The sequence below is a fragment of the Prauserella flavalba genome, assembly GCF_003202235.1.
GTDB lineage: Bacteria > Actinomycetota > Actinomycetes > Mycobacteriales > Pseudonocardiaceae > Prauserella_A > Prauserella_A flavalba.
Genome location: NZ_MASU01000001.1, coordinates 1 through 55,072, shown reverse-complemented (window position 1 = coordinate 55,072; position 55,072 = coordinate 1). Strand labels below are relative to the sequence as shown.

Annotated in this window: 59 protein-coding genes; 33 read left to right on the top strand and 26 right to left on the bottom strand. The window is 71.0% G+C overall.

Annotation, left to right across the window (positions count from 1 at the left end; translation table 11 throughout):
- Positions 1-452: 452 nt before the first annotated feature.
- The 6 genes from BA062_RS00290 to BA062_RS00265 form a co-directional block, all read right to left on the bottom strand.
- Positions 453-1,472, bottom strand: coding sequence for a replication-relaxation family protein (locus BA062_RS00290; RefSeq protein ID WP_168213847.1), 1,020 nt, complete (start codon positions 1,470-1,472; stop codon positions 453-455).
- Positions 1,473-2,138: 666 nt separating this feature from the next.
- Positions 2,139-2,507 carry a hypothetical protein gene (locus BA062_RS00285; RefSeq protein WP_168213846.1) on the bottom strand — a complete coding sequence of 123 codons (369 nt, stop codon included), beginning with the start codon at positions 2,505-2,507 and terminating at the stop codon, positions 2,139-2,141.
- A 105-nt stretch (positions 2,508-2,612) separates the two neighbouring features.
- Positions 2,613-3,143: a class IV adenylate cyclase gene (locus BA062_RS00280; RefSeq protein ID WP_110333974.1), complete on the bottom strand. Its 531-nt coding sequence runs from the start codon at positions 3,141-3,143 to the stop codon at positions 2,613-2,615.
- Between the two features lie 35 nt (positions 3,144-3,178).
- Positions 3,179-4,261, bottom strand: coding sequence for a radical SAM protein (locus tag BA062_RS00275; protein ID WP_110333973.1), 1,083 nt, complete (start codon positions 4,259-4,261; stop codon positions 3,179-3,181).
- Positions 4,262-4,449: 188 nt separating this feature from the next.
- The gene (locus BA062_RS00270; protein WP_146239979.1) at positions 4,450-4,662 is read right to left on the bottom strand and encodes a hypothetical protein; all 213 of its coding nucleotides are present in this window, start codon (positions 4,660-4,662) and stop codon (positions 4,450-4,452) included.
- A 69-nt stretch (positions 4,663-4,731) separates the two neighbouring features.
- Complete coding sequence (locus BA062_RS00265) at positions 4,732-5,232, bottom strand: hypothetical protein (protein WP_110333971.1); 501 nt, start codon at positions 5,230-5,232, stop codon at positions 4,732-4,734.
- 220 nt (positions 5,233-5,452) lie between these two features.
- Here BA062_RS00265 and BA062_RS00260 point away from each other — a divergent pair, with 220 nt between their 5' ends.
- The 4 genes from BA062_RS00260 to BA062_RS00245 all read left to right on the top strand — a co-directional run bounded on the left by BA062_RS00260 (position 5,453) and on the right by BA062_RS00245 (position 9,113).
- Positions 5,453-6,901 carry an NsdA family TPR-like regulatory protein gene (locus BA062_RS00260; protein WP_110333970.1) on the top strand — a complete coding sequence of 483 codons (1,449 nt, stop codon included), beginning with the start codon at positions 5,453-5,455 and terminating at the stop codon, positions 6,899-6,901.
- Entirely contained in the window at positions 6,901-7,899 is a 999-nt protein-coding gene (locus tag BA062_RS00255; protein WP_110333969.1) for an o-succinylbenzoate synthase, read from the top strand. Before BA062_RS00260 ends, BA062_RS00255 begins: the two co-directional genes overlap by 1 nt.
- Positions 7,900-8,078: 179 nt before the next feature.
- Positions 8,079-8,636: a DUF5994 family protein gene (locus BA062_RS00250; RefSeq protein WP_210406717.1), complete on the top strand. Its 558-nt coding sequence runs from the start codon at positions 8,079-8,081 to the stop codon at positions 8,634-8,636.
- A gap of 99 nt (positions 8,637-8,735) precedes the next feature.
- Positions 8,736-9,113 (top strand): lipopolysaccharide assembly protein LapA domain-containing protein, encoded by a 378-nt coding sequence (locus BA062_RS00245; protein WP_110333968.1) that lies wholly within the window; start codon positions 8,736-8,738, stop codon positions 9,111-9,113.
- On the opposite strand, the gene BA062_RS00240 is transcribed toward BA062_RS00245, so the two are convergent.
- Entirely contained in the window at positions 9,078-9,839 is a 762-nt protein-coding gene (locus BA062_RS00240) for a DUF2637 domain-containing protein (RefSeq protein ID WP_091514135.1), read from the bottom strand. The two genes, BA062_RS00245 and BA062_RS00240, sit on opposite strands and share 36 nt — an antisense overlap.
- Positions 9,840-10,330: 491 nt before the next feature.
- Between BA062_RS00240 and BA062_RS00235 the strand changes: the two genes are divergently transcribed.
- A complete protein-coding gene (locus BA062_RS00235; protein WP_110333967.1) occupies positions 10,331-10,975 on the top strand; it encodes a hypothetical protein in 645 nt (214 codons plus the stop codon).
- A 56-nt stretch (positions 10,976-11,031) separates the two neighbouring features.
- Here the strand turns inward: BA062_RS00235 and BA062_RS00230 are convergent, their stop codons facing one another.
- Positions 11,032-12,126 carry a GlxA family transcriptional regulator gene (locus BA062_RS00230; protein WP_245959609.1) on the bottom strand — a complete coding sequence of 365 codons (1,095 nt, stop codon included), beginning with the start codon at positions 12,124-12,126 and terminating at the stop codon, positions 11,032-11,034.
- Complete coding sequence (locus BA062_RS00225; protein ID WP_146239978.1) at positions 12,123-13,109, bottom strand: alpha/beta hydrolase; 987 nt, start codon at positions 13,107-13,109, stop codon at positions 12,123-12,125. Before BA062_RS00225 ends, BA062_RS00230 begins: the two co-directional genes overlap by 4 nt.
- Before the next feature lie 98 nt (positions 13,110-13,207).
- Between BA062_RS00225 and BA062_RS00220 the strand changes: the two genes are divergently transcribed.
- Positions 13,208-13,450: an AbrB/MazE/SpoVT family DNA-binding domain-containing protein gene (locus tag BA062_RS00220; protein ID WP_245959608.1), complete on the top strand. Its 243-nt coding sequence runs from the start codon at positions 13,208-13,210 to the stop codon at positions 13,448-13,450.
- A 361-nt stretch (positions 13,451-13,811) separates the two neighbouring features.
- Here BA062_RS00220 and BA062_RS00215 read toward each other — a convergent pair whose 3' ends face one another.
- Positions 13,812-14,516 carry a hypothetical protein gene (locus BA062_RS00215; protein ID WP_146239977.1) on the bottom strand — a complete coding sequence of 235 codons (705 nt, stop codon included), beginning with the start codon at positions 14,514-14,516 and terminating at the stop codon, positions 13,812-13,814.
- A gap of 71 nt (positions 14,517-14,587) precedes the next feature.
- Complete coding sequence (locus BA062_RS00210; RefSeq protein WP_110333964.1) at positions 14,588-15,166, bottom strand: D-alanyl-D-alanine carboxypeptidase family protein; 579 nt, start codon at positions 15,164-15,166, stop codon at positions 14,588-14,590.
- A 106-nt stretch (positions 15,167-15,272) separates the two neighbouring features.
- On the opposite strand from BA062_RS00210, the gene BA062_RS00205 reads away from it, so the two are divergent.
- Positions 15,273-16,214, top strand: coding sequence for a LysR family transcriptional regulator (locus BA062_RS00205; protein ID WP_110334312.1), 942 nt, complete (start codon positions 15,273-15,275; stop codon positions 16,212-16,214).
- On the top strand, positions 16,211-17,137 hold the full coding sequence (locus BA062_RS00200) for a serine hydrolase (protein ID WP_110333963.1): 927 nt from the start codon (positions 16,211-16,213) through the stop codon (positions 17,135-17,137). Before BA062_RS00205 ends, BA062_RS00200 begins: the two co-directional genes overlap by 4 nt.
- A gap of 5 nt (positions 17,138-17,142) precedes the next feature.
- Here BA062_RS00200 and BA062_RS00195 read toward each other — a convergent pair whose 3' ends face one another.
- Positions 17,143-17,589 (bottom strand): Uma2 family endonuclease, encoded by a 447-nt coding sequence (locus BA062_RS00195; protein ID WP_391362087.1) that lies wholly within the window; start codon positions 17,587-17,589, stop codon positions 17,143-17,145.
- A 475-nt stretch (positions 17,590-18,064) separates the two neighbouring features.
- Between BA062_RS00195 and BA062_RS00190 the strand changes: the two genes are divergently transcribed.
- Together BA062_RS00190 and BA062_RS39685 are read left to right on the top strand one after the other, a co-directional pair.
- Positions 18,065-18,712, top strand: a complete 648-nt coding sequence (locus BA062_RS00190) for a YdcF family protein (RefSeq protein ID WP_110333961.1) — start codon at positions 18,065-18,067, stop codon at positions 18,710-18,712.
- Between the two features lie 67 nt (positions 18,713-18,779).
- Positions 18,780-18,947 (top strand): hypothetical protein, encoded by a 168-nt coding sequence (locus BA062_RS39685; RefSeq protein ID WP_168213845.1) that lies wholly within the window; start codon positions 18,780-18,782, stop codon positions 18,945-18,947.
- A 9-nt stretch (positions 18,948-18,956) separates the two neighbouring features.
- On the opposite strand, the gene BA062_RS00185 is transcribed toward BA062_RS39685, so the two are convergent.
- From BA062_RS00185 to BA062_RS00170, 4 genes are all read right to left on the bottom strand, one after another.
- The gene (locus tag BA062_RS00185) at positions 18,957-19,811 is read right to left on the bottom strand and encodes an SDR family NAD(P)-dependent oxidoreductase (RefSeq protein ID WP_110333960.1); all 855 of its coding nucleotides are present in this window, start codon (positions 19,809-19,811) and stop codon (positions 18,957-18,959) included.
- 27 nt (positions 19,812-19,838) lie between these two features.
- On the bottom strand, positions 19,839-21,041 hold the full coding sequence (locus tag BA062_RS00180) for a serine hydrolase (RefSeq protein WP_168213844.1): 1,203 nt from the start codon (positions 21,039-21,041) through the stop codon (positions 19,839-19,841).
- 61 nt (positions 21,042-21,102) lie between these two features.
- On the bottom strand, positions 21,103-22,593 hold the full coding sequence (locus tag BA062_RS00175; protein ID WP_210406716.1) for a dihydrolipoyl dehydrogenase family protein: 1,491 nt from the start codon (positions 22,591-22,593) through the stop codon (positions 21,103-21,105).
- Between the two features lie 199 nt (positions 22,594-22,792).
- Positions 22,793-23,650: an alpha/beta fold hydrolase gene (locus BA062_RS00170; protein ID WP_110333958.1), complete on the bottom strand. Its 858-nt coding sequence runs from the start codon at positions 23,648-23,650 to the stop codon at positions 22,793-22,795.
- A gap of 137 nt (positions 23,651-23,787) precedes the next feature.
- Between BA062_RS00170 and BA062_RS00165 the strand changes: the two genes are divergently transcribed.
- The 8 genes from BA062_RS00165 to BA062_RS00130 all read left to right on the top strand — a co-directional run bounded on the left by BA062_RS00165 (position 23,788) and on the right by BA062_RS00130 (position 32,236).
- Positions 23,788-24,972, top strand: coding sequence for an aromatic ring-hydroxylating oxygenase subunit alpha (locus tag BA062_RS00165; protein ID WP_110333957.1), 1,185 nt, complete (start codon positions 23,788-23,790; stop codon positions 24,970-24,972).
- A 103-nt stretch (positions 24,973-25,075) separates the two neighbouring features.
- Positions 25,076-26,371: a M20 family metallopeptidase gene (locus BA062_RS00160; protein WP_110333956.1), complete on the top strand. Its 1,296-nt coding sequence runs from the start codon at positions 25,076-25,078 to the stop codon at positions 26,369-26,371.
- Positions 26,368-27,318 carry a DODA-type extradiol aromatic ring-opening family dioxygenase gene (locus tag BA062_RS00155; RefSeq protein WP_110333955.1) on the top strand — a complete coding sequence of 317 codons (951 nt, stop codon included), beginning with the start codon at positions 26,368-26,370 and terminating at the stop codon, positions 27,316-27,318. Before BA062_RS00160 ends, BA062_RS00155 begins: the two co-directional genes overlap by 4 nt.
- A complete protein-coding gene (locus tag BA062_RS00150) occupies positions 27,315-28,172 on the top strand; it encodes an alpha/beta fold hydrolase (RefSeq protein ID WP_110333954.1) in 858 nt (285 codons plus the stop codon). The genes BA062_RS00155 and BA062_RS00150 overlap by 4 nt, the downstream gene beginning before the upstream one ends.
- Entirely contained in the window at positions 28,169-28,954 is a 786-nt protein-coding gene (locus BA062_RS00145; protein ID WP_210406715.1) for an alpha/beta fold hydrolase, read from the top strand. Before BA062_RS00150 ends, BA062_RS00145 begins: the two co-directional genes overlap by 4 nt.
- A complete protein-coding gene (locus BA062_RS00140) occupies positions 28,951-29,721 on the top strand; it encodes an IclR family transcriptional regulator (RefSeq protein WP_210406714.1) in 771 nt (256 codons plus the stop codon). The genes BA062_RS00145 and BA062_RS00140 overlap by 4 nt, the downstream gene beginning before the upstream one ends.
- A 63-nt stretch (positions 29,722-29,784) precedes the next feature.
- Positions 29,785-31,002 (top strand): cytochrome P450, encoded by a 1,218-nt coding sequence (locus tag BA062_RS00135; protein ID WP_110333953.1) that lies wholly within the window; start codon positions 29,785-29,787, stop codon positions 31,000-31,002.
- 4 nt (positions 31,003-31,006) lie between these two features.
- Entirely contained in the window at positions 31,007-32,236 is a 1,230-nt protein-coding gene (locus BA062_RS00130; RefSeq protein ID WP_110333952.1) for a phenylacetate--CoA ligase family protein, read from the top strand.
- A 59-nt stretch (positions 32,237-32,295) separates the two neighbouring features.
- Here the strand turns inward: BA062_RS00130 and BA062_RS00125 are convergent, their stop codons facing one another.
- The 4 genes from BA062_RS00125 to BA062_RS00110 form a co-directional block, all read right to left on the bottom strand.
- Positions 32,296-33,285: an LLM class flavin-dependent oxidoreductase gene (locus BA062_RS00125; protein WP_110333951.1), complete on the bottom strand. Its 990-nt coding sequence runs from the start codon at positions 33,283-33,285 to the stop codon at positions 32,296-32,298.
- Positions 33,282-34,346, bottom strand: a complete 1,065-nt coding sequence (locus tag BA062_RS00120) for an NAD/NADP-dependent octopine/nopaline dehydrogenase family protein (protein ID WP_110333950.1) — start codon at positions 34,344-34,346, stop codon at positions 33,282-33,284. The genes BA062_RS00125 and BA062_RS00120 overlap by 4 nt, the downstream gene beginning before the upstream one ends.
- 434 nt (positions 34,347-34,780) lie before the next feature.
- Positions 34,781-35,641 (bottom strand): ABC transporter permease, encoded by an 861-nt coding sequence (locus BA062_RS00115; protein ID WP_110333949.1) that lies wholly within the window; start codon positions 35,639-35,641, stop codon positions 34,781-34,783.
- Complete coding sequence (locus BA062_RS00110; protein ID WP_110333948.1) at positions 35,638-36,618, bottom strand: ATP-binding cassette domain-containing protein; 981 nt, start codon at positions 36,616-36,618, stop codon at positions 35,638-35,640. The genes BA062_RS00115 and BA062_RS00110 overlap by 4 nt, the downstream gene beginning before the upstream one ends.
- A 63-nt stretch (positions 36,619-36,681) precedes the next feature.
- Here BA062_RS00110 and BA062_RS00105 point away from each other — a divergent pair, with 63 nt between their 5' ends.
- The 3 genes from BA062_RS00105 to BA062_RS00095 all read left to right on the top strand — a co-directional run bounded on the left by BA062_RS00105 (position 36,682) and on the right by BA062_RS00095 (position 38,218).
- The gene (locus BA062_RS00105) at positions 36,682-37,344 is read left to right on the top strand and encodes a TetR/AcrR family transcriptional regulator C-terminal domain-containing protein (protein ID WP_110333947.1); all 663 of its coding nucleotides are present in this window, start codon (positions 36,682-36,684) and stop codon (positions 37,342-37,344) included.
- Entirely contained in the window at positions 37,341-37,742 is a 402-nt protein-coding gene (locus tag BA062_RS00100) for a helix-turn-helix domain-containing protein (RefSeq protein WP_245959607.1), read from the top strand. The genes BA062_RS00105 and BA062_RS00100 overlap by 4 nt, the downstream gene beginning before the upstream one ends.
- Positions 37,743-37,804: 62 nt before the next feature.
- Positions 37,805-38,218, top strand: coding sequence for a VOC family protein (locus tag BA062_RS00095; protein WP_110333946.1), 414 nt, complete (start codon positions 37,805-37,807; stop codon positions 38,216-38,218).
- A 57-nt stretch (positions 38,219-38,275) separates the two neighbouring features.
- On the opposite strand, the gene BA062_RS00090 is transcribed toward BA062_RS00095, so the two are convergent.
- On the bottom strand, positions 38,276-38,776 hold the full coding sequence (locus BA062_RS00090; RefSeq protein WP_245959606.1) for a MarR family winged helix-turn-helix transcriptional regulator: 501 nt from the start codon (positions 38,774-38,776) through the stop codon (positions 38,276-38,278).
- Between the two features lie 94 nt (positions 38,777-38,870).
- On the opposite strand from BA062_RS00090, the gene BA062_RS00085 reads away from it, so the two are divergent.
- Together BA062_RS00085 and BA062_RS00080 are read left to right on the top strand one after the other, a co-directional pair.
- Entirely contained in the window at positions 38,871-40,886 is a 2,016-nt protein-coding gene (locus BA062_RS00085) for an MMPL family transporter (RefSeq protein WP_168213843.1), read from the top strand.
- Positions 40,887-40,920: 34 nt separating this feature from the next.
- The gene (locus BA062_RS00080) at positions 40,921-41,169 is read left to right on the top strand and encodes a Prokaryotic metallothionein (RefSeq protein ID WP_110333945.1); all 249 of its coding nucleotides are present in this window, start codon (positions 40,921-40,923) and stop codon (positions 41,167-41,169) included.
- On the opposite strand, the gene BA062_RS00075 is transcribed toward BA062_RS00080, so the two are convergent.
- Both BA062_RS00075 and pruA read right to left on the bottom strand, forming a co-directional pair.
- Positions 41,166-42,089, bottom strand: coding sequence for a proline dehydrogenase family protein (locus tag BA062_RS00075; protein WP_110333944.1), 924 nt, complete (start codon positions 42,087-42,089; stop codon positions 41,166-41,168). The two genes, BA062_RS00080 and BA062_RS00075, sit on opposite strands and share 4 nt — an antisense overlap.
- A gap of 10 nt (positions 42,090-42,099) precedes the next feature.
- Positions 42,100-43,725 (bottom strand): L-glutamate gamma-semialdehyde dehydrogenase, encoded by a 1,626-nt coding sequence (pruA, locus tag BA062_RS00070; RefSeq protein ID WP_110333943.1) that lies wholly within the window; start codon positions 43,723-43,725, stop codon positions 42,100-42,102.
- A 60-nt stretch (positions 43,726-43,785) separates the two neighbouring features.
- Between pruA and BA062_RS00065 the strand changes: the two genes are divergently transcribed.
- The 4 genes from BA062_RS00065 to BA062_RS00050 all read left to right on the top strand — a co-directional run bounded on the left by BA062_RS00065 (position 43,786) and on the right by BA062_RS00050 (position 47,072).
- Positions 43,786-45,384 carry a PucR family transcriptional regulator gene (locus BA062_RS00065; RefSeq protein WP_110333942.1) on the top strand — a complete coding sequence of 533 codons (1,599 nt, stop codon included), beginning with the start codon at positions 43,786-43,788 and terminating at the stop codon, positions 45,382-45,384.
- 26 nt (positions 45,385-45,410) lie between these two features.
- Positions 45,411-45,773, top strand: coding sequence for a BlaI/MecI/CopY family transcriptional regulator (locus BA062_RS00060; protein ID WP_110333941.1), 363 nt, complete (start codon positions 45,411-45,413; stop codon positions 45,771-45,773).
- The gene (locus BA062_RS00055; protein ID WP_110333940.1) at positions 45,770-46,657 is read left to right on the top strand and encodes a M56 family metallopeptidase; all 888 of its coding nucleotides are present in this window, start codon (positions 45,770-45,772) and stop codon (positions 46,655-46,657) included. The genes BA062_RS00060 and BA062_RS00055 overlap by 4 nt, the downstream gene beginning before the upstream one ends.
- Before the next feature lie 67 nt (positions 46,658-46,724).
- Positions 46,725-47,072 (top strand): hypothetical protein, encoded by a 348-nt coding sequence (locus BA062_RS00050; protein WP_110333939.1) that lies wholly within the window; start codon positions 46,725-46,727, stop codon positions 47,070-47,072.
- On the opposite strand, the gene BA062_RS00045 is transcribed toward BA062_RS00050, so the two are convergent.
- The 3 genes from BA062_RS00045 to BA062_RS00035 all read right to left on the bottom strand — a co-directional run bounded on the left by BA062_RS00045 (position 47,053) and on the right by BA062_RS00035 (position 48,328).
- The gene (locus BA062_RS00045; protein WP_245959605.1) at positions 47,053-47,475 is read right to left on the bottom strand and encodes a hypothetical protein; all 423 of its coding nucleotides are present in this window, start codon (positions 47,473-47,475) and stop codon (positions 47,053-47,055) included. The two genes, BA062_RS00050 and BA062_RS00045, sit on opposite strands and share 20 nt — an antisense overlap.
- A complete protein-coding gene (locus BA062_RS00040; protein WP_110333937.1) occupies positions 47,468-47,833 on the bottom strand; it encodes a hypothetical protein in 366 nt (121 codons plus the stop codon). The genes BA062_RS00045 and BA062_RS00040 overlap by 8 nt, the downstream gene beginning before the upstream one ends.
- A 72-nt stretch (positions 47,834-47,905) precedes the next feature.
- Complete coding sequence (locus BA062_RS00035) at positions 47,906-48,328, bottom strand: acyl-CoA thioesterase (RefSeq protein WP_110333936.1); 423 nt, start codon at positions 48,326-48,328, stop codon at positions 47,906-47,908.
- Between the two features lie 181 nt (positions 48,329-48,509).
- Between BA062_RS00035 and BA062_RS00030 the strand changes: the two genes are divergently transcribed.
- The 6 genes from BA062_RS00030 to BA062_RS00005 form a co-directional block, all read left to right on the top strand.
- A complete protein-coding gene (locus tag BA062_RS00030; RefSeq protein WP_110333935.1) occupies positions 48,510-49,451 on the top strand; it encodes an acyl-CoA desaturase in 942 nt (313 codons plus the stop codon).
- Between the two features lie 119 nt (positions 49,452-49,570).
- A complete protein-coding gene (locus BA062_RS00025; protein WP_110333934.1) occupies positions 49,571-50,632 on the top strand; it encodes an ATP-NAD kinase family protein in 1,062 nt (353 codons plus the stop codon).
- Entirely contained in the window at positions 50,629-51,624 is a 996-nt protein-coding gene (locus BA062_RS00020; RefSeq protein ID WP_110333933.1) for a thiamine pyrophosphate-dependent dehydrogenase E1 component subunit alpha, read from the top strand. The genes BA062_RS00025 and BA062_RS00020 overlap by 4 nt, the downstream gene beginning before the upstream one ends.
- 14 nt (positions 51,625-51,638) lie before the next feature.
- Positions 51,639-52,652, top strand: a complete 1,014-nt coding sequence (locus BA062_RS00015) for an alpha-ketoacid dehydrogenase subunit beta (RefSeq protein WP_110333932.1) — start codon at positions 51,639-51,641, stop codon at positions 52,650-52,652.
- Between the two features lie 2 nt (positions 52,653-52,654).
- The gene (locus BA062_RS00010; protein WP_210406713.1) at positions 52,655-53,764 is read left to right on the top strand and encodes an acetoin dehydrogenase dihydrolipoyllysine-residue acetyltransferase subunit; all 1,110 of its coding nucleotides are present in this window, start codon (positions 52,655-52,657) and stop codon (positions 53,762-53,764) included.
- A 40-nt stretch (positions 53,765-53,804) separates the two neighbouring features.
- The coding region (locus BA062_RS00005) for a GAF domain-containing protein (protein ID WP_110334305.1) at positions 53,805-55,072 on the top strand (1,268 nt) is incomplete at its 3' end.

Genomic DNA, 55,072 nt, shown 5'->3' with positions numbered 1-55,072 from the left:
TGTGCATGGCGCACCTCCAGCCCGCGACCCCGCGCAGGGCGGGAGGTCGCGGGCGCTGGTCAGCGGTCACAGGGCAACCGTCGATCAGCGGACCCGTCAGCCGTGGTCACCGCGCCTTGCCGTATCGCTTGTGGCGTAAGGGAAAGGCTGGCCGCGCCGCGCGAGGTGGCGCGCAGAAAGACTGACGAGTTCGGACTGTGCAACCGCGCGACGCTTCGACTCCCCGACTGCCGTAGCACCCATCGGGGCCAGCGATCACCGGTTGACTGAACCCTCCACTGTCCACGCGAGACTGCGAGACTTTCGCCGAGACCAGCTTGTCTCGGTTGTCTCGCCGCGGTCTCGATGTCTCGTTCTCGGCGTCTCGGTGTGGTCTCGCCGAAGCGGGACCACCGTTGGACAGCTCGACGCCAGGGTTCAGATTCTTGTTGCCTGCCAAGGCCCGCCTGGTGTCAGGCGACCTGGCGGCCGTCGTCGGTGTCGTCGTAGAGGATCACGTCGTCATCGTCTGCCACCTCCGTCCAGTAGTCGGCCGGTTCAGGCTCGCCCGCCGTGGGCGCGGTGACGGGCACAGCATCGGTGATCTCGGAGAGCGTCAGCCGACCGGATGCACGGCGCAGGCTGCCGAGCGGAAGCCACACGCGGTCGTGCAGTCCTGCCGGGGCGGGTTCGGTGTACTCGGCGCAGGCGAGCGCGATCGGCATCCCGGTCGAGCCGCCGAGGTGTGTGGTGATCGCGTGGCGGATGATCTGCTCGCGGCGCAGCGTGGCGCACCACACCAGGGTCACCGTGTCCTCGCCGTAGCCGTCGCGGCGGGTGAACGGGATGGCGGGGTCGGGAAGGCTGGTCAGCCGGTCGCGCAGCTCGGTCACGCCGACGCGGGGCGGGTCATCGAGCAGCAGCACGAACGCCAGTTCGCGGCCGTCGGGGTAGCGCCAGACGCCGTAGCCGTCGGTGGTGGCCTTCCACGTGCGGCTGACACGCCACGGCGACCGCCAGGCCACCAACTCCCCGCCCGTGCCGGGTTCGCCGCGCACGGCGGCGATCAGGGCGCAGAACCAGGCGTGCTGGGCGTGAAGCTCGTCCCACCGCCAGCCGTGGAACAGCTTGCGCCACCGCGTGGCCACCTTCGCCGGTTTGATCGGCGAGACGCCGCGCTCGGCGGCCACGATCCGCGCGCCGATCGGGCCGAGCATCCAATGCCACTCGAACGAGCCGCCGCCGGGCCGGAACGGGCGGTCGCGGTGCAGCACGCCCCGCGCGTGCAGCGCGGCCAGCCGATGCTGTGCGGTGATCACCGAGCCGAACCCGGCGAGCAGGGCGAGCTGTGAGGTGGTGAAGGTGAAGTGTTCGTCCAGCAGGGCCAGGATGCGGCGATCCCGGTCGGTCAGACGGCCGCCCGCAGCGGCCACGGCCGCCGCCGTCACGCGCCGCCGCAGCCCCGAGGATGTGTCATGAGGACAGTTGTCCATCGAGTCTGGCACCGTAGCCGCGCCTACTACGACGCGCTGACCTGCAACAACACGGCCGGAACCCGGCAGGTCGGGTCGGCAACTCTGAGAGGACTCCCCAACGGAATCCCCAACGGAATCCCCATGTGAACCCCCACGTGCACCCACCAACCAGCCGTCTCGGCCGGGCGCGGAACCCGCGCCACGCTCGCGCACCATGATCACCACCACCGAGGGGAGACACCGACAACACCGACCGTCCCGCACGATCACGGTGGACGCGGTAAACACTTGGCTCGGCGTCACAACGACGCCGACGACACCAAGGCGCGTCACGGTGCGGGACACGTTCTGTCGATCCTCGGCGGGGCCTCGACCATCTGCCTGCGCAGACCCGAGCCGACAGCGGATCAGCCAATTAGGCTAGCATCCGTCCTCGGCAGCCGTCAACAGTCGATGTTGCCGTAGCCGCCCGGCGTGTTCCGGTCGTTGTGTGGATGTGTGTACGCCGCACCACGGGTGGCCATATAAGGCCAATCGGGCACCCGCGTAGCACGACCGCACGACTGAAACCGCAGGTCAACCGCTACTAACGCCAGATGTGTACCCCGGCAGCTCTGGGTTGCCTAGGGAATGGTCGATGAGTTGCCCAGTGAGTTGCCGGGTGAATGGCTGGCGGCTCGTTTCTCAGTTGATCTCGTCGGGGTCGGGCTCGCTCGGCGGCCACGATCTGGCGGGCGGGGCGTAGGGTCGGGGCAGTCGCCCACCTGTGGTGTCGGCGCTGTTCAGTAGCCAGTTCAGGGCGTTGGTGGCGTGGCCGAACCGGTGTTCGACCACCGCGCCGTGTTCGGCGGGGCGGCGATAGTCGAACCGGGCCTCGGCGCGGACGGCGTGCGCGAGTCCGCTGGGGCGCAGCGCGAGGTATTCGACGTATCCGGCTCGGACGCGCCAGAGCCGGGTGCCGATCAACCCGCCGTCGTCATCGACGTCGGGCAGCGGGCGGAAGCCTGCGGTGTGGAGGCGTCGGCCCAGCTCTTGGGCTGCTTGCGCGGGCATGGCGCTCACGGTTGGCGGGCTCCTGGTGGGCGTGCGGGGGCCGCACGCCCGCAGGGCCGATCGGCAGTGCGCGGGCGTGCGGACGCGGTGGACGGGTGGCGATGGTCAGAAGCGCAGTTCGGGGATTGTGTTCAGGTCGATGCCGTAGCGGGCGTAGATCTTGATGGTGTTTTCGCCGGTCAGGTCGGCTTCGGTGTGGCCGAGCAGTCCGGCGACCCTGACCACCTCGTCCTTGGACCCGGCTTCGATCTCCAAGTACGGGGGGATCTGGGGCCAGGTGTCGATCTCGACCTGTGCGCCGTCGAGGATGAAGCTGGTGCGCTTGGTCTCCTGGTAGGACTTCGCGGTGAAGCCGAGCACGTTCAGCAGTGCGTTGGTGGCGGCGAAGTCGTCGACGCCCACTTCGATCTCGTGGGTGCCGTCGATGGCGTCGCTGGTGATCTGCTTGACGGTCAGCGTGGTCTCGTCGCCGGTGTCGCGGAGCCTGATCCACTTGGACTGGTCGCCAGGGGTGATGTCGTAGACGTAGCGGCGCATGAACCGCTCGCCGAGCTTCTGGCCGCCCTTGTCCAGGATCAGCTGTTCCATGGCGTCGGGGTCGATGTCGAGGATCTTGGCTTCGTGCTCGATGGGCACTGCGGGCTCCTTCCGATGGTGATCAGTGGTGGACGTTATCCGGCGAGGCGGGTGGTGAGCCGCTGGTACTCGGCTTCGCGCAGGGCGAGGATCTCGGCGCGCTTCGGGCTGGTCACGAACTCGTCCAGCGGCATGCACAGGTCCATGCGCTGGATGCACACGCCGACCTGGTAGCGGCCGGTGCGGTCGTAGTAGAGCCGCACGCCGTAGAAGCCTTCCTGGCAGTCGGTGTCGTTGTTGAACCGGCACCCGGCGCACGTGTCGGGCAGCCGCACGGGCCGGATCTGCTTGAAGAACACCCGCCGTCCGTCCGGCAGCCGGTAGGCGGTGCGTGCGCCGGACACACCAGCGGTGATGTAGTGGGCCTCGGCGACCGCGCCACGCTCGGCGAGGATGCGTTCGATGGCTTCGATCGAGACCGGGCCGTGGTCCAGCGAGTTGAGCAGCCGCACCGACAGGTACGGGGAGTATTCGTCCAGCAGGCGGTGCACGCGCGGGGCGTGGCTGTGGTCGAGCACCACGATGTTGGCGCTGGCCTTGATCCCGTGCGCCTCACATTCGGCGATGGAGCGTTTCAGGGCGTCGATCTTGCGCTGTGCGCGGTCGGGGTCGCGGTAGCGGGCGTGCTGGACCTCGGCGAGTTCGGCGGCCGTGGTGCCGAAGACGGAGAAGTTCACCCGGTCCAGCCCAGCGGCGGCGCAGTCGGCGAGTACCCGGTCACCGCGCTCACCGTTGGAGGTCATCCCGACCCGGAACCCGGCGTCCACCGCGATCTTCGTCAGCCGCGCCACGGCGGGATGCAACGTCGGTTCGCCACCGGTCAGGTGTAGCTCGGTGAGGTCCAGGGCGTTGCCTAACATGGTCAGCGCCTCGCCGAACTGCTCGTTGTCGGGGACTGCGGCGGGCAGGAAGGCCGCGCCGTTGGTGGCGGCGTAGATCGACACGCGTCCGCTGGGGCCGGCGGTGGTGAAGTCGCCGAGCGGCCGGCGGCGGTTGTCCACCACGACCGGGGTGCCCTCGTTGTGGCAGAAGTTGCAGGTCAGCCCGCAGGGATCGTGGACCTTCAGGCGCACCGTCTTGTCCTTCTCGACGTGGACAGGGATTCCGGTGGGGAACATCGGGTCGTGGCCCTTCCGTGGTTGCGGTGGGGATCGGGAGACCGGCACCCGGCGTGCGGGGGCACGCCGGGTGCCGGGTGCGGCATGTCGAGCCCGGTCGGGGTACGGGCTGCGGCGTGCCGCGTGGGGTGCTCCGGCGGCGCAGGGGCCGTGTGCGGGAGGGGGCCGCGCCCGCGTCGCCGGAGCGGTCAGGTGGTCTTGCGGGGCGGTGGGTAGTAGGGCAGCGTCTCGGCGTCGTGGCGGGCACGCAGCGCCTGCACGGGTTCGCCCGTGCGGTGTCGGGCCGTGGGGCCGCACTCGGCGGTCGTGGCGGCGTCCACCGGTTGGTGATCGGCCGCACTACGGCGGCGTCCCTCGATCTCGCCGTACGCGAGGATCAGGAGTTGGAGCAGCACCGTCACCGCGACGAGTTGCCAACCACAGACGCACATCGGCGCGCTCACCCGCTCATGCGCCGTGGTATGCCGTGGTCACGCCAGCCCTACCGTCTCGGTCACCGCGCGAGCCGCCGCGACCACGGCGGTGAACGGCGGCAGCGACGGGCCGTCCAGCGACGGAGGCACCTGCCAGGTCACGACGCCGGATTCCAGGCGGCTCGGCGGCAGCGGTACCAACGTCCCGCAGCGGTGCGTCAGCGCGCCACGGGCACGCAGCCGGACGAGGTTGACCGGGGCGGACTCGTCCGCGGACTCGGTGAGCAACAGCCAACGGCGCGGCGCGCCCGGCAGGGCGATCACCGGTCCGGCGAGCATCCGCACCGTGAGGTAGTGCTGTACCTCCGCACCGATCGCGGCGGGCAGCTCGACCGCGCTGACCCGTTCGTTGGTGGTCAGCAGCAGCCGATCATCGGCTCGCAGGACCAGCCATTCCCACCCTGCGTAGTGGGCAGCGGTCGCGGTCAGCCCGGACGTGGGCGGCTCTTGGTGGGGCTCGTCGCCGCCCTGTGCGGCGGTGATCGTCGGCGTGGCCATGTCTCGTCTCCTTGGCAACGGTCGGTCAGTGATCCGTCACCACCAGACAAACGCCCAGCTCAGCTAGATGGCAGTCAGGGTTGCGTGGCACTGCGTCCGCTTGCTGTCCGGGGGTCCCACTTCGGTCCCACTTCGCGCGCGGGGCTTCACAGGACATGGGCCGGTGCGCCACGATCGACTACGGCCAGCAATGGGACGAGTACGCCAGGATGTGACCGGGATGGGCCGCGACGGCCGAGCGGGCGACAGCAACACCGCGCTGCGCGCGCTGCTGGACGAGGCGGGAATGAGCAACGCCGCGCTCGCGCGCGCCGTGGTGACGGCGGGCGCGGAGGAAGGCGTGCACGTCGGCACCAACACCACCTCGGTGAAGCGGATGCTGGACGGCTCCCAGCCACGCTGGCCGGTGCCCCGGCTCGTCGCCAAGGTGCTGTCCCGACACCTGCACCGCGAGATCAGCGTCACCGAGTGCGGGTTTGCCGATCGCACGCCCGCATCCGATGATCGGTACGACGGGCTCCAGTGTTCAGGCACACTGGACGGCACGGTTCGCACGGTTGTGGAGTTGTCGGGACGGGACATGGATCGGCGCACGTTCCTGCTGGGCTCCGCCTTCACGGCGGCGGCCTTCTCGGAACCTGCGCTGTTCGCGCTCACCGTGCCGCCCACAGAGAACACCGCGCGGGTCGCGGGCAAGCGCATCGGGATGCCCGATGTCGAGATCATCACCGAGAACATCGCCCACCTGCGCCGGCTCGATCACCGGTACGGCTCGGGCCGCGTCCGTGAGCAAATCGTGCAGTTGCTGCACCGCGAGGCCAGCACGGTCATGCACGGCAGCTACTCGGAGAAGACCGGCAAAGCGCTGCTCGGCGCGGTCGCCCAAGCCTCCTGGCTGGCCGGTTCGATGGCTGCCGACGTGGGCCGCCACTCGCTGGCCCAGCGCTACTACATCCAGACACTCAACCTGGCCATGAGCGCGGGTGATCGGCTCTACGCCGCCAACGTGCTGTCCCACATGAGCCGCCTCACCGTGCAGATCGGCCACGGCGCGCTCACCGAACACGACCGGCTGCGCCACGCCCGCCAAGCCATCGCGCTCGCCCGCGCCGGTCACAGCGTCACGGACGGCAAGGCCACCCCCGTGCTGTCCGCCCTGCTGCACGCCGTCGAGGCGCGCGGGCACGCCCTGCTCGGCGAAGCCAACGCCACCCGCACGGCCGTGCTGGAAGCCGAGCGCTGCTACGAGCGTGCCCGTGCCGACGACGAACCCGCCTGGCTGGCCTTCTACACCGAAGCCGAACTCGCCGCCGACCTCGGCCGCTGCCTGCGGGACGTGGGTGAACCGGAGCAGGGCACCCGGTTGATCAGCCAAGCGATGGACACCTACGAGCCGTGGCGGGTCCGTAGCCGCTGCTTCGTGCAAACCGACCTCGCCACCGCCCACCTCGTTGGCCGCGACTACGAACACGCCGCAGCGCTCGGGCGTGACGCCGTGCGCACCGCCGCACAGGTCAGCTCCACCCGCACGCTCGACCGGCTGCGCACGCTGCAACGACAGGTCCGACCGTTGCGCGCCAGCTCACGGCACCTCGGCGAGTTGGACGAGCGCATCACCGACCTGCTGACCCGCAACCGCGCTCGCCGAGACGAGGACTCCACCACCTGATGACCAGCGACATCGACTTCGACGCCGCCCACGTCTACGCCATCCCCATGCGCGCCCGGTTCCGGGGCATCACCGTGCGCGAGGGGATGCTGATCCACGGCCCTGCCGGGTGGGGTGAGTTCTGTCCGTTCGCCGACTACGACGACGCCGTGTCCGCCTCCTGGCTGGCCACCACGATCGAGCAATGCACGGTGGGCTGGCCGGAGCCGGTACGTGACGGCATCCCGATCAACTGCACCGTCCCGGCGGTCGGCCCGGAACGCGCGCACGAGATCACCGCGCGGTCGGGCTGCCGCACCGCCAAGGTCAAGGTTGCCGACCATCCCGAGTCGCTGTCCGAAGATCTCGCCCGCGTGGAAGCCGTTCGCGACGCGCTCGGCCCGGACGGGGCGATCCGGGTGGACGCTAACGGTGTCTGGGACATCGACACCGCCGTCGCCCACATCCGCCTGCTCGACAAGGCGGCGGGCGGGCTGGAGTACGTCGAGCAGCCGTGCCGCACCATCGAGGAACTGGCCGCCGTCCGCCGCCAGGTCGATGTGCGTATTGCCGCCGACGAGTCCATCCGCCGCGCCGAGGACCCCATGCGCGTGGCGGTCGCGGGCGCGGCGGACGTGGCCGTGATCAAGTGCACGCCGCTGGGCGGCGTGCGGCGTTCGCTGCACGTCGCCGAAGCCGCTGGGCTGCCCTGCGTGGTTTCCTCCGCGCTGGAAACCAGCGTCGGACTCGCGGCGCAACTCGCCCTCGCCGGAGCACTGCCCGAACTCGACTTCGCCTGCGGGCTCGGCACGCTCTCGCTGCTGGAAGGCGATGTCGTGGCCGGTGCCGACTCGCTGCGTCCGGCAGGCGGCTACCTCCCGGTGCCCCGCACGCCGCCTACGCCCGATCCCGCTCTGCTCGACACCTACGCGCTGACCGACACCGCACAGGCGGCGTGGTGGCGCGACCGGCTGGCCCGCGTCCGCGCCGAACTTGACCGCGCCACCGGTTCCGCCTGAGCACCACACCCGCTCATCTGCGGTGAGAGATCGCGAGGGGCGAGCCGAGGTGAGCAGGTGTTTTCGGCGTAGGATGGAAGGTACCGGAGGCGACCACGTATCCACGGGCATGTGGGTGCCGCCTTGGGCGCAGTAGCTATCCCCGGTCCGCTTAGCGGGTCGGAGGCAGGAGCGCCGAGATGATCTCGGCTCAGAATCTCTCCCACACAGCCCCTGTCGATCAGGTCGGTGTGGCAGTGCGGTTGCAGATGAAACCGGCCGGTGCGGCCCGCGGGTTTGTCGATGGCGGTTGGTGGCCGCACTCCGAAGATCCGGCCAACGAGTTTCCCGCTCTGGTCGTCGCGCTCGGGGCATGGGTCGGACCGGTCAGCCGGATGTCCTACCACCTCGACACCTGGCACGCGGTGGCACGGAAGATGCCGGTTCAGGGGCGGGTAGTGCGTTGCGGAGGCTTCCGGTCAATGGACGCGCACACCGTCGAGGTGATCGGTTCGGACGGTCGCCGGGTCAGCTTGTTGGTGGTCCCGCCGGGTACACCCGGCGGGACGGCCCGCGCGGTGTTGCGCTCGGCCGCAGGCGACGACTCGACCGCCAGCGTGGCGGACAATCTCGCCAGCAACGGCGTCACCCCGTCGACCGGCGACAGCAGCCCGCTGGGCACGACGTCCAGGACGGCCGAGCCAGCACCGGAACAGCGCTGGGAGACCGAGGGCGGCCACCTCCACGCCCCCGCCTGAGCCGGTGCATTCTCGTTCGAACGATGCGGCGTGTGTGGACGCGCGCAGATCGGCGTAGGGTGGGACAGGTAGCCCCTCACCTAAGAGAGGGGGCATCTCATGACCGATACGTCGGCCACCAGGCCCGTACAGTCCCACCCCACGCCCGCCGACTCGACCCCGCCGCCGCAAGCGCCGGTCGCCGAGACTGCCCCACTAGCAGCAGGCCCGGTCGGTCGCAGCCCGTTGCGGCGCACCCGCACCAGCGCCACCTGGATCGGCGTCATCGTGTTCACCGCCGTGCTCGTGTTGCTGCTGATCTTCATCTTGCAGAACACGCAGTCGGTGCAGATCTCCTACTTCGGCGCGACCGGACACGTCTCCCTGGCAGTGGCGATGCTGCTGGCCGCCGTGGCAGGTGTGCTGCTGACCGCGATCGCCGGATCGCTGCGAATCTGGCAGCTACGCCGACGCCTGCGCGGAGTCACGCGCCGGTAGGCCGTCCACACCGAGGCGACGAGGCGCTGCGGCGGCCACGCGCGTGGCACTGGTCCCTGCTGGGCCGCCCACTGTGCGCCAGCGGCGCAACACTCGGCGGCCGTAGTTGTTCGTGCCCGCGATCCGGTCCAGTTCCGCGCCGGTCGGCGTGCGGCCCTTCGATCGCTCGGTGACGTAGTACGCCCACATCCGCTGTTCGGCGGTCGGCTCCGCCGGGCGAGAGTCGTCCGGGATCGCCGCGAGACGCACCACGGACGTCATCTTGTCGCCGGTCTCGCTCGTCTCGGCGGTCTCGTCGCTGGTCTCGCTAGTGGTTTCGGCGCGGTGCCGCTTCAGCGCACGATTGAGCAACTCCACCGCCAGCAGCAGCGCCAGCGGCGGGCACGCCGCCACCGCCACGGCGAACACGCTCAACTCCGGAGCCGCCGCCACGTTCGCGCACAGCGACAGCACGATGCCGAACACGAACGCCAACCACGCCGCCCACCGACCACCCGCACGGCGGCCCTGTCCGGACTTCCACAGCTCGACCGTGGCCGTGGTCAACAACCCGTCCACGATCAACGGCCAGATAGCCGCCGTGGCCTCGTCCGCGCCGAACCGCAACGCGAACTCGCGCCCGTGCCGATACGAGGCGTACGCCGCGCCCAAGGCGACCAGTGCCGTACAGGCGCACTGGACCCACAGAGCGCGGTCCCGCCGAGCCGGGGCAGCCGCCGCGCTCATCGGGAACCACCCGCCATCTGTCGGCGCGTACCCACCGGGCGGATCATGATCTCAGGGCCTTCGACCAGCACTTCGCGGTTCGTATGCTGAAGCGTTAGGCCCACCATCGTGAATGGCCCCGCACTACGAGGCCGCGCCGCCAGGTCGGCGACCACCGCCGCCGCTTCGGCTCCCTCGGAATGCGCGACGCGCGGGATCCGTCCTCCGGACGCCCATACGCTAGAACTCACCCTTGTGCTCACGCCGCAAACGTGATGGTTGCCAGATCGCCGTGCCTCGCGGGGGCCTGTATCGACGTACATCGATGTCCGGATGTGTAATGAACATGTCCTTGCTGGCGTCGTGGCAATAGGCAAGGCTCCAGAGGAGCCGTCACCATCTCGCGGCTCAGTCCGTCTCGGGCGTGCCGAGCCTTCTTCGAGGCACCTGCGCCCCACCGTGATAGCCGACAGACCAGCATGGACGCTGTCCCGACCAGAAAGCAAGAATCAGTGCACAAACCACGTCTCGCACTCGTGGCCGCGGTGGCCACGCTCGGTCTTACCCTCGCCGCGTGCGGCGGCGAGGAGGACGCGGCAGGCGGCGAAGCCACCACGGCCCCGCCCGCCCCCACGTCGTCCGAGCAGTCGCCCGTCAGCGAGTCCGCGGATTCCTCACCCTCCGCGGGCGGCACCGCTCCGGTGGAGGCCACCGCTCCGGGAACGGAGCTTAAGGTCGGTGAGACCGCGACCATTCCGTTCACCTACGGAACCGACAAGAGCGGAACGATCGCCGTTACCGTGACCGCGATCGACAAGGGCGATCCCGCTGACCTCGCGCAGTTCGGTGAACGCGCGAACGGTCTCGTGCCCTACTTCATCAAGTTCAAGGTCGAGAACGTCGGCGGCACCGACCTCTCGTACGCCTCGGTGGACCTGCGCGCGATCACCGCGGACGGCCGCGGCACCGGCGTGGTCATCACCGGCGATGTCGAGGGCAAGTGCGAGACCGAGAACGCTGACAGCGAGTTCACCACCGCTGGCGCCACGTTCGAGACGTGCACGCTGCAGGCGGCCCAGGACGGGGTGGAGGTGACCGGCGCCGAGTTCGACGAGGGCGACGAGTACACCGACGACCCGATCGTCTGGACGGCCTAGCCCGACCGGCCCGGAGCCCGGTTTCGCCGTGAACCGGGTTCCGGGCGCCGGATCGGTCAGGTGGCCGCCAGTGCGGGCCGCGGGTCGTCGTCGGTGTCGAACCGCCCGGCGGCAGGACCGTGCAGGGAAACCGCGAACCGCCGCCGGTACTCGCCCGGGCTGAGGCCATGACGGCGAACGAACACGCGGTGCAGGGCGGCCGGGGAACCGAAACCGGTCATCGCCGCGACAGTGGACAGGGGCGAGTCCGTATGGACGAGCTGGTCGATCGCCGCCTGAACCCGTACTCGCTCCACATAGGACGCGGGTGTACTGCCCACCTCGTCGCGGAAGAGCCGCGCGAAATGGCGTCGACTGACGTTGACCCGCCGCGCCAGTGCTTCGACCGACAGTTCTTCACGCAGGTTGGACGGAATCCAGGCGAGCAGCTCCTCGAGTCGTTCGGACGTGGAGCGCCCCCGGGGACCGAGGTAGCCGCTGAACTGCGTTTGCCCGCCCTCGCGGCGCAGATGGACGACGAGTCCCTGCCCGACGCGCCGCGCCAGCTCGTGCCCGTAGTCCTGGGCGACCATGGCCAGGGCCAGGTCGATCGCGGCAGCCCCTCCGGCGCAGGTCCACACGGTGCCGTCGCGGACGAAGATCGAGTCGGCCTCGACGGTGACGTGCGGGTGCTCGGCCGCCAGCCGCGCGGCCGTGGCCCAGTGCGTCGTCGCGCGCCGCCCTCGCAGGAGCCCGGCGGCGGCCAGGACGTGCGCACCGCTGCACACGGAGACGAGGCGCGCCGCCGCCCGGCTTCCGTTGCTGCCGAGCCACGTCACCAGCCCAGGGTCGACCAGTGGTAGCGGCTCACCGGAGCGCATCCGCATTCCGCCGGGCACGAGGAACGTGTCGGCCTCCGTTTCCAGCTCGTGCCAGGAACGCTCGGCGACGACCCGCATTCCCGCGGCCGTGCGCACGGGGCCCCGCCGCGCGCCCACCAGCATCGGCCGGTAGGCGGCCTGCCCACCGCTCACGCGCTCGGCGGTCGAGAAGACCTGCGCGGGGCCGGCGACATCGAGCATCTCCACCCCGTCGAACACGGCGATCGCCACGACCCTCCCGGGGCTCGCGCCGAGGCGCTCGTCGTTCTGCGCCGCCCTCGCGAGGGTCACGCCGCCCCGCCCATCCGGTCAACTCTGGCGGTCAGCCCGGCGAGTGCGGCGAGATACTCCTTCGGACGTTCGAAGTGGACGAGGTGGCCGGAGCTGATCGTGACGAGCCCGGGATCGTCGAGCAGGCCGGCCGCGCGGGCGACGTCGTCACCGTCCATTGCGGCCATCAGCACCCCTCGGTCGTCGTAGGAGGTGCCGTGCCGGTTGAGCCACCAGTTGGTGTGGATCAGCGTGGTCGGCATCTCGACGGAGGCCAGCGCCTCGGCGGTGTCGAAGCCGTCGTACCAATGCCCCTCGTGCCAGGCGACACCGAACCCGGGGTCGTAGTGCACGAGCCCCTGGAAGTAGACGTTCACCAGTGCGGGGAGGAAGAAGATCCGGAGTGGCTGTCCGGGGTTCCGGTCGATCCACCTCAGGGAGTACCGGGTGATCACCGGGGCGAGCCTGCCGAAGAAGGCGAAGTAGTCGCTGTGTTCGACGTAGTAGCGCTGGAAGTCCGAACCGGTGTCCGCCCTGAGGTACTCGGCGGCCAGCCGTGGGAGGACCGCACCGGTGGTGTGCTCGGCGCGCGGCGGGATCGACGAGAACAGGGGCGGGTCTTCGAGCAGCAGCCCGCGGACGAGATCAGGCCGCCGGGCAGCGAGCCAGAGGGCGAGCAGGCCACCCGATGAGTGACCGCAGACGATCGCGGGCTCGCCCACGGTCGCGTCGAGAAAGGCCTCGAGCAGCTCGCCGACGCGGACAGCGGTGTACTCCGACGCGTCGAGCCTGCCCGACTGACCGTGTCCCGCGACGTCGATGGCGAACACGTGATGCCGTGGGACGAGCATGGGAAGGACCTTCGCGTGGTCCTCCCATTGCGAGCCCTGGCCGTGCAACAGGACCAGCGGCGGTCCGTTGTCCGGCCCCTCGCCGTAGTTCGTGGCGAACCCGTCGATTTCCACCCGGCGCTCGACCAGCGCTGCGCCGCCCCCACCCGCCATCAAGCCCCCATCTACACGCGCACTCTGGTATAACTTTTCCTACCATACACACTCTTACGACACGGCAGACTTTTCGTACTTTCACTGAAAGGGGTTGGATGGCCGGGATGATCCAGGGGCCCGACGGGCGGTACATCGTCGGTACCGTCAAGATCGGCGAGAAGGGCCAGATCGTCATCCCGAAGGATGCGCGCGAGATCCTGGGCCTGTCGCCGGGAGACACGTTGCTGGTCCTCGTGGACAGCACGCAGGGCATCGCGCTGGTCGACAACGAGCGGTTCCAGCACTTCGCCCGCAGCATCCTCGCCGCGGACGAGGCGCCCGGCGAGGCCGCCGAGTAGGCCGCGAGAACCCCGGTCGTGCTCACCCCGCCCTGAAGCCGCAGGTTCACGGGCGCCTCGACCATGTCGGGGTCGCCCGCCTCGTACGTGGTTCCGGTGATCGTGAACCTGAGCCGGTACACGTCGCGGAGGCCGCCGGGGTGCTTCGCCCAGCCGGGTGCCGGTTCGCGATGGAACTCGCCAAGCTCGTCGAAGCGAACCGACCCTGAGCGTCCACTGTGGATTCACCGTCGCCGTCGCGGAGCAGCCCGGCGGATGGCCGAGCGGATGCGCGCCACCGCGTCGGCCGGGCCCAGTTCGCGGCGCAGGTTCAGCAGGTAGCCGGCGGGGTGGTCGGCCAGAACCTTCCTGCGCTGGTCGTTCAGTACGGCTGGTGGCCCGCGCGGCGCGGGATGCGCGGGCCGATCGCGGCGCCCAGCGTCGACAGGGCGGCACCCGCCACGAGTAGCCACGGGCCGGGGCCGAGCTGGTCGAGGTGCTCGCCGCTGTCGGTCAGCATCAGCAGGCTGATCACGTGGTAGAGCAGGCACAGACCGGCGATGACGGTGATCATGATCCGGGTGGGCGTGGTGTTGCCCTCGCTGAGGCTGCTCTTCATGAGGCCGCCGCGTTTCCGGATGCTCTCCCGAGAGCGGAGCGCGCCGAGCGTCCACATCGCAGGAGGTAGCGCGGCCAGTACCAGGGCGATGATGGCTCCCGTCGGGAAGTAGATGTCCACCAGCCTGTCGTTGCCGTTCAGACTGGTCGCTGCGTCGGCGGCCTGGTCGATCGACTTGGCGACCTCCGCGAAGCTCGCCTCGGCGACCCAGTTCAGCGCGAACATCCCGAGTGCGGCGAGCGCGATGCCCAGCACGGCCGGGATCGCGCCCCAGCCGGGCAGCGTCAGCGGCGGTTCCTGCTGCGGAAACTGCTGCCGCGGGTACATCTGCTGCGGCGGTCCACCCTGCGGTTGCCAGCCCTGCTGCGGTTGCGGACTCTGCTGTTGCCAGCCCGGTTGCTGTGGGCCTTGTGGCTGCCAGCCGGGCTGCTGCTGTGGATAACCCTGTCCGGGACCCCCGTAAGTCATGCCCGACAATTTAGCCCGCGAGAACGGGCATCGCGCGGGCTCCGGCCAGGTCGGTCCGGTTTGTCCGGACCTCACAGTCCCGTCGCGCTGGGCAGCATCGCCGGGCAGCCCGACGTCACGTAGCTGCGGCTGTACTCGAAGTGCCAGTACTCGTTCTCGTAGCGGCGGCACCAACCCAGCGCGTGCCCGTTGCGCTCCACCCAGCCCGCCGAGGCGTGCGGTTGGACGTCCACCGCGGTTCCCCTGACGTGCATGGACTTCTCCGGCGGCAGGACGTACCGCGCCGCGAGCTCCTCGGTGCCGAACCGCTTCACCGCGTCGGTGAACTCCCGCCGCTGCTGGCTCGCGCTGCGCTTGCCGTCGTTCAGGCACAGCCGGACGCCCTGCTGGTCCGCCTCGGTGCGCAGGCGGTGCCACGCGGCGAGGACATCCGGGCGCAGACCGCGCGGCTCCTCGTTCACGTACCGCGCGTCGAGCGCGCACACCGGCCCGGTCCGCGGCCCCACGACCTCGTCGAGAATCGGCGACGCCAGCCCCGGGACGCGCTCCCGCGCGAAGACCGGCCCGCCCGCGAGAACGACGGCCGCCGCGAGCGCCAGCGCCAGGTACGCGCCGAGCACCGTGCGGTGGATTCGGATGGCAGGGGGCATCGGCACTCCATTCGCGAGGGGTTCTGCTTCGAGCCAAGCAGCGGAAGCGCTCGTATGTCCAAGAGCTAGATTTGAACGAGCTATAGCTTTTTGATATTCGTTGCTGGTGGACCTGCTCGCGCACCTCGAGGCGTACGTCGCCGTGACGGAGGAGGGCAGCTTTTCCAGGGCCGCGGACGTGCTCTACGTCGCACAACCCGTCCTGAGCAGGCGGATCAAGACGCTGGAGCAGCACCTCGGCGGCGAGCTGTTCGACCGGTCCCGGCGGCAGATCACCAGCACCGACCTCGGGGTCCAGCTCCTGCCGCACGCGAAAGACGTGCTCAGCCGCGTCGAGCACCTGCGTCAGGTCGCGCGCGCGGCGCTGGCCTCGGCGGCGCAGCCGGTGGGTGTGCCGCCGGACTGCGATCCGGCCACACTCGCCCGTGTCATCAGCTCCGGGGCCCGGCGCGGGGTGACGATCAGTGTGCGGGAGCTGCCGGCCGAGGAACGGGCCGACGCGCTCGCCGCCGGTTCCCTGACCTTCGCGTTGCTGCGGGTGCCGCCCGAGGCAGCATCCCACCGCGTGCCACTCGGTCTCGCCACCTCCGCGCCCCTGCCGACGCGGACGGTGCACCTGGAAAGCCTGCGGCCCCGGCGCGGCGCGCCCGCCCGGCAGGCACCGCCGATCCTGCTCACCGCCGAGGACGGGCCGGGGTTCGCCGCGGAGCGCTTCGACAAGGCCGCCGCCCGCGCCGGGCTCGCGGAAGAACGCGTCCGCCGGGCCGCCTCCACCGCCGCCGCGGTGGCGGAAACCCTTGCGGGGCACGCCATGCTGCTGTGCGCCGAGCCGCTCGCGCGTCGCCACGAGCTGGCGTGGACACCGCTGGCCGACGAGTCCCTCCATCGCGGCTACGAGCTCGCGAGGACGGCAAACCGCGACGTGCCCGCATGGCTCGAACCGTTGCTCGTCGCCGCGGTGGGTGCCAGGGCGGAGCCCGCCGAGCTGCCCGCGGACCGCGACGTCGAGAGGCCGGACGTCCGCGCGCGGCTGGCGGCCCGCGGATGAGCGCCCGTCGTCCCGCCTACGTCGCCAGCACCGCCGAGCTGCTCCCCGTCGCCGAGTCGATCGCGGAGCACTGGCGGGAGGTCGGCGCCACCGGCCACCTGCTTGCCCGCAACCTCGACACCGGCGAGCAGCTCGGCTTCGACGTGGACACGCCGGTGCCGCTCGCGTCCGTGGCCAAGGTTCCGCTGGCGCTGGTGGTGCTGGACCGGATCGCCGAGGGTGAGCTCGATCCGGCGCTGCCCATCACCATCGACCCGGCGACCAAGAGCGTCGGCCCCAGCGGCGTCGCCGCGTTCCGCTACCCCGCGACGCTTGCCGTCGGCGACCTGCTGCACCTGACGCTGACCGTCAGCGACAACGCCAGCGCCGACGCGCTGTTCGACCTCGTGGGGGTGGAGCACGTCGATGGGCGGCTGCGCGACTGGGGCTGTGCGGGCATCCGCATCCGGCACCGCATGCAGCGCATGTACGAGTGCGCGGCGGGCGTCGCGGGCGACGACTTCGGGCTCGCGCTCCAACTGGCGATCCGCGACGACGCCGCGGCGCAGCACTCCATCGAGACGCTCGATCCCGCACACGCCAACGTCGGCAGCGCGACCGCGCTCGTCGAGCTGCTGCAACGGTGCTGGCTCGACCAGGTCTCCCGGCCGGGCGCCACCGCCGAGCTGCGCAGGCTCATGGCACTGCAGGTCTTCAACCAGCGGCTCTCCAGCGACCTGCGCGCCGACACGGTGCGGGTGAGCGGCAAGACCGGCACCTTCCTGCATCTGCGGCACGAAATCGGCGTGGTGACCGCGGAGTCCGGTGACCGGGTGGCGATCGCCGCGCTCACCCGCTCCTCGCGCAGGGCCAGCATCGCCCACGACATCGACCTCGCGATCGGCGCCGCGGCGCGGTCGGCGTTCGAGAGCCTGAGGAGCTAGGCGGTCTAGTACTCGGAGACGAGGTCGGCCGGGTTGAGGGTGACCGGGAAGGGCTCGGCGACGGCGATGTCCTGGTCGCGCTCGGCCTTCTCCAGCGTGACGTAGGCGCCGTCGCGCAGGACGAGGCACAGCACACTCGGCACGTACGGATCGACGAGCCAGTAGTGCGGGCAGCCCGCCGCCGCCAGCCGGGCGCGCTTCAGCTCGGTGTCGATGAGCCTGCTCGACGGCGAGATCACCTCGACCGCCAGCACCGGCACTCCCACCAGCGCGCGTTCGGTGTAGTCGCTGCGGCGGCCCACCACGACGTCCGGGATGAGCACCGTGTCGTCGGCCAGCACCACGTCCACCGGTGCCGGCAGCGCCTCGCAGTCCCGGGGGCAGCTCACGCTCACGGCGGCGAGCACGCGAGCCACGACGCGCTGATGGAGGGGACGAGGGGATGGGCTCATCAAGAGCACCCCGTCCACCAGCTCGTAGCGGTGTCCTTCATCCGCGATCGACTCCAGATCCCTACGCGTCAATGGCTCGCGATGTCCGAAAACCGGGACCGATGCCATGTTCTCCCCAAAATCGCGTAGTTCCGAACGCGGACTGGAACAGCTTAGAGGCTCGATGTTGCGGCCCGCTGTGGTCCGCTGGGCCCATGAACACCAACAGAGCAACGCCGCCCGCCGTCGCTCGCCCGGAGTCAGCACCGGGCGTCACCGGGGGTTTCGATCCGGTTACCCGTGAACGACTTTCTGTCGCGTACTGCGCCGAACGCGTGCTGATCGGGAGTTCGCTGAATCGTCGACGCCGGTATTCCCCGCTGCAACCTCCTGCCGTGCTCCCGGCAAAGTTCGCAGCTCGCCCGCGGTCTACGCCGACGCCGCAGGCCCTGCCACACTGGGCCGGACCCCGGCACACCCGACGAAGAGGACCCCGATGCTCCCGGACTCCCTCCGGGCCGACGTGCGGACGTTGTGGGACTACCACGACCTCGGCCACGAGCTGCGCCCCTCGGACGTGGGCATCGGGCTGGGCAGCCACGACCTCGGCGTCGCCACCCACACCGCACGCCTGTTCCACCAGGGTCTGTTCCCGCTGGTCGTGTTCACCGGGGCCAACGCGCCGACCACGATCGACCGCTTCCCGCGCGGCGAGGCCGTGCACTATCGCGAGCATGCGCTGGAGCTGGGCGTGCCCGACGACGTGATCCTCGTGGAGCCCGCCGCCCGCAACACCGGCGACAACATCGACCTCAGCAGGCGCCTGCTCGCCGACGAGGGCGTCGAGGTCTCCTCCGTGCTGCTCGTCTGCAAGCCCTACCAGCAGCGGCGCGCGTACGCGACGGCGAGGAAGCGCTGGCCCGATGTGGAGGTGCGGTGCGCGTCCCGGCCGCTGTCGCTGGACGAGTACATCGAGAGCATCGGCGACGCAGGCAGGGTGATCGACATGCTGGTCGGCGACACCCAGCGGATCACCGAGTACGCCCGGCGCGGGTTCGCCATCGCCCAGGACGTGCCCCCGACCGTGTCGCACGCGTGCGCCCGGCTGGTGGACGCAGGCTTCACCAGCCGCCTCGTGCGCTGAAGGTTTGCCCCCACCGTGCGCTGGTAAGCCCCGGAGCGGCAGACGCCGGTTCGGAAGGGAGCGCGACGTGCCGGAGGAGAAGAGGGGCCCCGACGAGAGCAAGCTCGCCGAGTCGCAGCGGCTGATCGACGAGGCCAAGGCCGCGGCGAGGGACGACGAGAAGCTGATCGAGCGGCAGGACGCCAGGGAGGTCATGCCCTCCGACGACGAGGAGAGCGGCCACACCCCCGCTTGAGCACCACGCTCAACCCGGGAGCCGCCAGCGCTGCGCAGGCGGTGGTTCCAGCACGTCCGCGAACTCGGTCTCGAACGCCCGCGCGATGTCCTCCACCTCCCACGTCTCGCGGCGCAGCACGGGCTCCTTGACGGCCGGCTGGCGCACGAGGTGCAGCGCGTCGCCAGTGGAGCGCACGACCTGGCCCGTGATGCCCGACGACAGGTCGCTCAGCAGGTACGTCACGAGCGGCGCCACCCGCTCCGGGGTGTGGTCGCGGCTGAGGCGTTCGCGTTCCACGGCGTCGGCCTCCACCATCCGCGTCCAGGCCAGCGGGCTCACGGCGTTGACCCTGATGCCCTCGGCGGAGAGGTCCGTCGCCCACGAGTAGGTCGCCGCGGCCACGGCACCCTTCGACGCCGAGTAGGCGGCCCCGTTGCTCTTGCCCAGCATCGAGCCCGACACGATGTTGACGATCGCGCCGTGGCCCTGCCGCCGCATCACCGGGATCGCCGCCATGCCGCAGTACAGCGAGCCGAGCACGTTCACCTCGACCAGCGCACGCACCCGGTCGGGATCGTCGGCCCACGGCGGCACCTGGTAGTTCAGGCCCGCGTTGTTCACCAGGCCGTCGAGCGCGCCGAACCGTTCCACGCACGCCTCGACGATCGCGCTCGCCCCGGCGTAGCCGGTGACGGAGTCGCCGTTGGACAGTGCCAGCCCGCCCGACGCGACGATGCCGGCCGCGACCTTCTCGGCCAGCTCACCGTCCACATCGTTCACCACGACGGCCGCGCCGTGGCCCGCCGCGTGCATCGCGTAGGCCCGGCCCAGTCCGCGCCCGGCGCCGGTGATCACCACCGCCTTGCCTTCGAGGACGCCCATCGCTCCATGTTGAACACCCGCTGAGTGTCAGTCCACCTGGCCGAGCACGAGCGCCCCGATGTCTCGACCGAGCCGGACGGGGCTGTGCCCGCCGCTCTCCCGATTGGACAGAACTGCCACCGCGATGTCGTCGTCCGGGTAGATCCGCAGGTAGGTGCGGCTTCCGGGCCACGCGCCGTCCTTGTCGGCGAACCGGTGCCCTCGCTCGGTGCCGGTGGTCCAGCCGTAGGCGTAGGTGCTCAGCCGATCCGGTGGCGTGAGCATCCGATCGAGTGCCGCCGTGCCCAGGACGTCTCCGTCCACGATGCGCTGTCCGAAGCGGGCCATGTCGAGCACCGAGCCCTCCAGCCCGCCGCCGAGCACCTTGTACGTCGAGTCGGCAGGCCGTAGCTCGCGGTTGTCGCCCGTGTAGAGGGTCATCCTGCGCACGGAGGTGTCGGTGAGGTCGATGGGGCGGACGCTCGGCAGCCGGTACCCGCGCGTGACCCATTGGTCCACGATGTCCCCGATCGGTTCGCCGAGGTGGGCCTCCAGCACGGCCCCGAGCACGGCGTAGCTGTGTGTGCTGTAGTACCAGCGCTCGCCGGGTTCGCACACGAGTGGCCTGCCTGCGAACTCGGCGACGGCCGCGAGGGCCGTCTCGTACGGTGGTTCGTCGAACGTGGCCGCGGGGATCTGCGCGTAGTGGCCGACGCAGCCGCGCAGGTCCAGCAGCTCGCCGACGGTGTGCGTGTGGTGGGCGGGCAGTTCGGGCAGGTACTCGCGCGTGCGGTCGGTGAGGTCGAGCGTGCCCCGGCCCGCCTCGGCGACGTCGAAGGTCAGCGCGCCCGCGATCGCCTTGCTGACGGAGTTGTACGGGCCGACGATCGTGCCGTCCATCCACACGTCGTCGTCGATGTCCGCGTGCCCGAACCCACGCAGGTAGCGCAGCCGGTCGCCCTCGATCACGGCGACGGCGATGCCGGGCACGCCGGTGGTGGCGAGCTCGTGGGAGATGCGCGCGTCGAGCTGCTCGCGCAGCGGCCAGTCCCTGCGGTCGCCCTGCACACGCCAGGTTGCGGTGTAGCGGGTGCCCCGTGGCGTCTCGCGACTTTCGACGCGCACGAGGCGGTAGCCCTCGTCCTGGTGCCGGTGGGTCCAGTTCGCGAGCGCGCGTGCGGTCAGATCGTGGTGGGTCACCAGCCCGTCGGCCGCGGACACGGCCGTGGCGCTGCCGAGCAGCAGCGCCACGAGCGATCCACAGAGGAGGGAACGGAGGGGTCTTCGTCGCATTCGGACGGTTGTACCAGCATCACGCTCCGGCCGAACGTCGAGCGGCGTTGAGCGTTTCGTGCAGCCGCAGCCACGTCTCGCTCACGGTCGGGTAGCTGGGCACGGCGTGCCAGAGCGCCGACAGGGGCACCTTGCCGACGATCGCGACCGTCGCCGAGTGCACGAGCTCCGCGATGCCGGGCCCCACGAACGTGGCCCCCACGATCGTGTCCTTCGCGCGGTCGAGTACCAGCTTGGCGCGGCCCGCGTAGTCCTCGCGCTGCACGTAGGTGCCCGCGAGCGCGGCCATGTCGTACTCAACGGTCTCCACGTCGATGCCGGCGTCACGGGCCTGCCGCTCGGTGAGCCCGGCCGAGCCGACCTCCGGGTTGGTGAACGTGACCTGTGGTGTCGCGGCGTGGCCGGTCGCGGTGCTCAGGCCGTCGTCGGGCTCCCTGCCCTCCGCGCGGGCGGCGATCACCTCGCCCACGATCCGTGCCTGATATTTGCCCATGTGGGTGAGCAGCGCCTTGCCGCACACGTCGCCGATCGCGTAGAGCCACTGCCCGTCGACGCCGGTCACCTGCTGGCGGTCGTCCACGCCGAGGTAGCCGCCCGCGCTCAGGCCCACGGCGTCGAGCCCGATGTCGCCGGTGTTGGGCGTGCGGCCCGTGGCCACGACGAGCTCGTCGGCGACGAGCACGGTGCCGTCGCCGAGGGTCACCCGCACCTCGCCGCCGTGCGGCAGGCCGACGCCCGTGTCGCGCGCGTCCGGCCGCTCGACGGAGGCGACGTCTCCGTTCGCGTAGAGGCGGACGCCATCGGCACGCAGCTTGTCGGCCACCAGCTCACCGGCGAAGGGCTCCTGGCGCGGCAGCAGCCGCTCGCCCCGGTACACCACGCTCAGCTCGGCGACGCCGAGCCCGCGCAGCCACGTCGCCGCCTCGCACGCCACCACCCCGCCGCCGATGATCACGACCCGGCGGGGCACCTCGTGCAGGTTCGTGACGTCGTGAGAGGTCCACGGCAGCGCGTCCCGCAGCCCCGGGGTGTCCGGGATCGCCGCGGAGGAGCCGGTGTCGATCACCACGGCGTGCCGGGCGGTGAGGTCCCTGGTTGCGCCGTCCCTGCCGGTGACGGTGATCGTCCGCTCGCCGGTGAGCCGCCCGTAGCCGCGTACGACGTCGATCCCGGCGCCGAGGGCCCAGTCGATCTGGGAGGTGTCGTCGAGGTCGTGCACGATCGCGTCGCGCCGGGCCAGCACCTCGCCGACGTCGAGCGGTGCCTCGGCCAGCTTCGCGGTACCGGGGAGGTGCAGGGCCGCGTCGCGCAGCTCCACGGGCCGCAGCAGGCCCTTGCTCGGCATGCACGCCCAGTAGGAGCACTCGCCACCGAGCAGCGCGGCCTCCACGAGCACGGCGCTCAGGCCGGAGAACTGCGTCGCGTACTGGGCGGCGTTCTCCCCCGCGGCCGCGCCGCCGAGAACGATGACGTCCCACTCCGTGCGATCGGGGTCCACCGATGCGGCCATCCGGGTCTCCTCAGGTCCAGTAGGAAGCTCCGGACGTCAGCGAACCACAAGGTGCCCTCCAACCGCAGTGAAGGCCACCATGCCTGCGCCCACCCGTCTCCCGCCACCACCCAAACGGAGACGCTGCGCGCCGCTGCGTTTGATTCCGCGCAGTGAAGGTGGCCTTCACTGCAGAAGGGGTGCTTAGTACTGCGGGTGCCTAGTACTGGGCGTCGAGGAAGCCCGTCACCACCGAGTAGTACTCGTCCGGCCGTTCCTCCTGGAGGTGGTGGCCAGCTCGGTCCATGACGTAGAGCTGCCCGCGCGGCACCATGCGCGCCAGCATGAGCGGGTAGTCGGGCGTGAGGAACGCGTCGTGCATGCCCCACGCGAAGAGCACCGGCGCCTCGATGCGGCCCAGTTCGGCCGAGAGGTCCTGCCATTCGCCGCGCGGGTTGTCCGACGCGGCCGCCAGCGCCATCTCCTCCGGGTCGAGGCTCTGCTCGTAACGCATCGTCACGGTCGAGTCGGGGATCGCCTCGGCGTCGTACCACTCCAGGCGAGCCATCAGCTCCCGCATTTTCTCCCACGTCGGGCCCGTGCCGCCGTAGTAGGCGTCGCGCGCGTTGCGGCCGCGCCGTCCGCCCTCGGGCAGCGGCGCGAGCGGGCCGTGGAACACCGGCATGCTCCCAGTGACCACCAGCGAACGGACCCGCGACGGGTACTTCGCCGCCAGGTTCAGCGCGATCGTGCCGCCCCACGAGTTGCACACGAGGTCGGCGCGTCCGATGCCGAGCGTGTCGAGCAGCGCGACGGTCTTGGCCGCGTGGAAGTCCCACATCGGCCCCGTGATCACGCATTTCTCGGAGCGGCCGTACTGGAGGATGTCGACGAGGTAGCACTTGCGGTCGTCGGCGAAGAGCGGCGCCACCGGGCCGAAGTCGGACCAGCCCGTGCAGCCCGGGCCGCCACCGTGCAGGAACACGGCCGGCCTCGTGCCCTCGCCCGCCTCCAGGTAGTGGTACTTCACCCCGTCGGCCTCGGCGTAACGACTCTGGAACGGCTCCGTGGACGTCATGGTCGCCGATCGTGCCGCCGCACCCGGCCCTGCTCCAACGGCCGCGGTCTGCTCAGCGAACCGAAGGCGTAGTCACGGCGGCGCGAGCGAGCCCATCATGCCCGGCACAGGCTTGGAACGTTCGGGAGGACGACGCGATGACACGACGTCTCGAGGAGGGCGCCACCCGCACGCGGCCGAAGCTGCCGGGCCGCCAGGACTGGTCGTCGTGGCCCAACTACGACGCAGCTGCCGAGGGCTTCCGTGGCTACTGGTATCCCGTGACCTGGTCGAGCCACGTCACCGGCAAGCCGAAGGCGTTCACGATCTGCGGCGAGAAGCTCACCCTGATCCGGGACAACGGCACCGCGTACGCGCTGCACGACCGCTGCCCGCACCGCGGCGTTCCGCTCTCGCTGGGCAGCCAACAGTTTCCCGGCACCGTGAGCTGCCCGTACCACGGCTGGACGTTCGACCTCACCAACGGCAAGCTGTGCGCGGTCATCACCGACGGCCCCGACTCGCCCATCCGCGGCAAGGTCGGGGTGCCGACCTACGCCGTGGCGGAGCGGCTCGGCATGGTGTGGGTGTACGTGCCGCTGGCGGGTGAGGCCGCGCCGCCGATCGACGAGCAGCTGCCCGAGGAGCTGGTCGGCAACGCGTTCGTCATGGGCGGGCGCATCGACCCCCGCGCGGGCAACTGGCGCTTCGCCTGCGAGAACGGCTTCGACGAGGGTCACGCGAAGTACCTGCACCGCACGTCGCTGTGGCGGCTGTTCAAGCCGATGCCGGTCTGGAACATCACGCGCGTGGTGCCGGAGGGCCGCTGGATCTACCGCGTGCAGGACGAGGTGCACTGGGAGGCCGACTTCCCCGGCGTCGGGCACTGGACCGGCAAGCGGTGGTGGAAGCTGCGCCCGCCGAAGGGCACGTTCAACGTCGGCAACACCGGCACGCCGAAGAAGGTCGACCCGGTGATCGAGAAGCAGGGCTTCCCCGGGTTCGCCTCGCTGTCCATGCCGGGCGTGCTGCGGATCGTGTACCCGAAGTTCATCCACTACGAGTTCTACGTGCCCGTGGACGCCGACAACCACCGGTACGTGGGCGTGATGGTCAACTTCCTGAAGGGCGTGGCGACCGCGCGCTTCTACGCGAAGTACCTGGGCGCGATCCGGTGGCTGTTCCACGGGCAGTTCTCCGGCCAGGACGCGTGGATGGTCGACGTCACCGACGCGCCGCCGGAGAAGCTCTACCGCCCCGACGTGTCGCTCACGTCGTGGCGCAACCTCGCCGAGTCCACCACCAAGCAGAAGCTGGCCGCGCTGAAGGGAGAGCCGTCGTGAGGATCGTCTTGGTGCTGGTCTTGGGCGGCACAGCCGTGGCGGCTCCGTTCGCGTGGCGCGCGGTGGCCCGCCGTTCCAACACCCAGGTCAGGCGGATCAACCAGTGAGCGAGCGGGACGGCTGGGTCGCCGAGGCGTCCCGGCACATCACCCCGGAACGCCTGCGCGAGCTGATCGCGGGCCTCGTCGACGTGCCGAGCCCCACCGGGTTCGAGGCGCCGCTGGCCGAGCACCTCGCGCGCACGCTCACCGCCGCCGGAGTGCCCACCTCGGCCCAGCCGATCGACGAGCACCAGGCCAACGCGCTCGGCCGCCTGCGCGGTGACGGCACCGGCCCCGACCTCATGCTCTACGCGCCCATCGACACCCTCACCACCGGCGATCCCGAGCAGGACGTGCCGTGGATCGGCCCCGAGCTGCGCGAGGACATGCGGGCCGAGGCCCGGCACGACGGCGACTTCGTCACCGGCCTCGGCGCCTCGAACCCCAAGGGCCATGCCGCGTGCGTGGCGATGGCCGCCGAGGCGATCGCCGCCGCGGGCGTGCCGCTCACCGGTGATCTCGTGGTCGCCTTCGGCGCGGGCGGCATGCCCACCAACGCGCTGCCCGCGAGTACCCGCCGCAACACCGGGCAGGGCGCGGGCTGCTCGTTCCTGCTGGAACAGGGCGGCTGGACCGACTTCGCCGTGATCGCCAAGCCGGGCTGGACCGTGTCGTGGGAGGAGGTGGGCCTGGCCTGGTTCGACATCGAGGTCGGCGGCACCCACACCTACGTCGGCTCCCGCCACCGGCTGCCCTACGCCAACGCGATCGCCCGCGCCGGTGAGGTCGCGGTGCGGCTGGAGCAGTGGTTCGCCGAGTTCGCCCAGCGGCACACCGGCGGCACGGTGAGCCCGCAGGGCGTGGTCTCGTCGATCGAGGGCGGCTGGCGGCGCATGGCGGCCACGACGCCCGCCGCGTGCCGCCTGCGCGCCGACCTGCGCCTGCCGCCCGGGTTCTCGCCCATGACGGCCAAACGGGAACTCCTCGCCGCGCTGGCGAAGATCGGCGCCGAACTGTCCATCGAGGACATTCGCGCCGAGCTGGTGCTCGCCATCCCCGGCACGCACACGCCGCCGGAATCGTGGGTCGCGCGCAGCGCCATCGCGGCGTGGGAGGCGATCGAGGGCAGGCCGCACGAGGTGATCCGCGGCAACAGCGGAGCCACCGACGCGAACATCCTGCGCAACCGGGGCATCCCGACCGTGCGCGTCGGCATGCCCAAGGTCGCTCATACCGCCGAGGACTTCTCACTCGGCATGAACACCGTGGACGTCCGCGAGATGGTGCGGCTGACCCGCCTGCTGGTGCGGACGGCCGTCGACACGACGACGAGGTCGCGAAGCGAGGTGGGGCTATGACGGAGATCGTGCTCGGCGTGGGCGCGTCACACAGCACGCTCATGAACACCCATTGGGAGCAGACGGTCCACAAGGCCGAGGCGGAGCGGTTCCGCGACGCGCTCCACACCGCACGGGACGAGTTGGCCGCCGCCGCTCCCGACACCGCCGTGATCATCGGCTCCAACCACTTCCGCGGCTTCTGGCTCGACCTCATCCCCAGCTTCACGATCGGCGTCGGCGAATGCGTCGCCAGCGGCGAGTCCGGCACACCGAAGGGCCCGCAGCCCGTGGACGTCCCGCTCGCCCGGCACGTCGCCAACTCGCTGGTGGAGGGCGGCCGGTTCGACGCCGCGTTCTCGGCCCGGCTGCAGATCGACCACGGCCAGTCGCACGCCATCCAGTACCTGCTCGCCGGGCTCGACGTGGAGATCGTGCCCGTGGTGGTCAACGTTTTCGCGCACCCGCTGCCCACGCTCGCCAGGTGCGCCGACCTCGGCGCCGCCGTGCGCGAGGCCGTGCTCGGGTTCGAGGACGACCGCCGCGTCGCCGTGCTCGCCTCCGGCGGGCTCTCGCACCGGCTGCCGTGGCCCGACTGGCGCGACCCGAGGGGCGACGACGAGGAGTTCATGGTCCGCGCCTGGCTCGACGGCCGGGACAACTGGCAGGACTACGACGCCCGCAGGCGCGAGATCATCCGCGCGGCGAGCGCGGCGATCAACCCCGAGTTCGACGACGAGTTCCTGAGCCTGCTGGAGAAGGGCGAGGCGCACCGCCTCACCGACTGGAGCACCGAGCGGCTCGAGGAGGTCGCGGGCAACGGCGCGCAGGAGATCCGCACGTGGCTCGCGATGGCCGCCGCGCTCGACCACGTGCCCGCGAGGCGACTGTCGTACGAGGTGATCCCCGAGTGGCTGACGGGCATGGGGGTCGCCGTTCTCGACCCGGCAACGAGGAGTGACGCGTGACGATCTGGACCGAACTGGCCGATGTGGACTTCCGGCAGGCCTATGTGGACGCGGGCGGCATCCGTACGCGCGCGTTGCAGGCAGGCCCCGAGGACGGTGAGCACGTGGTGTTCCTGCACGGCACCACCGGCCACCTCGAGGCGTTCGTCCGCAACATCGGGCCGCACGCGCGGCGCTACCGCTGCCACGCCATCGACATGCTCGGCCACGGCTACACCGACAAGCCCGACAAGCCCGGTGAGATCCCGGCCTACGTCGAGCACCTGCTCGCCTATCTCGACGCCGTGGGGGCGAAGAAGGCCCACCTCGTCGGCGAGTCCCTCGGCGGCTGGGTCGCTGCGTGGACGGCGAGCGAGCACCCCGAGCGCGTCGCGACGCTGCAGCTGCTGTGCATGGGCGGCACCAAGGTCAACCCCGAGGTGATGCAGCGGCTCAAGACGTCCACCACCGCGGCGTCGCTGGAGGACGACATCGAGCTCACCCGCAAGCGGCTGCGGCTGCTGTGGGCAGAGTGGGACGACGACCTCGGCGACGAGCTCACCGAGGTGCGCTACGACATCTACCACCGGCCGGAGTTCCAGAAGAACCTGCACAACCTCCTGGCGCTGCAGGAGACCGAGACGCGTGAGCGCAACCTCCTGCGCCCCGAGCGCATGGCGAGGATCAGCGCGCCGACGCTCGTGGTGTGGGGCAACAAGAACCCCTTCGGCGACGTGCCCGAGGCGCACGCGATCGCCGACGCGATCCCCGGTGCCCGGCTGGAGATCTTCCCCGAGTGCGGGCACTGGCCCCAGCACGAGCAGGCCGACCGCTACAACCCGCTGAGCCTCGAATTTCTCGCCGAGGCGTCGTGACCGGAATCCGGTTCGGCTACGCCGACTCCTCGCTCGGGCAGCTGCACTACGCCGAGTGCGGCACGGGCGAGCCCGTGGTGCTGCTGCACCAGACGCCCCGCTCGTGGGACGAGTACCGCGAGGTGCTGCCGCTGCTCGGCGCCACACACCGGGCGATCGCGATGGACACCGCGGGGTTCGGCCGCTCGGCGCCGCCCGCCGAGCACGGCATCGAGCACTACGCCGCCGCGGTGCTGGAGTTCCTCGACGCGCTCGGTCTGGACCGCGTGTCGCTCGTCGGCCACCACACGGGCGGGGTCGTGGCGATCGAGGTCGCGGCGTCGGCGCCGGAGCGGGTCGAGCGGCTCGTGCTCTCGTCGACGCCGTGGGTCGACGCGGCCTCCCGCGAGGCCCGTGCCACGCGGCCCCCGATCGACCACGTGCCCGTGAGTGAGGACGGCGAGCACCTGGCGACGTTGTGGCGGCGCAGGCAGGCCTTCTATCCGAAGGGCAGGCCAGACCTGCTCACGCGGTTCGTGCGCGACGCGCTCGTGCTCGGCGACGACGTCGAGGCCGGTCACCACGCGGTGGGCCAATACCGCATGGAGGAGCGCATCGGCAAGGTCTCCGCGCCCGCGCTCTGTATCGGCGCCTCGGCCGATCCGCACGCGTTTCCTCAGCTCGGCGCATTGTCATCGCGCCTGAACAACGCGAAGGTGGTGATTGTCGAGGGCGGCATGGTTCCGTTGATGGAGGAGCATGCCGAAGAGGTCGTGCGAGTGATCGCGAGGTTCCTGACATGACTGTCGTTTCGCCGCCGGGCCCCACCACCACGATGAACTCGGTGCTCGGCAAGGCGCAGCTGATCATCGAGGCCTTCACGGTCGACGATGAGTCGCTGTCGCTGACCGACCTGGTCCGCCGCACCGGGGTCGCCAAGGCCAGCGTGCACCGGCTCGCGCAGGAGCTGCTGGCGTGGGGCCTGCTCGAGCGAGCGGGCACCGGCTACCGGCTCGGGCTCAAGCTGTTCGAGATCGGCCACCGCGTGCCGAGGCAGCGGATCGTGCGCGACGCCGCGCTGCCGTACATGGAGGACCTGCTGCTCGCGACGCAGGAGACCGTGCACTTCGCGATCCGCCACGGCACCGAGGTGCTGTACCTGGAGAAGATCGTGGTGCACCGGGGCCTCAGCGAGCAGTCGCGGGTGGCGGGCAGGCTCCCGATGTACTGCACGGCGACCGGCAAGATGCTGCTCGCCCACGCCCCCGACGAGTTGTTCGCCGAGGTCGTCGCCAAGGGCCTGCGCCCGCTGACCAGGCACACCATCACGTCGTCCGCCGTACTGCGCGGGCAGCTCGACAAGATCCGCGAGCGCGGCATCGCCACCGAGTGGGAGGAGACCCGCCTCGGCTACGCCAGCACGGCCGTGCCCGTCCCGGACGTCGACGGCAGCCCCATCGGCGCGCTGTCGGTCACCGCGCCGACCACGCGCATGAACGCCGCGCAGGTGGCCGGCGCGCTGCGCACCGCGGCGAACGGCATCGCCCGCACGCTGCGCGCGACCCGCTGAGCGGGTCCGGTGCCCGGACCCGCGCTGTTGACGCCGCCGCACCAGTAGTTGAAGGGTTTGCGAATGAGCGACGATTGGTCCGTCACCTCGGTGATCCGCAGGCTGCTCAGCCCGGAGGGGCTCGCCGACCCCTACGCGATCTACTCCGAGATCCGGGCCGCCGCCGACGCGGGGCTGCCGACGGGGCGGTTCCTGTTCCGCTACGCCGACGTGCGCGAGGCACTCTATGACCGCGACCTCAGCTCCGACCGCGTCTCGGCGATCCTGCGGCCCCTGCCGGAGGAGGCCAGGCGCGAGGCCGCGCCGCTGGAGGAGACGATGCGCGACATCGTCGTGTTCTCCGACCCGCCCGACCACCGGCGACTGCGCAGGCTGCTGCTCAAGGCGTTCACCCCGCGCATGGTGGCCCAGGCCAAGCCCGCGATCGAGAAGCTCACGCGGTCGCTGCTCGACGGCCTGCCCGCCGAAGGCGACGCGTTCGACCTGCACCGTGGGCTCATGTACCCGATGCCCGCGCTCGTGGTGTCCGCGCTGCTCGGCATCCCCGAGGAGGAGCACGAGGCGTTCCAGGGCTGGGCACTCGACCTGGTGCTCGTGGTCGGCTCCGGCCGCATCACACCGGAGCTGGCGCGGCGGGCGTCCGACAGCGCGCTGCGGATGCGGGAACTCTTGTCCCGGCTGGTGGAGCAGCGCCGCAACGCTCCTGGTCCGGACCTGCTCAGCGCCATGATCGAGGCCGTTGACGAGGGCGAGCGGCTCACCGAGAACGAGCTGTACGCCAACGCGTTGTTCCTCATGACCGCGGGCCACGAGACCGCCACCAACATGCTGAGCAACGGCCTGCTCGCGCTGCTGCGCCACCCCGACCAGCTGGAGCTGCTGCGCGGCGACCACTCGCTGCTGGGCTCCGCCACCGAGGAGATGCTGCGCTTCGAGGGGCCGGTGCAGATCGCGGCCAGGATCGCCGACCGCGACCGCGAGCTGTGCGGACTGGACCTCAACCGGGGACAGCCCGTGATCCTGCTGCTCGGCGCCGCCAACCGCGACCCCGACGTGTTCGAAGACCCCGACCGGTTCGACATCACGCGCGAGGCGAAGGGGCACCTGGCGTTCTCGCACGGCATGCACTTCTGCCTCGGCGCCGCGCTCGCGCGCGCCGAGATGGAGGTGGTGCTGCCGCTGGTGTTCGAGCGGTTCCCCCGGTTGCGGCTCGCCGAGGAGGACATCGAATGGCAGCCGACGCTCGACTTCCGTGGTCCCAACCGCCTGCTGGTGAGGTGAGCGCATGACCGGGGTGGACGTGCTCGACACGCCGGTGGCCGAGCTGGCCGACGCGGTGGACCGTGCTCGCACGGGGTCGGCGTTCCTGCGGGCCAAGCTTGGTGACGTGCCCGTTCGCAGCGCCGAGGACTTCGCGGGGCTGCCGTTCACCACCAAGCACGAGCTGCGTGAAACGCCGTTCCTCGACTACGCGGCCCTGCCGGCCGAGCGGATCGTGCGCATCCACTCCTCGTCGGGCACCACGGGCAGGCGCACGATCTGCGCCTACTCGGCCAAGGACCTCGACGACTGGGCCGAGATGTTCGCCCGCTGCTACTCCTTCGCCGGTGTGACCGAGGCCGACCGGGTGCAGCTGATGGTCGGCTACGGGATGTGGACCGCGGGCGTCGGCTTCCAGGCCGGCGCGGAGCGGCTGGGCGCCATGACCGTGCCGAGCGGGCCCGGCAACACCGACCTGCAGCTGGAGCTGATGCGCGAGGCCGGGACGACCGTGTTCGGCGCGACGTCGTCGTTCGCGCTGCTCATCGCCGAGCTGGTGGAGCGCGAGGGCCTGCGCGACGAGCTGTCCCTGCGCGTCGGCGTGATCGGCTCCGAGCGCTGGGGCGATGCCACCCGCAGGCGGATCGAGTCCGGGCTCGGCATCGAGACGTTCGACATCTACGGCATGACCGAGCTGTGGGGACCGGGCACCGGCATCGAGTGCTCGCTGCACGACGGCATGCACGTGTGGTCGGACCACTACCACGTCGAGATCGTCGACCCGGAGACGCTGGAACCGGTGCCGCACGGAACCCCCGGCGAGGTGGTGGTGACGACCCTGACCAAGGAGGCCACCCCGCTCGTGCGCTACCGCACGCGTGACCTGTCCTTCCGCTATGCCGAGCCGTGCCCGTGCGGCAGCCCGTACCCGCGTATCGGTCGTATCGAGGGCCGCTCCGACGACCAGGTGAAGGTGCGCGGCGTGATCTTCCTGCCCGCCCAGGTCGACACCGTGCTCGCCGAGGTCGAGGGCGCGGGCTCGGAGTTCCAGGCGCACGTCGACCGCGACGAGTCCGGCCGCGACTCGCTGACCATCCGCGTGGAGGGCGGCGACCGCCAGGGCCTGGCCGCCGAGCTGGCCGAACGGTTCCAGGCGCAGATCGGGATCCGCGTCGACGTGGACCTGGTGCCGATGGGCACCCTCCCTCGCAACGCAGGCAAGACGAAGCGGGTCTTCGACCACCGCGACCTCTAGGCGGGCCCGACTGCAGTGAAGGTGGCCTTCACTGCAGTACCGCATCACTGCATGTGCGGTCAGGCTGACTTGATGGCCTCGCCCAGCAGCTCCAGTGCGACCTCCGGCTCGGGGCCCAGCTCGCCGCTGAAGGACACCGCGTCGAACCCGGCCTCCCGCCAGCGCTTCAGCCCGGCCACGAGGTCGTTCAGGTCACCCGCCGCCATGAAGAGGTCCAGCGTCCGGTCGCTGATCTCGGCGAGCCGCTCGGTCTGCCCGTCGCGCGTCGCGGCGCGGGCGGCGTCGACCTCCGCCTGCGGCACGTCGTGGAACTTCAGCAGCGGGCCAAGGTGCGGCAGGAACGTCGCCATGATGCGCCGCGCGCCCTGCCGGGCCAGCTCGCGGTCGGGGTGCACGTAGGTCCAGTTCTCCACCACGAAGTCCACGTCCGAACGCGAGCGGCCCGCCTCCTCGGCGCCCGCGTGGAACTCCTCGCGCAGCATCGTCGAGTACGCCGGGTCCCACTGCGCCGCAAGGCGAAGGCCCTCGCAATGCGCACCCGCGAGGCGCGCGCCCTTCGGGCCGTGCGCGCCGAGGTACACCGGCACGCGGCGGCCGGTGCCGAAGTGCAGCTTCGCCGACTTGCCCAGCTGGAACACGTCGCCGTGGTACTCGGAGCCGTCGCCGGTGATCACGGCGCGGATGACGTCGACGGCCTCGCGGACGCCCTTGAGCGTCGACGGATTGGTCTGGCCCACCAGCTCGTACATGGAACCGCGGCCGATGCCGAGCACGGCGCGTCCGCCGGAGAGTTCGTCGAGGTGAGCGATGTTCGCCGCGATCTGCACCGGGTGGCTCAGGTAGGGGTGGGTGACGTTCGGGCCGACCTGGATGCGGGACGTCGCGCGCGCGATGTCGCACAGCACCGGCCACACCGGCCTGCGCAGGAGCACGTCGTGCACCGTGACGTCCTCGAAGCCGAGCTCCTCCGCTCGTGCCGCGACCGCCGGGTACGTCTCGATCGGCAGATTTCCGTGGAGCTGCAGGAGATAGCGCATGTTGGTCGTCACGCCGCGAGCATAGTCATGCCCTCGCGGGCGTTCCGGCGGAGTTCGTCCAGGTCCTCCGTGCCCAGCGAGCGCGGGTTGCGGCCCTCGGCCAGCAGGTCCTCGCCGAGCGCGGTGCCCACCAGCGTCAGGATGGCGGCGCCGACGGGCACCTCGACCCCGGCCAGGCGCGCGAGCGCGACGTTGAGGACCAGACCGCAGCGGATGTCCTCGCCGACGTAGCGGTGTTCGAGGGTCACCGACTCGCGCCACAGGCCCGACGCGAGCAGGCGCGCCTTCGCGTCCGGCGGGTACATCGAGGTGTCGCGGCCCGCGTAGTAGTCGGTGAGCGGCCAGTGCGGCTCGCCGAAGCCGAGCGCGCGGCGCAGCGCGATGCGCTCCGCGTCGAGCGCGCGGGTGGTGGCGAGCACGGACGGTGACGTGCCGTCGGCGTGGATGTCGAACCGCTCGGCGATGGTCTCGATGGCGCCGAGGTTGTGGGCGATCAGCGGCGGGTGGATCACGGGACCCCAGTTGCTGAGCGCCGCGTCCAGCCCGTCGGCCAGCCGCACGGCCATCGGGTACGCGGCGGCGAAGCGGGCGTGCGCGTCGTCCGCGAGTGCGCCGGTGCCGGGAATGGAGCCGACGGGCAGGTTGCCGGAGATCACGGGGATGCTCACCTCGCCGGGTGCGGTGACCCGGGTGAGGTAGGGCAGGGTGCCGGTTTCGAGGAAGGCGACGTCGGGCCTGCGTTTCGCGCCGAGCCAGGTACCGAACGTGCCGGGGGTGAACGCGACGGCCTGGCCGGGTGCGAGCAGCGGCGTGAGCGCGTCGAGCAGTTCCGGCTGGGCGGTGGCGGGTACCGGCGCGACGATCAGGTCGGCGCCCTTGACGGCGGCGCCGAGGTCGTGGGTGACCAGCGCGGGGGTGACCTCGCCCGCGTCGTCGTGGGTGCGGTACCTCAGGCGGCCACCGTCGGGGAACGGCGCGGAGCGCCTCCACCAGCGCACGTCGTGCCCGCCGAGGGAGAGGTCCACCACCGCCGCGTGCGACCCGTTCCCACCGCCAAGAACCGTGACGATCACGCGCGTACCTCCAGCCTCAGTGACCCTCCCGCCCGCAGTAGACCCCCAACCCCCGAAACGGGCAAGCCCGAGAGTCCGCTCACCAGACCTGACCGGCCGCGAGTCGTGCACCCACGTGCGCGAGTCGTGCACTCCAGCACGCGAGTCGTGCGCTCCAGCACGCGAGTTGTGCACTCCAGCACGCGAGTTGTGCACTCAGGACGGCCGAGTCGTGCGCTCCCGTTCGCGAGTCCCCCGCTCCCGGCCGCGAGCACCCCACTCGGGACGGCGAGTCGCCGGTTCGGGCTTCGCCCGCGGCGCTCGGAGCGGGGAAGTCGTGTGCGGGAACGCACGACTCGCGCACCGGAACGCACGACTCGCGGTCGGGAACGCACGACTCGCGGTCGGGAACGCACGACTCGCGAACGGGAGTGCACGACTCGCGGACCGGTACCTCAGTCGGTGCGGTTGAAGATCGCGATGCCCGCCGCTATGAGGCCCACGGTGCAGGTCACCGCGATCAGTACCTGCAGGACGACCGGAACCTCCCACCCCGCCCACGTGATCGCCGGGTCGAGGGCCGCCCTCGCACTCGCCGGTACGTCGAGGTGGTCGAAGACCACCGAGCGCATCGGCTGCACGACGTAGGTCAGCGGGTTGACCTTGGTGAGCACCGAGAGCCAGCCGGGCAGGTTCGCCAGCGGGAAAAGGGCTCCGGAGAGGAACATCATCGGCGTGATGATCAGCTGGCTCGCCGGCATCGCCGACTGGATCTGCTTGATCCGCGCCGACAGCAGCACACCCAGCGCCGTCAGCATGAGCGCACCGAGAAAGAGCAGCCCCAGCAACGACAGCAGCAGCCCGAGGTCGTACGGCACCCCCACCAGGCCGGCGAGCGCGAGCAGGATCGTCGTCTGCAGCGTGGCCGTGGTCGCCCCGCCGAGGCATTTGCCGAGGATGATCGACGTCTTGCTCACGGGCGCCACCAGCATCTCCCGCAGGAACCCGAACTCGCGATCCCACACCAGCGAGATCCCCGCGAACGCCGCGCTGAACAGCACCGACATCGCCAGCACACCGGGGAAGAGGAACGTGCGGAAGTCCACCTCGCTCGACACACTGACCACACTGGACAGTCCGGTGCCCATGACGAAGAGGAACAGCAGCGGCTGCAGCAGCATCGCGAACACGCGCGTGCGGTCGCGGCGGAACCGGATCATCTCGCGTCGCCACACCATCGCCGTCGCGCGCAGTTCGTGCGCGAGCCCGCCCGGTGCCGCCGGAAGCTCGACTTCCCTCTGGATGGTCGTGCTCATCGCCTACCCGCCATCATCATCCGCGCCAGCGCGCTCGCGCCGTCGCCCTTCTCGGTGTCGCCCATCGTCCGGCCCGTGTAGGCCATGAAGACGTCGTCCAGGCTGGGCCTGGTCACGGTCACCGTGTCGATGCCGATGCCCAGCTCGCCGAACAGCCTCGGCACGAACTGTGCGCCGTCGGCGACCGCGAACGTCACCATTCCGTCGTGGATCGCCGCGTCCAGCCCGAACCGCTCCCGCAGCACCGCGATCGCGGCGGGGTCGTCCTCGGTCCGCACCCGCACGCGGTCGGCGCCGACGCTGCTCTTGAGCGCGTCCGGGGTGTCGGTGACCACGATCTCGCCGCGGTTCATGATCGCGATGCGGTCGCAGTGCTCGGCCTCGTCCATGTAGTGCGTGGTGACGAAGATGGTGATGTCCTGCCGTTGCCGCAGCAGCGCGATGTACTCCCAGATCGACGCTCGCGTCTGGGGGTCGAGCCCGATGGTCGGCTCGTCGAGGAAGAGCACCCTCGGCGCGTGCAGCAGGCCGCGGCCGATCTCCAGCCTGCGCCGCATGCCGCCGGAGAACTTCAGCACGGGGTCGTGCCGCCGGTCGGTGAGGCCCACCAGTTCGAGTACCTCGTCCATGCGTTCGCGCAGCAGCCTGCGCGGGAGGCCGTACAGCTCGCCGTGGAAGCGCAGGTTCTGCTCCGCGGTCAGGTAGGCGTCCAGTGTGGACTCCTGGAAGACGACCCCGATGTTGCGGCGTACCTCGGCGCGTTCGGTGCGCACGTCGTGTCCGGCGACCACGGCCGTGCCCGCCGTGGCGTCGGTGATGGTGCACAGGATCTTGATGGCGGTGGACTTGCCTGCCCCGTTCGGCCCGAGGAAGCCGAACATCTCCCCCTCGGCGACGTCGAGGTCGATGCCGCCCACCGCCCGCACGTCGCCGTAGGACTTCTCCAGTCCGCGGACGTGCACGGCTTGGTTCACCACGTTCCGACCCCTCTCTAACGGTGTTAGAGGTCAGGGTCTCTCTAACACTGTTAGTCTGTCAAGGTGGCGACGGAGACCAGCGGAAAGTCGGTGACGAGGGAGGCGATCGTCAGCAAGGCGGTCGACCTGATGGGCGAACGCGGGCTCGCGGCGGTGTCACTGCGCCGCATCGCCACCGAGCTGGGTGTCTCGGCGCCGACGCTCTACTGGTACATCGCGAGCAAGCGCGAGCTGCTCGACAGTGTCGCCGAGTACCTGCTGCGCAAGGGCTGGACCGGCATGGCGAACCGGCCCGCCGATGGCCAGCCGTGGTGGGACTGGCTGGAGGAGCGCGCGAGGGCGATGTTCCTGGTGATGACCTCGGTGCGTGACGCGCCACAGGTGGTGGCGGGCAACCGGCCGACGCTCGACCGGCTGCAGCACGTCGACACCGCGCTCGGCGAGCTGGTAGCCGTGGGGTTCCCCGCGGACGAGGCGCAGCAGATCTTCTTCGTCCTTGGTGGCTACGTCGGTGGCATGGCGCTGGAGTGGCAGTCGGAGGCCTCCCGCGAACAGGAGGGCGCCGACGACTCCGCGCTGGGCCGCGCGATCACCGACGCCGACCGGTTCCCGCACCTGGCCGCCGCGGCGGCCGGCAAGGGGCACCGCTCGCCGATGTCGACGTTCGACTACGGCCTCGAGCTGTTGATCCGCGGGCTGCGAGCCCGGCACGAGGAGCTGTGGTGAGCGCGCCGGGGGCCGAGCTCGCGCGCGAGCTGTTGCGGGTGCGCGACCTGATCGACCGGGACTACGCCGAGGAGCTGGACATCGCGGCGCTGGCCCGTTCGGCCTGCGTCTCGCAGGCGCATTTCCGGCGCACGTTCAAGCAGGCGTTCGGGGAAACGCCGTACCGGTACTTGATGACGCGCAGGTTGGAACGCGCGAAGGCGCTGTTGCGTGCGGGCGAGCTGTCGGTCACCGAGGTGTGCCTGGCGGTCGGCTTCACCAGCCTCGGCTCGTTCAGCACCCAGTTCCGCCGGTTCGTCGGCGAGAGCCCGACGGCGTACCGGCGCAGGGCCGCCACGTTGCCGCCGGTGCCGATTCCCGCCTGCTACCTGCGGATCTGGACCCGCCCGCGCGAATGAGCGTTTTCGAGAAGCACCACGCGCCGCGCGCTCGTTAGCGTCGTTGCCGGAGGTGGTTCTCGATGATCACAGGAATGGCATTGGTCTGCGTCAGGGTTCGCGACCAGCAGGAGGCGTACGAGTTCTACGTCGGCAAGCTCGGCCTCAAACCCACGATGGACGAGACGATCGACGGGTTCCGGTACCTGATCGTGTCGGCGCCCGAGCAGCCGGAGCTGCCGATCATGCTGGTGGAGCCGGAGGCGCCGATGATCGACGACGCGGCGGCGCGGCAGATCCGCACGCTGCTGGCGACGGGCGCGCTCGGCCCCGGTGCCTTCCGCACCGACGACTGTCGCGCGACCTACGCCGAGCTGAAGGCCAAGGGCGTCGAGTTCATCGAGGAGCCCGAGGAGCGCTTCTACGGCATCGACGCCGCGTTCCGCGACCCGAGCGGCAACCACTGGCGGCTCACGCAGCCCAAGCCGCCCCAGTGACCACGACGCATGCAGTGAAGGCCACCTTCACTGCGTTGACCGCAGTGAAGGTGGCCTTCACTGCGGTCCGCCTGACCTGGGCCGGCCCGGGGGGAGCACCGCCTTCTTCGTGCGGACCGTGGCGTCGATGCTGACGGTCAGGAAGCGCTCGATGATGCGCCGCTCCTCCGGGCCGAACTCGGTCCACGTGCGGGAGAGCTCCTCGCCGAGCGGGGTGAAGAGGCTCCGCGCGAGCTCCAGCGCCGTCTCCTCCACCCGCAGCTCGACGCGCCTTCGGTCGGTCGCGCTGCGGGTGCGGTGCACGTGGCCCGCCGATTCCAGCCGGTCGATCAGCGCCGTCGTCGCCGAGGCCGACAGGTGCAGCGCCTCGGCGAGCTCCCTCGGGCTCGGCGGCCCTCCCGACCTGGTGGCTTCCATGATCACGGCGAGTGCGTTGAGATCCGTCCGGTGCATGCGATGCGCCTGGCGCAGGATCTCGACGAACTCGCCGTTCTCCACGGTCAGCTGCCGCAGCAGCCGCACGAGGACGTCGTCGCCCGGGCTGTGAGCCGCTGTCACGTTTGTCTCACTCCTCCCGGTTTGCCGCTCCAACGTACCCAGCTTAGTATTTCGGTCATCGAATCATTCGACGATCGAACTAACTGGGAGAACCGTGCGCAGGCTCCGATGGCTCGTTCCCGCACTGATCATGATCGGCTGGCTGGCGATCGGCGGGTTCGGCGGCCCGTTCGCGGGCAAGCTGAGTGACGTCTCCGAGAACGACAACTCGGCGTTCCTGCCGGCATCCGCCGAGGCCACGGAGGTCCAGCGGCTACAGGAGCGGTTCACGCAGAACGAGGCCGTGCCTGCGATCGTCGTCGCCGAGCGCGAGGGCGGCGTCACCCCGGCCGACCGCGCTTATCTGGAGGAACGCGCGGGCGAGGCCGCCTCGATCGAGGGCGTGCAGCAGCCGCTGTCGCCGGTGATCCCGTCGCGTGACGGCCAGGCGCTGCAGCTCGTGGTGCCCATGACCGGCGAGCCGAACGAGGCCGTCGAACAGCTGCGCGGGCTGCTCGATCGCGACCGGCCCGAGGGGCTCGACGTCTACGCGGCCGGACCCGCGGGGCAGATCGCCGACCTCTCCGAGGCGTTCGGCGGCATCGACGGCATGCTCCTGCTGGTCGCGGGCTCCGTCGTGGCCCTGATCCTGATCATCGTCTACCGCAGCCCGCTGCTGCCGTTCCTCGTCCTGCTCTCGGGGATCTTCGCGCTCGGCCTCGCGAGCCTCACCGTCTATCTGCTCGCCGACTCGGGAGCGCTCGCGCTCAACGGCCAGAGCCAGGGCATCCTGTTCATCCTCGTCTTCGGCGCCGCGACCGACTACGCGTTGCTGCTCGTCTCCCGGTTCCGCGAGGAACTCCGGGACACCGAGGACCGGTACGCCGCGATCCGCAAAGCCTTGCGCGGCACCATCGAACCCATCGCCGCGTCGGCGGGCACCGTGATCCTCGGCGTGCTGTGCCTGCTGTTCAGCGACCTCAACTCCAACCGGGGCCTCGGCCCGGTCGCCGCGATCGGCATCGGCGCCTCGCTGCTGGCCTCGGTCACCTTCCTGCCCGCGGTGCTCGCCATCTTCGGCCGCGCCGCGTTCTGGCCGTTCCGCCCGATGCACGGCTCCCCGCACCCCGAGGCGAAGGGCGTCTGGGGCCGGATCGCCGGCTTCGTCGACCGCAGGCCGAGGGCGGTCTGGGTGGTCACCGCGCTGGTGCTGCTCGCGGGCGCGGCGTTCGTACCCCAGCTCAAGGCCGACGGCACCTCGCAGACCGACGTCTTCCTCACCGACGTCGACTCGGTCGCGGGGCAGGAGGTGCTGTCGCGGCACTTCCCCGGCGGCGTCGGCTCGCCCGCGATCGTGATCGCCGACGCGCAGCGGACCGACGCGGTGCTGGAGGCGACGCGCGTCGACGGCGTCTCCAGTGCCGAGGCCGCGGGCACCCGCGACGGGCTCGTGCTCATCGAGGCCGTGCTCGACGCGCCCGCCGACTCCGAGCGCGCGGTGGGCATCGTGCAGGACCTGCGCGACTCGGTGCACGCCTTGGAGGGTGCCGACGCGAAGGTGGGCGGGCGCACCGCCGTGCAGCTCGACACGCAGGAGACGTCCAAACGCGACCGCATGGTGATCATCCCGATCGTGCTCGTGGTGGTCTTCGCCGTGCTGGCCCTGCTGCTGCGTTCGCTGCTCGCGCCGCTGCTGCTCGTGGCCACCGTCGTGCTGTCGTTCGCGGCGACGATGGGGGTGTCGGCGCTGGTGTTCAACCACGTGCTCGGCTTCCCCGGCGCCGACCCGGCCGTGCCGCTGTTCGGCTTCGTGTTCCTGGTGGCACTGGGCATCGACTACAACATCTTCCTGATGACCAGGGTCCGCGAGGAGGCGCGGACGAGGGGGACGCGCGAGGGCACGCGCCACGGGCTCACCGTCACCGGAGGGGTGATCACGTCGGCAGGCGTCGTGCTCGCGGCGACGTTCGCGGCGCTCGCGGTGCTGCCGATCCTGTTCCTCGCGCAGATCGCGTTCATCGTGGCGTTCGGCGTGCTGCTCGACACCCTGATCGTGCGGTCCCTGCTGGTGCCCGCACTGACCGTGGACATCGGCAGGAAGGTGTGGTGGCCTTCGGCGCTCTCGCGCTGAGGTTTGCCACCGACCCATGCGGGAATGCGTACGTATGGCTACTTGCGAAGTCTGTGGGAACGAGTACGACCTGTCCTTCGAGATCCACACCAAGGGCGGCGGCAGGCACACGTTCGACTCGTTCGAGTGCGCCATCCACAAGCTCGCGCCCGTGTGTGAACACTGCGGCTGCAAGGTGGCCGGGCACGGCGTCGACGTCGATGGGCACTTCTTCTGCTGCGCCCACTGCGCCCGGGAGTCGAGCGAACTCGGCTCCAAGGCTCGCGACGCCGTGACCGCCTAGCGGCCCACCAGCGCCCTGGCGAAGAAGGCCAGGTTGGCGGGCCGTTCGCCGAGGCGCCGCACGAAGTACGGGTACCACTCGCCGCCGTAGGGCACGTAGACCCTCATGCGCAGCCCACGCGCGGCGAGTCGTTGCTGTTCGTCCGCCCGGATGCCGAACAGCATCTGGTGCTCGTACCCCTCGCGGCCCCGGCCCGCCCGCAGCGCTACGTCCTGCGCGATCGCGATCAGCCGGGGGTCGTGCGTGGCGACCATCGGGTAGCCGTCGCCGTGCATGAGGATCTTGAGGCACCGCACGTACGAGGCGTCCACATCGGCCCTGTCGCGGTAGGCGACCGAGGCCGGCTCGTCGTAGGCGCCCTTGCACAGCCGCACCCGCGAGCCCGGCCCGGCCAGGTCCGCGCAGTCGCCCTCGGTGCGCCGCAGGTACGCCTGCAGCACGGCGCCCACCCACGGGAAGTCCACCCGCAGCTCGCGCACGATCGACAGCGTCGCGTCGACCGTCGTGTGGTCCTCCATGTCCACGGTCACCGTGGTGCCCGCGCTCGCCGCGGCCTCGCAGATCGCGCGCGCCCCTTCGAGGGCGATCTTGTCACCGTCACGGGGGAGGGTCCGGCCGAGAGCCGACAGCTTCACCGACACCTCCGCCTTCGCGGCGAGCCCCTCGTCGGCGAGGGTCCCGAGCAGGCTCCGGTACGCCTCGACGGCCGCGTCGGCCTGCACCCGCTCCTGTGTGTCCTCACCGAGGTGGTCGAGCGTCACCAGCCGGTCGCGGGTCAGCTCCCGCGTGGCGGCCAGCGCGTCGGTGACCCGCTCGCCCGCCACGAACCGGTCGACGATCGGCCTGGCTAGCGGCAGGTTCTCGACGAGCGAGCGGCACTTCCGCGAGCGGGACGCGGCGATGATGGCCGAGCGCAGCATGGCGGACCTCCTAGAGCTGGTGTGGGTAGGACGAGCGGACCGGGGGCACGAACGTCTCCTTGACCGTGCGCGGGCTGACCCAGCGCAGCAGGTTGTAGACCGAGCCGGCCTTGTCGTTGGTGCCCGAGCCGCGGGCGCCGCCGAAGGGCTGCTGGCCGACGACCGCGCCGGTCGGCTTGTCGTTGACGTAGAAGTTGCCGGCCGCGAAGCGCAGCACCTCCTTCGCCCGCTCGATGGCGGCCCGGTCGGTCGCGATGATCGAGCCCGTGAGCCCGTAGGCCGCGCCGCGGTCCACCTCGTGCAGCACGCGGTCGTACTCGCCGTCGTCGTAGACGTGCACGGCCAGCACGGGGCCGAAGTACTCGGTGCGGAACACCTCGTGCGTCGGGTCGGTGCCCTCGAGCACGGTCGGCCGCACGAAGTAGCCGGTCGAATCGTCGGCCGTGCCGCCCGCGATGATCTCCAGCGACGGCGCTGCGTGCGCCAGCTCGAGCACCCCGGCCAGGCGGTCGTAGGCCCTGCGGTCGATGACGGCGCCCATGAAGTTGCGCAGGTCGGTCACGTCGCCGACCGTCAGCGCCTCCACCTCGGCCACCAGGTCGTCCTTGAGCCGCGCCCACACCGAGCGCGGCACGAACGCGCGCGAGGCGGCGGAGCACTTCTGGCCCTGGAACTCGAACGCGCCGCGCACGAGTGCCGTGCGCAGGACGTCGACGTCGGCGCTGGGGTGGGCCACCACGAAGTCCTTGCCCCCGGTCTCGCCGACCAGCCTCGGGTACGTGCGGTAGCCGCCGATGTTGGCGCCGACCGCCGACCACAGATGCTGGAACGTCCTGGTGGAGCCGGTGAAGTGGATGCCGGCGAGCGCGGGGTCGGCGAGCGCGACGTCCGAGACGGCGAGGCCGTCGCCGGGCAGCAGGTTGATCACGCCCGGCGGCAGGCCGGCCTCCTCCAGCAGGCGCAGCGTGAGGTGCGCGGCGAGGCCCTGCGTCGGCGAGGGCTTCCACAGCACGGTGTTGCCCATGAGCGCCGGCGCGGTGGGCAGGTTGCCCGCGATGGCGGTGAAGTTGAACGGCGTGATCGCGTAGACGAAGCCCTCGAGCGGGCGGTAGTCGAGCCGGTTCCACACGCCGGGCGAGCTCTGCGGCTGACCCTGCAACAGCTCGCGGGCGAAGTGCACGTTGAACCGCCAGAAGTCGGCGAGCTCGCACGCGGAGTCGATCTCGGCCTGCACGGCGGTCTTGGACTGGCCGAGCATCGTCGCCGCGTTGAGGGTGTCGCGCCACGGCCCCGACAGCAGGTCGGCGGCGCGCAGCAGCACGGCGGCCCGCTCGTCGAAGGGCAGGCGGCGCCACGACTCGCCCGCCCGCAGCGCGGCGTCGATCGCGTCCTTCGCGTCGGCGTGCGTCGAGTTGGCGGTGGTGCCCAGCACGTGGGCGTGGTTGTGCGGTTGGACGACGTCGATGCGCTCGCCGTCCGGCATCCGCTGCTCGCCGCCGATGGTGGCGGTGAGCTCGAAGCGCGTGCTCGCCAGTTCGGCGAGCTTGCGGGTGAGGCTCTCGCGCTCGGGCGAGCCGGGTACGTAGTCCCGGACCGGTTCGTTGCGGGGCACTGGCGGGCTGGTGATGGCGTCCATGTCTGGAAGTGTGGGACCGCGGCCACCTTCGCGGGCTGTGCGTCCGGCTAACGTTGAACCATGAGCGTTGGCCGATCGAACAACGGCTTGGGGCTGCGCCGGCTGCTGGTGGCGATCGGCCTCCCGCTGGTGGAGCTGCGTACGGAGCACGCCGATCCGCTGGTGCGCGGCGTGGCGATCCTCGACCCCGACGACGAGCCCGGGAGCTACTCGGGTGAGCTGGTGCTGATCATCGGCGTGCGCGGGCGCGAGGCCGCAAGGCCGGTGCGGGCGGCGGCGCGCCAGGGCGCGGCCGCGGTCGCGGTGAAGGAGGCGACCGCCGAGCTGGCCGCCATCGCGGCCGAGTCGGGCGTCGCCCTGCTCAGCGTCGCGGCGCCGGTGCGCTGGGACCAGCTGGAGACCGTGGTGCGGCAGGTGCTCGACAGCGCCACGCTCGCCGAGGGCTTCAGCGATGGGCCAGGCGACCTCTTCTCCCTGGCGCAAACGCTTGCACTGCTCACCGGCGGCAGCGTCAGCATCGAGGACGCGGGCAACCGGGTGCTCGCCTACTCCAGGTCGGATGACGAGGTCGACGAGCTGCGCAGGCTCTCGATCCTCGGCTGGCAGGGCCCCGAGAGCTACCTCGCGCTGCTGCGCGAGTGGGGCGTCTTCGCACGGCTGCGCGCGGGCGAGGAAGTGGTGCGCATCGAGCCGCACCCCGAGCTCGGCATCCGCCGCAGGCTCGCCGTCGGCATCCGGGCTGGTACCCACCATCTCGGCACGGTGTGGGTGCAGGAGGGCAGGGAGCCCTTCGCCGAGCGGGCCGAGAGCGCGCTGCTCGGCGGCGCCCGGCTCGCCGCCGTGCATCTCCTGCGGCAGCGCAGCGAGCACGGCCGCTCGCGCGAGGAGCTGGTGGCCGGCCTGCTCACCGGGCACACCAGCCCGGACCTGGTGGCCGGCCAGCTCGGGCTCGACCCGGCGACGCCCGCCGTGGTCGTGGCGTTCACGGCCCGCGAGCCCACGGCCGACGAGCCGGTGCGCGAGCTGCACCTGGCCGAGATGCTCACGATGGTCTCGGTGCACATGGCGTCGTACCGCAAGGGCGCGCTGGTCGGGGCCGACGGCGCGCGCGTGTACGCGGTGCTGCCGGACGCGCGGCAGCTCACCGGGCTCGTCACCGAGGTCACCGACGTGGCCGAGGTGCTCACCCGCCGCACCGGCGTGCGCGTGCAGGCGGGCATCGGCTCGGCGGTCGCCGCGCTGCGCGACGCCGGTGCGTCGAGAGCCGAGGCCGACCGCGTGCTCGACGCGATGGGCGCGGCCCGGTCGGTCGCCAGCATCGCCGACCTGCGGGCCGAGGTGCTGCTCGGCGAGACGCTCGCGCTACTGGAGGCCAACCCCGGCCTGCACGATCCCGCGGTCGCCGCGCTGCTCGCCCACGACGCCGAGCACGGCTCCGAGCTGGTGCCGACGTTGCTCGCCTGGCTCGACGCGATGGGCGACGTGCGCTCGGTGGCCGCCGCGCTGCACGTCCACCCCAACACCGTGCGGCACCGGCTACGCAGGGCGAGTGCCGTGAGCGGCATCGACCTCGGCGATCCCCGCGAGCGGCTGTCGTGCCACCTTCAGCTGTTGCTGGCGGTCACAACAGGGGTCACCACCACGACGGTTCGTGGTTGAATTTCCGCAGGCGGATTGCAGAAGGGGTGGACGTGGCGAGGCTCGGAGAACTGGAGCGCGCGGTGATGGATGTGCTCTGGGCGCGACCCGAGCCGGCCAGTGTGCGTGCGGTGCACGCGGCGCTCGCCGACCGTGGTCTCGCCTACACGACCGTGATGACCGTGTTGACGCGGCTTGCGGCGAAGAACGTCGTGCGCCGCGAACGGGCAGGCCGCGCCTGGCTGTACGCGCCCGCGGCGACGCGCGAGGAGTACGTCGCCGAGCTGATGCTGGAGGCGCTGGAGCTGACCGGTGACCGTGGCTCGGCGCTGGTGCGCTTCGCGCAGTCGGTGACCAGCGACGAGGCCGACGCGCTACGGCAGGCGCTCGAACGGGAAGAGAAGACGTGATCCTCGTGGGGCACCAGCTCGCGGCGGGCACGGCGGCCGTGCTCGTGGCGCTCTGGCTGCTGCGAAGCCGCTGGACGCACGCCCACCCCAGGGCGGCGCTGATCCTCTGGCAGATCACAGTCCTGACGCTGGTGGTGTCCACGATCGGCGCGCTGCTCGGCTTCGGGCTCGCGCCCTACCAGCGGGGTCTGGTGCCCGCGCTGTTCGACCTGCCCCCGGTGATCCACGAGCTGGACCTGTGGCATTCGGTGGCCGTCGTGGCCGGTCTCGCGCTCGCGGGCTGGCTGATCGTCAACCAGCTGCTGTGCCTGCGCAGCACGGCCCGCGCGCGGGCGCGACACCGGCTGTTGCTGCAGCTCGTCGCGCGGCAGGACACCGGTGCGCTCGTGGTGGACCACCCCATCGCCGTCGCCTACTGCCTGCCCGGCCGCACTCCCCGGATCGTGGTCAGCGCGGGTGCGCGGCGGCTGCTGACCGACGCGGAGCTGGACGCCGTGCTCGCCCACGAACGGGCGCACGCGCGCGAGCGGCACCATCTCGTGGTGGCGCCGTTCCAGGCGCTGCGCAGGCTGCTGCCGGGCAGCGCGCTGCTCACGCGGGTGTGCGCGACGATCGAGCTGCTCGTGGAGATGTGTGCCGACGACAAGGCGGCCCGCCAGCACGGCAGGGAGCCGCTGGCGAGCGCGCTGGAACGCTTCCACGCCAACGGAACGGCCGGTACCCCGGCGGGAGCGCTCGCCGTGGCGGACACCCCGGTGCAGGCGCGCATCCGCCGTCTGCGTGAACCGGACCGCTTCGGCTTCCCGCCCGCGTTGCCGTTGGCCTGTGTGCTGGTGCTGACCGCCCTCGCCACGTCGGCGGCCCTCTTCGCCGTCCCCCTCTGACCGACTCACCGACTGCAGTGAAGGCCTTCACTGCAGTCTCTACTACTGCATGTAGTAAGTTCTCGGCATGGAAATCGTCTACGACGCATTGGTCGTGCTGCACCTGCTCGGGATGGCCGGCATCGTCAGTGGCGTGGTCGCGCGCAGCGTCGCACCGGCCGGACCCGCTCCCGCGATCACGATGTACAGCGCGGGTGCCCAGGTCCTCACCGGTGTCGCGCTCGTCGGCATCGCCTCGGCGGGGCTCGTCGCCGCGGAACCGGACAACACCAAGGTCGCCGTCAAGCTCGGCATCGCCGTGATCGTGCTCGTGCTGGCCCATATCCTGTGGCGCCGCCCCGAGTCCGGCAAGGGCGTGTTCTACGGGCTGGCCGGTTTCACGCTGGCCAACGTGGTCATCGCGGTGTTCTGGTAGGCGCCGTCCGCCGCAGCCAGAGCAGCCCGATGACGGGCAGTACGAGCGGAATGAACAGGTAACCCATCCCGTAGTTCGACCAGACGGCGGCGTCGGGGAACGCCGCCCGGTCGAACACACTCAGTGTGCCCACCACGAGCACACCCGCCAGCTCCACCGAGCACGCCGCGAGCGCCACCCGCCACCACGTGACGCCGCTGCGCGCGAGCGCGAACGTCGCGAGCAGGTACACCACGGCCGCGAACGCCGACAGCACGTACGGCACGGGCGCCTCGTCGAAGCGGGTCGCGATCTGCACGGCCGCTCGCGACGTGGCGGCCACCGCGAAGATCGCGTACACCGCCACCAGCACGCGGCCGGGCCCGCTCGCCGTGGCCGGGCGTTCCGAAGCTCGCTCAGGCACTCGCGCCACCCCAGACCTCCGACATCCGCAGGATCAGTACCGGCACGGTCACGCACGCGACGCCCAGCACCACGGTGCTCGACCTGGTGTTCTCCGCCAGCGCCCACACCGCGCCGACCGGCAGCACCAGCAGGGAGCCCACGAGGTAGGCGAGGAAGGTGACCATGCTGCCCGGCCGGTCGCCGCCGACGAGCAGCACGACCGAGATCACCACCTGCACCAGCAGCAGGACCTCCAGCACGGCCAGCCCGGTCAGCAGGGGCCTGGCCGGCGACTTGCCCCTCGCCGCGAGCACGAAGGCCCAGGCCGCGACGGCCAGCGAGCACAGCGCCACCGCGACCGCATACCCAGTGATCACCGGTCCTCCAGCAAGCCAAGTACTACTAGTCGTAGCGTACGGGGCGCGGGGACGGCGGTGCGCGGCGGCCGGTCAGTCCTCTGTGGACTTCACGGTCAGTCGCCGCAGTGCCTCGCGAAGCGCTCCGGTGACCGGTTCCGGGCGCCTCGTGCCCCGGTCGATGAACACGTGCACGAAGTGCCCCTCGGCGAGCAACTCGGACCGGTCCTCGCGGTGGATTCCGATCTCGTAGCGCACGCTGGAGGTGCCGAGGTTGCCCACGCGCAGGCCGATCGCGAGTTTCTCAGGAAATTCTGAGGATGCGTGGTAATTGCAGTGTGATTCGACACAAACCCCTATGACCTGGCCTTCTTGAATGTCAAGACCACCCTCTGCTATAAGCCAGCGGTTGATAACCGTGTCCATGAACTCGTAGTAGACGACGTTGTTGACGTGCCCATATACGTCGTTGTCCCGCCATCTGGTCGGCACGAGCTCCCAATGTGCATAAGCCACCCCGGCAATCTAGTCGGCGACTGGATTGCATGGCGTCGGAGCCGGGTATGCGGTAGCGTCCGAGGTCAGACATCGACATCGCGAGCGTTCGGGTCAGTGTGAATTCGGCGTTTGCTTCATTGAATTCGGCTATTTCTTTTGCCGTGCTCCCCGAGACCCCGATCCGACGAACGAGGTGTTCATGACCGCGTCTCCCGCTCCGACCACGCGAAAACCCAAACCGATGATCTCCGGGCGCACGTCGTTGCCCGAGCACATCACCGTCAAGATCTTCGTGCTGGCGCCCATCGTGGCGCTCGCCGTCGCCGTCCCCTTCGCGTGGGGCTGGGGCCTGAGCTGGGTGGACATCGGGCTCGGCGTGTTCTTCTTCGTGGTCAGCGGTCTCGGGGTCACCGTCGGCTACCACCGGCACTTCACGCACGGGTCGTTCAAGGCGAACCGGACACTGCGCGTGGCGCTCGCGATCGCGGGAAGCCTCGCGGCGCAGGGCCAGGTCACGCCCTGGGTCGCCGATCACCGCAGGCACCACGCGTTCTCCGACCGTGCGGGCGACCCGCATTCGCCGTGGCTGTTCGGCACGGGGCCGAAGGCGCTCGCGAAGGGCTTCTGGCACGCGCACATGGGCTGGCTGTTCGACCGCGACGTCACCAACGCGGAGCGGTTCGCGCCCGACCTGCTCGCCGACCGCGACATCCAGCGCGTCGACAAGCTCTTCCCGCTGTGGGTCGGCCTGAGCCTGCTGCTGCCCGGTGTGCTCGGCGGCCTCATCACCTGGTCGTTCTGGGGCGGCGTGACGGCGTTCTTCTGGGCGGGCTTCGTGCGGATCGGCGTGCTGCATCACGTGACGTGGTCGGTGAACTCGATCTGCCACATGATCGGCGAGCGCCCGTTCACCAGCCGTGACAAGGCGGCCAACTTCTGGCCGCTGGCGATCTTCTCCTTCGGCGAGGCGTGGCACAACCTGCACCACGCCGACCCGACGTGCGCCCGGCACGGCGTGCTGCGCGGGCAGATCGACATCTCGGCGCGGATGATCTGGCTGTTCGAGAAGTTCGGCTGGGCGCGGGACGTGCGCTGGCCGACCACCGCCCGCCTCGACCGCCTGGCCACCGCCAAGTCCTGACCCAACAACCGCAGTGAAGGCCACCTTCCCTGCGTTCAACGCAGGGAAGGTGGCCTTCACTGCGGTTGCAACCTGCTGCAACCCTTTCGCCGAAGGGCGCGCCGTAGTCACATAGACATGTGACGTCGGACACAGTAACCGTCGGGGTGGTGGCCAACCCCGCGTCGGGGCGGGACATCCGGCGGCTCGTGGCGCAGGCGTCGGTGTTCCCGACCGCCGAGAAGGCCAACATGGTGCAGCGGCTGCTCACCGCGTTCGCCTCGGTGGGCGTCACCCGCGCGCTGTTGTCCACCGACCTCGGCGGCATCTCCGCCGCCGTGCTCAGGGCCTCCCGCGCCCGCAGGCCGGGCCGCGACGGCGCGTGGCCCGACGTCGTGTTCTGCGCCGACGACGCGATCACCGGCACCGCCCTCGACACGACCAACGCCGTGCGCCGCATGGTCGCCGACGGGGCCAGGCTGATCGTGTGCCTCGGCGGCGACGGCACCGCGCGCGTGGCCGCCGCCGCGTGCGGAGACGTGCCCCTGCTCGCCTTGTCGACCGGCACCAACAACGCCTTCCCCCGCATGCGCGAGGCGACCGTCGCCGGGCTGGCAGGCGGGCTCGTCGCGACCGGGGCCGTCGCCGCGGAGACCGGCACCCGGCGTGCCACCGTGCTGCACGTCGGCACCGCCGACCGTGGCGAGACCGCGCTGGTGGACGTGTGCGCGTCCCGTTCGCGGCACATCGGCTCCCGCGCCCTGTGGCATCCGGAGACGCTGACGGAGCTGTTCTGCACCTTCGCCGAGCCCGACGGCATCGGCCTCTCCAGTGTCGCGGGCCAGCTCTGCCCGAGCCCGCGCGACGAGCCGGACGGCGTCGCCCTCACCCTCGCCCCGCCCGAGCACGCCCGCTGGGTCGTGCACGCACCGATCGCGCCGGGGCTCGTCGTGCCCGTCGGCGTCGACGCCTGGCGCCCGCTGCCGGTCGGCGAGCCCGTCGAGATCGGACTCCGCGGCGGGGTGATCGCCGTCGACGGCGAGCGCGAGCTGGAACTCACCGGATCTGAGACCGCGACCGTGCGCCTGTGTGCCGAGGGCCCGCGCTGCGTCGACGTCTCGGCCGTGCTCGCCGAGGCCTCGGCGAACGGACTGCTGTGCACGGAAAACCACGTGGCACAACGAAAGGAGCGTCAACGATGACGGATACCCTGTCCACGGCGGTATCGCACGAGCTCGACGGGAACGCCCTGCTCGACGCCTACCGCACGATGCGCACCATTCGCGCCTTCGAGGAGCGGGTGCACGCCGAGTTCGCCACCGGGGAGATCCCCGGCTTCGTCCACCTCTACGCGGGCGAGGAGGCCTCGGCCACCGGCGTCTGCGTGCACCTCGACGACCGCGACGCCATCGCCAGCACCCACCGCGGCCACGGGCACTGCATCGCCAAGGGCGTCGACGTCAAGGCGATGATGGCCGAGATCTACGGCCGCAGGACCGGCTCGTGCCACGGCAAGGGCGGCTCCATGCACATCGCCGACCTCTCCAAGGGGATGCTCGGCGCCAACGGCATCGTCGGCGGCGGCCCGCCGCTGATCTGCGGCACCGCACTCGCCGCCAAGCAGAAGGGCACGGGCGGCGTCGGCGTCGCGTTCTTCGGCGACGGCGCGAGCAACCAGGGCACCACGCTCGAAGCCCTCAACCTCGCGTCCGTGTGGCAGCTGCCCGCGATCTTCGTCGCCGAGAACAACGGTTACGCGGAGGCCACCTCCAGCACGTGGTCGGTCGCGGCCGACAACATCGCCGACCGCGCGGCCGGGTTCGGCATGCCCGGCGTGATCGTGGACGGCTTCGACTTCTTCGCCGTGCACGAGGCGGCGGCCGAGGCCATCCAGCGCGCCCGCGAGGGCGGAGGGCCGACGCTCATCGAGGTGAAGTTCACCCGCTACTTCGGGCACTTCGAGGGCGACCAGCAGACCTACCGCGCCGACGAGGTCGCCAACGCCCGCGAGCACCTCGACTGCCTCAAGCGGTTCCGCACGAGGGTCACCGAGACCGGGCAGGTCGAGGCCGCACAGCTCGACGCCGTCGACGCGCAAGTGACCGATTTGATCGACGCCGCGGTGGAGGAGGCCAAGGCCGCGCCGAAGCCGACCGCCGCCGACCTCGAGACCGACGTCTACATCGAGTACTGAGGAGGGTTCCCGTCATGGCACGCACGATCAGCTACCGCGAGGCGCTCAACGAAGCCCTCGCACAGGAGATGGAGCGCGACGAGTCGGTGATCGTCCTCGGCGAGGACAACGCGGGCGGCGCCGGCAGCCCCGGTGAGGACGACGCGTGGGGCGGCGTTCTCGGTGTCACCAAAGGGCTCTACCACCGTTTCCCCGGCCGGGTGCTCGACACCCCGATCTCCGAGTCGGCGTTCGTCGGCGCGGCGATCGGCGCGGCGACCAGCGGTCTTCGCCCCGTCGCCGAGCTGATGTTCATCGACTTCATGGGCGTGTGCTTCGACCAGATCTTCAACCAGGCGGCCAAGTTCCGGTACATGTTCGGCGGCAAGGCGAAGACGCCGGTGGTGATCCGCACGATGTACGGCGCGGGCCTGCGCGCGGCCGCGCAGCACTCGCAGGCGCTGTACCCGATCTTCACCCACATCCCGGGGCTGAAGGTCGTGGTGCCGTCGAGCCCGTACGAGGCGAAGGGCCTCATGATCCAGTCGATCCGCGACGACGACCCGGTGATCTTCTGTGAGCACAAGGCGATGTACGACGTCACGGGCGAGGTGCCGGAGGACAGCTACACGATCCCGTTCGGCGAGGCTGGCGTCGTCCGGGACGGCGACGACGTGACGATCGTGGCGATCGGGCGCATGGTGTCGGTTGCCGAGGAGGCGGCGAAACAGCTGGCCGATTCAGGGGTCGAGGCCGAGATCATCGACCCGCGCACCACGAGCCCGCTCGACACGGAGACGATCCTGGAGAGCGTCGAGAACACCGGACGGCTCGTGGTGGTGGACGAGGCGACGCCGCGCTGCAACCTCGCCACCGACATCTCCGCGCTCGTCGCCAAGGAGGCGTTCGGTTCGCTGCGCGCCCCGATCGAGATGGTGACCGCTCCGCACACGCCGGTGCCGTTCTCCGACGCGCTGGAGGACCTCTACATCCCGGACGCCCAGCGCGTGGCCAACGCCGTGAAGACCGTCGTCGAATGGAAGCGGTGAGGATGAACGACGCCATTCGCAAGGTCGTCATGCCGAAGTGGGGTCTGTCGATGACCAGCGGCAAGGTCACCGAGTGGATCGCCTCGGAGGGTGACGAGATCGCCGACGGCGACGACCTCGCCGAGATCGACACCGACAAGATCGCCGGCGCGCTGGAGTCGGCCGACGAAGGTGTGCTGCGCCGGATCATCGCCCAGGTCGGCGAGGACGTGCCGGTGGGAGCGACGCTCGCGCTGATCGCTCCCGCCGACGTGCCGGACGCCGAGCTGGACGAGGCGGCGCTGCTGGCGAGGGAGGAGCTGGACTCGGGCGCGGTGGCCGAGGTCGCTGGCCCGGTCACGGGCAGCGTCGAGGTGGAGGGGCGCACGATCTGCTTCGCCGCGCTCGGCGAGGGCGAGGAGACCGTGGTGCTCGTGCACGGCTACGGCGGCGACAAGAACTCCTGGCTGTTCGTGCAGGAACCACTGTCGCAGTCACACACCGTGTACGCGCTCGACCTGCCCGGTCACGGAGAGTCCACCAAGGACGTCGGGGACGGCTCGCTCGACGTGCTCGCCGGTGCCGTGCTGGGCCTGCTGGCCGAGCGCGGCATCGAGCGGGCGCACCTCGTGGGGCACTCGCTCGGCGGTGCGGTGGTGGTGGCCGCGGCCGCGAGGGAACCCGCGCGGGTGGCCTCGCTGACGCTCGTCGCCCCCGCGGGGTTCGGCAGCCGCATCAACGCCGGCTACCTGCGGGGCTTCGCCGAGGCCAGGTCCCGGCGGGAGCTGAAACCGCACCTCGCGGCGCTGTTCGCCGACCCCGGTCAGGTCACCAGGCAGCTCGCCGACGATCTCATGCGGTACAAGCGGCTCGACGGCGTGGACAAGGCGCTGGGCGCGCTGCTCGGCACCCTGCTCGACGGCGACGAGCCCGCGCTCGACGTCGCCCCGCTGCTGTCCGAAGTGGACGTTCCGGTGGCGGTGGTGTGGGGCAGGCGGGACGCGGTGCTGCCCGCCACCAACGGTGAGGGCCTCGATGACGTCGAGTACGTGGAACAGGCGGGGCACATGGTGCACCTGGAGCAGCCGAACGCCGTGGTCGCGGCGGTCAATGCGGTGACGAACCGCCGGTAAGGGTTCCGTGCGACCCATCCGGCTTGCGACACTCGTCTCCGTGCGCCAGGAGCACCTCGAGGCAGCGGTGCCCGTCGGGGCGGACCCCCGGCGGTACGCGCGCGTGCTCGCGCGGGTGCACGAGGCCGCGCTCTCCGGCGCGAGCCCACCCGCCGAGCCGCGCGCGGTCATCGGCGCGTCCTGGCAGCGCATGCGGCGGCTCGGCCTCGACCCCGATCACGGCCGGGAGGACGGCAGGCCGCTGCCTGCGGAGGACCTCGAGGCCAGGCGCCGCGCCAGCGGGCTCGCCGACGCGCTGCCGATCCTGCGTGGCGGCCTGATCAGCGTGGCAGAGGAGGCCGCGCACATCATGGTGGTGGTTGACGGCGACGCGTGCGTGCTGTGGCGCGAGGGCAGCAACGCCGTGCGGCACCGCGCCGACCGGCTCGGCTTCACCGAGGGCGTGTCGTGGGACGAGAACCACGTCGGCACCAACGCCATCGGCACCGCGCTTGTCGCCCGCAGGCCCATGCAGGTCTACTCGGCTGAGCATTACGTGCGCTCGCACCACGCGTGGACGTGCGCGGCGGCGCCGTTGCACGATCCCCGCGACGGCAGGCTCCTCGGCGTGGTCGACCTCTCCGGCCCGGCCGCGACCGTGCACGCCACCACCCTTGCGCTGGTCGACGCCGTGGCGAAGCTCGCCGAGTCGCAGCTGCGCAACGCCCACCTCGCCGAGCTGGAGCGGCTGCGTGCCGCCGCGCTGCCGGTGCTGTCCAAGGTGCCGGGCCGGGCGATGGTCACCGACGAGCACGGCTGGGTGGCCGCCGTGTCCGGGCTCGCGCCGCTGGACCGGGTGCCGCTGCCCCGCGGCTGCGCGCCGGGCGAGGCGTGGCTGCCGTCGCTCGGCACGTGCCAGGTGGAGCCGGTGCCCGGCGGCTGGCTCGTACGGGTCACCGAGCACGACACCGAGCGCGGCACCACCAGCGCCGTGCTCGACGTGCGCTCGCCGAGGGACTGCACGCTCACGGTCACCGGGCCGAGCGGCACCTGGTCCTATCCGCTGAGCCCCCGGCACGCGGAGATGCTGTACGTCCTCGCCTGTCACCGGGACGGCCGCTCGGCCGCGGAGCTGGCGCTGGATCTCTTCGGCGACGCCGAGCGCACGGTCACCGTCCGTGCCGAGATGTCGCGCCTGCGCAGGCGGCTCGGCACGATTCTGGCGCGCAGGCCCTATCGCTTCGCTGACGATCTCGAGGTGGTGCTCGAGCGGCCGGAGGCACCGGAGCTGGTGCTGCCGCATTCCACCGCCCCGGCATTGCGGAGGCC

Bases quoted from the DNA above. Each gene is read 5' to 3' on its own strand.
- BA062_RS00290 (WP_168213847.1), bottom strand. From the start codon at position 1,472: ATGGACAACTGTCCTCATGACACATCCTCGGGGCTGCGGCGGCGCGTG.
- BA062_RS00285 (WP_168213846.1), bottom strand. From the start codon at position 2,507: ATGCCCGCGCAAGCAGCCCAAGAGCTGGGCCGACGCCTCCACACCGCA.
- BA062_RS00275 (WP_110333973.1), bottom strand. From the start codon at position 4,261: ATGTTCCCCACCGGAATCCCTGTCCACGTCGAGAAGGACAAGACGGTG.
- BA062_RS00265 (WP_110333971.1), bottom strand. From the start codon at position 5,232: ATGGCCACGCCGACGATCACCGCCGCACAGGGCGGCGACGAGCCCCAC.
- BA062_RS00260 (WP_110333970.1), top strand. From the start codon at position 5,453: ATGGGCCGCGACGGCCGAGCGGGCGACAGCAACACCGCGCTGCGCGCG.
- BA062_RS00255 (WP_110333969.1), top strand. From the start codon at position 6,901: ATGACCAGCGACATCGACTTCGACGCCGCCCACGTCTACGCCATCCCC.
- BA062_RS00250 (WP_210406717.1), top strand. From the start codon at position 8,079: ATGATCTCGGCTCAGAATCTCTCCCACACAGCCCCTGTCGATCAGGTC.
- BA062_RS00245 (WP_110333968.1), top strand. From the start codon at position 8,736: ATGACCGATACGTCGGCCACCAGGCCCGTACAGTCCCACCCCACGCCC.
- BA062_RS00240 (WP_091514135.1), bottom strand. From the start codon at position 9,839: ATGAGCGCGGCGGCTGCCCCGGCTCGGCGGGACCGCGCTCTGTGGGTC.
- BA062_RS00225 (WP_146239978.1), bottom strand. From the start codon at position 13,109: ATGGCGGGTGGGGGCGGCGCAGCGCTGGTCGAGCGCCGGGTGGAAATC.
- BA062_RS00220 (WP_245959608.1), top strand. From the start codon at position 13,208: ATGGCCGGGATGATCCAGGGGCCCGACGGGCGGTACATCGTCGGTACC.
- BA062_RS00215 (WP_146239977.1), bottom strand. From the start codon at position 14,516: ATGACTTACGGGGGTCCCGGACAGGGTTATCCACAGCAGCAGCCCGGC.
- BA062_RS00210 (WP_110333964.1), bottom strand. From the start codon at position 15,166: ATGCCCCCTGCCATCCGAATCCACCGCACGGTGCTCGGCGCGTACCTG.
- BA062_RS00200 (WP_110333963.1), top strand. From the start codon at position 16,211: ATGAGCGCCCGTCGTCCCGCCTACGTCGCCAGCACCGCCGAGCTGCTC.
- BA062_RS00195 (WP_391362087.1), bottom strand. From the start codon at position 17,589: ATGAGCCCATCCCCTCGTCCCCTCCATCAGCGCGTCGTGGCTCGCGTG.
- BA062_RS00190 (WP_110333961.1), top strand. From the start codon at position 18,065: ATGCTCCCGGACTCCCTCCGGGCCGACGTGCGGACGTTGTGGGACTAC.
- BA062_RS00185 (WP_110333960.1), bottom strand. From the start codon at position 19,811: ATGGGCGTCCTCGAAGGCAAGGCGGTGGTGATCACCGGCGCCGGGCGC.
- BA062_RS00175 (WP_210406716.1), bottom strand. From the start codon at position 22,593: ATGGCCGCATCGGTGGACCCCGATCGCACGGAGTGGGACGTCATCGTT.
- BA062_RS00170 (WP_110333958.1), bottom strand. From the start codon at position 23,650: ATGACGTCCACGGAGCCGTTCCAGAGTCGTTACGCCGAGGCCGACGGG.
- BA062_RS00165 (WP_110333957.1), top strand. From the start codon at position 23,788: ATGACACGACGTCTCGAGGAGGGCGCCACCCGCACGCGGCCGAAGCTG.
- BA062_RS00155 (WP_110333955.1), top strand. From the start codon at position 26,368: ATGACGGAGATCGTGCTCGGCGTGGGCGCGTCACACAGCACGCTCATG.
- BA062_RS00140 (WP_210406714.1), top strand. From the start codon at position 28,951: ATGACTGTCGTTTCGCCGCCGGGCCCCACCACCACGATGAACTCGGTG.
- BA062_RS00135 (WP_110333953.1), top strand. From the start codon at position 29,785: ATGAGCGACGATTGGTCCGTCACCTCGGTGATCCGCAGGCTGCTCAGC.
- BA062_RS00130 (WP_110333952.1), top strand. From the start codon at position 31,007: ATGACCGGGGTGGACGTGCTCGACACGCCGGTGGCCGAGCTGGCCGAC.
- BA062_RS00115 (WP_110333949.1), bottom strand. From the start codon at position 35,641: ATGAGCACGACCATCCAGAGGGAAGTCGAGCTTCCGGCGGCACCGGGC.
- BA062_RS00095 (WP_110333946.1), top strand. From the start codon at position 37,805: ATGATCACAGGAATGGCATTGGTCTGCGTCAGGGTTCGCGACCAGCAG.
- BA062_RS00080 (WP_110333945.1), top strand. From the start codon at position 40,921: ATGGCTACTTGCGAAGTCTGTGGGAACGAGTACGACCTGTCCTTCGAG.
- BA062_RS00075 (WP_110333944.1), bottom strand. From the start codon at position 42,089: ATGCTGCGCTCGGCCATCATCGCCGCGTCCCGCTCGCGGAAGTGCCGC.
- pruA (WP_110333943.1), bottom strand. From the start codon at position 43,725: ATGGACGCCATCACCAGCCCGCCAGTGCCCCGCAACGAACCGGTCCGG.
- BA062_RS00065 (WP_110333942.1), top strand. From the start codon at position 43,786: ATGAGCGTTGGCCGATCGAACAACGGCTTGGGGCTGCGCCGGCTGCTG.
- BA062_RS00050 (WP_110333939.1), top strand. From the start codon at position 46,725: ATGGAAATCGTCTACGACGCATTGGTCGTGCTGCACCTGCTCGGGATG.
- BA062_RS00030 (WP_110333935.1), top strand. From the start codon at position 48,510: ATGACCGCGTCTCCCGCTCCGACCACGCGAAAACCCAAACCGATGATC.
- BA062_RS00020 (WP_110333933.1), top strand. From the start codon at position 50,629: ATGACGGATACCCTGTCCACGGCGGTATCGCACGAGCTCGACGGGAAC.
- BA062_RS00015 (WP_110333932.1), top strand. From the start codon at position 51,639: ATGGCACGCACGATCAGCTACCGCGAGGCGCTCAACGAAGCCCTCGCA.
- BA062_RS00010 (WP_210406713.1), top strand. From the start codon at position 52,655: ATGAACGACGCCATTCGCAAGGTCGTCATGCCGAAGTGGGGTCTGTCG.